Genomic DNA, 57096 nt, shown 5'->3' with positions numbered 1-57096 from the left:
CAGACACCACACGTACGGTGTACGGGAATTTGTCTGCTTCTGGCATCACTGCCAGCACGCCGCGCTTCGCCAGACGACCGTGACCAATTTCACGACGCTTCGGTGAGCCAACCATACCGGTTTCGCCCACAGAGTACGGAGGGAAGTTGTAGTGGAACAGGAAGCTGTCAGTGCGCTCGCCCATCAGTTCGTCGATGATCTGTGCGTCACGTGCAGTACCCAGGGTCGCGGTTACCAGCGCCTGCGTTTCACCACGGGTGAACAGCGCAGAACCGTGAGTACGTGGCAGTACGCCAGTACGCACGTCCAGACCACGGATCATGTCTTTTTCACGGCCATCGATACGCGGCTCGCCTGCCAGTACGCGGCTACGAACAACGTTTTTCTCGATAGCGTGCAGGATTTCGCCAATTTCGTTAGCGTCCAGCGTTTCGTCTTCGGCAACCAGGGTCGCGGTCACTTCAGATTTGATCACATCAACCTGAGCATAGCGCTCCTGTTTGTCGGTGATGCGGTATGCGTCGCTCAGACGAGATTCTGCCAGTGCAGCAACGCGTGCGTTCAGCGCGTCGTTGGCCGCTTCTGGCTGCCAGTCCCAACGTGGTTTACCGGCTTCTTTCACCAGGTCGTTGATGTTCTGGATAACAACCTGCTGCTGGTCGTGGCCGAAGACCACAGCGCCCAGCATCTGGTCTTCGCTCAGCAGTTCAGCTTCGGATTCAACCATCAGCACCGCGGCTTCAGTACCGGCGACAACCAGGTCCAGCTTACTCTCTTTCAGCTCTTCCTGAGTTGGGTTCAGCACGTACTGATCATTGATGTAACCCACGCGCGCAGCACCGATTGGACCATTGAATGGAATACCAGACAGTGACAGGGCAGCAGACGCACCGATCATCGCAACGATGTCCGGGTTAACCTGCGGGTTAACGGAAACAACGGTTGCGATAACCTGCACTTCGTTCACGAAGCCTTCCGGGAACAGCGGACGAACCGGGCGGTCAATCAGACGCGCGATCAGGGTTTCGCCTTCGCTTGGACGGCCTTCACGACGGAAGAAGCCACCTGGGATTTTACCGGCAGCGTAGGTACGCTCCTGGTAGTTAACGGTCAGCGGGAAGAAGTCCTGACCTGGTTTAGCTTTTTTCTGGCCAACTACGGTAACGAATACAGCAGTGTCATCCATGCTTACCATAACGGCAGCAGTAGCCTGACGCGCCATCATGCCGGTTTCCAGCGTGACGGTATGCTGACCATACTGGAATTTACGAACGATCGGATTCAGCAAAGTTCTGTCCTTTCTTAAATGTTTGAAAGCACACCTCAGGTGTGCTGACGATTTAACCCGACCTTCTTCGCATCCTCGCGACTAATGACAACCGACACCCCCATGGGTGAAGCCTCTCATTAGCCGCGCGAACCTCTGCAATGAAGATCATTTATAGCAACAATACAATAGTTTCCATTGAATTGCTGCCGTCTGGTTGAAAAAAGGGGCCATCAGGCCCCCTTTTCTGAAACTCGCAAGAATTAGCGACGCAGACCCAGACGCTCGATCAGCGCGGTGTAGCGTGCAACATCTTTACGCTTCAGGTAGTCGAGCAGTTTACGACGCTGAGAAACCATACGCAGCAGACCACGACGGCTGTGGTGATCTTTTTTGTGCTCTGCAAAGTGACCTTGCAGGTGGTTAATCTGTGCAGTCAGCAGTGCAACCTGAACTTCGGTAGAACCGCTGTCGTTAGTACCACGACCAAACTCAGAAACGATTTTAGCTTTAGCTTCAACGCTTAGAGACATTTTCAAACTCCAAAGTATAAAGAATGTAAGGATGCCGATCTCTAATTCAGCTATCCCATGTACGCCCCGCAGATTGTTAAACAATTTACCAGGCGTTAAGCGGCGATATTCTACTCGTCTCCCCTGCTTATCGCAAGGTAAGGCGTTATCACCGTCACGCTTCGACCGGATATTCGACGACCAGACGACGCGGCGCCACACGCCCTTCGCCGTCCATTTCGCCCATACCGATGAATTTCCCTTCGTCACCTTCCGTCACGCGTACCAGGCCCTCAAGCGGTGCCCCCGTTGTGCGAACCGGGTTTCCGTTCTTAAAGTAAACGGACGATGTTAAAGGAAGATTAACAACCGGGAAGTCCACTGCCGGACTGTCCATTGGCATCAGCAGCGGGTCCAGCAGATCGGCCGGCGCAACGCCCTGCGCTTGCGCCTGCTCAATCAGGGCGTGCAGATGCTCAAGCGTCACCATGCGTTCGACCGGATATTTGCTGACCGCCAGACGACGCAGATAAATCACATGCGCGCCGCAGCCCAGCTTTTCACCGAGGTCATCAATGATGGTGCGGATATAGGTCCCTTTCGAACAGTGTACTTCCAGCTCGAGTTCATCACCTTCGTGACGAATGAACAGCAGCTCATACACGGTAATCGGACGAGCTTCGCGCGGAACCTCAATGCCCTGACGTGCATATTCGTAGAGCTTTTTGCCCTGATATTTCAGCGCCGAATACATCGACGGCACCTGTAGCGTATCACCACGGAAGCTGTCCAGCGCCGCATCAAGTTGCTCTGCGCTGAAGGTCACCGGGCGCTCTTCCACCACCTGGCCATCTGCATCGGAGGTATCCGTACGCTGGCCCAGTTTGGCAATCACGCGGTAGCGCTTATCGGAATCCAGCAGGTACTGGGAAAACTTTGTCGCTTCCCCCAGGCAGATCGGCAGCATGCCGGTTGCCAGCGGATCCAGCGCGCCGGTGTGCCCTGCTCGGTTGGCGTTATAAATACGCTTCACTTTTTGCAGCACGTCGTTGCTGGATGCGCCCTGTGGTTTATCCAGCAAGAGCACGCCATGCACGTCACGACCGCGACGACGAGGACGACTCATCAGTCCTCCTTGCTGTCGTCCGCCGGGTTAACACGACGCTCATCGTCATGTTTCACCACGCTGGTCACCAGGTTGGACATACGCATACCTTCAACCAGCGAGTTGTCGTAGAAGAAGGTCAGCTCTGGCACGATACGCAGGCGCATCGCTTTGCCAAGCAGAGAGCGAATGAAACCAGAGGCTTCCTGCAACGCTTTAATGCCGTTCTTCACAGCGTCTTCATCCTGGTCATTCAGGAAAGTTACAAACACTTTGGCGTACGCCAGGTCGCGGGACATTTCCACGCCAGACACGGTGGTCATCATACCCACGCGTGGATCTTTGATTTCACGTTGCAGAATGAGAGCGATCTCTTTCTGCATCTCCTGCGCGACGCGCTGTGGGCGACCAAATTCTTTCGCCATAATAAATTCTCCAGACAAAAAAGGGGCTTAAGCCCCTTTTTAAAATTACTGCCGGGTGGCGCTTCGCTTACCCGGCCTACGCTCATTAATCTTCTGTTGAAGAAGATTACGCGATGGTACGCTGAATTTCGATGATCTCGAACACTTCGATCATATCGCCAACGCGAACGTCGTTGTAGTTCTTCACGCCGATACCACATTCCATGCCGTTACGGACTTCGTTAACGTCATCTTTAAAGCGGCGCAGGGATTCCAGCTCGCCTTCGTAGATAACCACGTTGTCACGCAGTACGCGGATTGGGTTGTGACGCTTGATGGTCCCTTCGGTAACCATACAGCCCGCGATCGCACCGAATTTCGGTGATTTGAACACGTCACGTACTTCAGCCAGACCGATGATCTGCTGTTTCAGCTCAGGAGACAGCATGCCGCTCATCGCTGCTTTCACTTCGTCAATCAGGTTATAGATGACGGAGTAGTAACGCAGATCCAGGCTTTCAGCATCAATCACTTTACGCGCAGATGCGTCAGCACGAACGTTGAAGCCAACCAGGATCGCGTTGGACGCTGCTGCCAGAGTTGCGTCGGTTTCGGTGATACCACCTACGCCAGAACCGATGATCTTCACTTTCACTTCGTCGGTAGACAGTTTCAGCAAGGAGTCGGAGATCGCTTCCACAGAACCCTGAACGTCCGCTTTCAGAACAACGTTCACTTCGTGAACTTCGCCTTCGGTCATGTTGGCGAACATATTCTCGAGTTTAGATTTCTGCTGACGAGCCAGCTTCACTTCACGGAATTTACCCTGACGATACAGAGCGACTTCACGCGCTTTCTTCTCGTCACGTACGACGGTTACTTCGTCACCGGCAGCCGGAACACCGGACAGCCCCAGGATTTCCACTGGAATGGACGGACCCGCTTCCAGCACTTCCTGACCCAGTTCGTTACGCATCGCGCGAACGCGACCGTATTCGAAACCACACAGAACGATGTCGCCCTTGTGCAGAGTACCTTCGCGAACCAGAACGGTTGCAACCGGACCACGACCTTTATCCAGGAAGGATTCGATTACCGCGCCGCTCGCCATACCTTTACGAACCGCTTTCAGCTCCAGAACTTCAGCCTGAAGCAGGATGGCGTTCAGCAGGTCGTCGATACCGGTACCCGCTTTTGCAGATACAGGGATGAACTGTGCTTCACCGCCCCACTCTTCCGGCATAACGCCGTACTGGGACAGTTCGTTCTTCACGCGATCCATATCGGCTTCTGGCTTATCGATTTTGTTGACTGCAACAACCAGAGGCACCTGCGCCGCTTTCGCGTGCTGGATAGCTTCAATGGTCTGCGGCATCACGCCATCGTCGGCAGCAACAACCAGAACAACGATATCCGTTGCCTGAGCACCACGAGCACGCATTGAGGTAAACGCTGCGTGGCCTGGGGTATCCAGGAAGGTGATCATGCCGTTTTCGGTTTCTACGTGGTAAGCACCGATGTGCTGGGTAATACCACCCGCTTCGCCGGAGGCAACCTTAGTAGAACGAATGTAGTCAAGCAGAGAGGTTTTACCGTGGTCAACGTGACCCATGATGGTCACAACCGGTGCGCGCGGTTCAGCCGCTGCGCCCGTATCACGGTCGCTCATTACTGCTTCTTCCAGCTCGTTTTCACGACGCAGGATAACTTTGTGGCCCATCTCTTCGGCAACCAGCTGTGCGGTTTCCTGGTCGATGACCTGGTTAATGGTGGCCATTGCGCCCAGTTTCATCATCGCTTTGATGACCTGAGAGCCTTTCACCGCCATTTTGTTAGCCAGTTCGCCAACGGTGATAGTTTCGCCGATCACAACGTCACGGTTAACGGCCTGAGCAGGCTTCTGGAAGCCCTGCTGGAGAGCGGAACCTTTACGCTTGCCGCCTTTACCGCCGCGAACCGCTGCACGCGCTTCTTCACGGTCAGCTTTTGATTCAGCGTGTTTGTTACCTTTTTTCGCAGGACGCGCAGCTTTTGCACTGCGAGTACGACCACGACCACCTTCTACTTCGCGGTCGTTGTCGTCTTCTGCCTGACGCGCATGCTGAGACGTGGTGACGTGATAATCGCTGGTATCTTCAGTTGGTTCAGCAGTATTCACACCATTCTTCTCGTTTTCTTCTGCCATGCGACGCGCTTCTTCGGCGACGCGGCGAGCTTCTTCTTCAAGCTTGCGGCGGGCTTCTTCTTCCGCTTTACGCTTCAGCTCGGCAGCTTCATTTTCACGGCGGGCTTTTTCAGCCTGGGCAGTTTTGGTCATTTCGTCGGTCTGTTGATTGCTCACTTTGTCTTTTTCCGCAGCGTCACGCTTCGCTTTTTCACCGGCGTCGCGTTTCGCTTTTTCTGCGGCCTCACGTTCAGCTTTTAATTCTGCTTCACGTTTGGCAGTGGCTTCTGCCTCACGCTGAGCTTGTTCTTCCGCTTCACGCTGTGCCTGCTCTTCCGCGGCAAGGCGTTCTGCCTCTTGCGGATCACGTTTTACAAAGGTGCGCGTCTTGCGGACTTCAATTTGTACCGACTTGCTTTTGCCACCGGTACCAGGGATGTTCAACGTGCTACGCGTTTTACGCTGTAGCGTTAACTTGTCAGGCGTAGAGCCGTGTTCACGGTTCAGGTGCGCTAACAAGGTTTGTTTTTCTTGCGCGGTCACCGAGTCATCAGCGGACTTCGGGATCCCTGCATCAGCAAATTGCTGTACCAGGCGGTCCACGGAGGTCTGAATCTCAGCAGCCAGCGATTTTACAGTTACATCAGTCATGCTGTTCCTTCCTGCTACAGTTTATTACGCTTCGTCGCCGAACCAGCAAATATTACGTGCGGCCATGATGAGTTCGCCGGCTTTCTCGTCGGTTAAACCTTCGATATCGGCCAGGTCATCAACGCCTTGCTCAGCGAGATCTTCCAGCGTACAAACACCACGGGCAGCCAGCTTGAACGCAATCGCACGATCAAGACCTTCCAGATTCAGCAGGTCATCAGCCGGCTTCTTATCGCCAAGGCTTTCTTCCTGAGCCAGCGCCAGGGTGGTCAGTGCGTTTTTAGCGCGTTCACGCAGGGCTTCAACGGTTGGTTCATCCAGACCGTCAATTTCCAGCAGCTCTTTCATTGGCACGTAGGCCAGTTCTTCCAGCGTAGAGAAACCTTCTTCAACCAGCACAGTGGCGAAGTCTTCGTCAATGTCCAGGTATTTGGTGAAGGTATCGATCGCCGCGTGGGCTTCAGCCTGATGCTTGGCCTGAAGGTCATCAACGGTCATCACGTTGAGTTCCCAGCCGCTCAGCTGTGACGCCAGACGTACGTTCTGACCGTTACGGCCAATCGCCTGCGCCAGATTGCCCGCTTCTACAGCGATATCCATGGTGTGTTTGTCTTCGTCAACAACGATAGACGCCACATCAGCCGGTGCCATTGCGTTGATCACGAACTGCGCCGGGTTGTCGTCCCACAGAACGATATCAATGCGCTCGCCGCCCAGTTCGGTAGAAACCGCCTGAACACGTGCGCCACGCATACCGACGCAAGCACCGACCGGGTCGATACGCTTGTCGTTGGTTTTCACCGCAATTTTCGCACGGGAACCCGGATCGCGGGCCGCCGCTTTGATTTCGATAACTTCTTCGCCGATTTCCGGCACTTCGATACGGAACAGTTCAACCAGCATTTCTGGTTTAGAACGCGTCACGAACAGCTGTGCACCACGCGCTTCAGGACGTACGGCATACAGCACACCACGAATACGGTCGCCTGGGCGGAAGTTTTCACGCGGCAGCATGTCTTCGCGCAGGATGACGGCTTCAGCGTTACCCGGCAGTCCTTCGGATTTGATCTCCAGAGAGATGTTGTCGCGGTTCACTTTCTTCACCACGCCAGTGATGATTTCGCCTTCCTGATCGCGGAACTGATCGACAACCAGCGCGCGCTCGGCTTCGCGAACTTTCTGCACGATAACCTGCTTCGCGGTCTGGGTGGTGATACGGTCGAAGGTAACAGATTCAATCTGATCTTCAACGTAGTCACCCACGTTCAGACTTTCGTCTTCAAAACGTGCCGCTTCCAGGGTGATCTCTTTGGTCGGTTGGGTCACTTCTTCAACGATTACCCAACGACGGAATGTATCGAAGTCACCGCTTTTACGATCGATTTCTACGCGAACATCGATCTCTTGTTCGTATTTTTTCTTGGTTGCTGTAGCCAGTGCACTTTCCAGCGCTTCGAAAATCTTCTCACGCGGCAGTGATTTCTCGTTGGAGACGGCTTCAACAACAGCCAAAATTTCTTTGTTCATCGCGGGCTTTTCACCTCAATCCAGACTGTTAAAAGTGGGGAACCAGGTTCGCCTTCTGGATATTACTCAGCGCGAACACTTCATCTTTGCCTTCGACTGTCACCGTGATCATTTCACCATCAACGGCTTTGATAATTCCCTGCCATTTACGGCGGTTCTGTACGGCCATACGCAGAACGAGAGCCACTTCTTCACCGGTAAAGCGCACGTAGTGCTCGGCCGTGAACATCGGACGATCGAGGCCAGGTGAGGAAACTTCCAGGTTGTACGCAACGGTAATCGGATCTTCAACATCAAGAACCGCACTCACCTGGTGGCTGACATCAGCACAATCATCAACATTGATGCCATCTTCACTATCAATATAGATGCGCAGTGTGGATGTACGGCCGCGAACGAATTCGATGCCGACCAGTTCGTAGCCCAGTGCTTCGACCGGCGCAGTAATCATCTCTGTTAATTTTTGCTCTAATGTGGACAAGCCCACCCCCAAGACATAAAAAAAGGGCGTAAAGCCCAGTTATTCTGTAGTCAGATAACAAAAAACCCCGATAAATCGGGGCTTTAGATAACTGAACCCTATAGCCACAACTGTGGCCTGGAGCACTCTCCGAAAGCATTTTTTCAAATCCAGCTACGAAGGCTCTAAGTCTTCACAGTATATTTGAAAAAGAACTTTATGGGAAAGTGGTTGCGGGGGCCGGATTTGAACCGACGACCTTCGGGTTATGAGCCCGACGAGCTACCAGGCTGCTCCACCCCGCGCCTGAAACGTGGCAAATTCTACGCGTTTTGGACAGAATTTGCAAATAATGCTGGGATTTGGTACCGAAGACGGGACGTAAAATCGGCATTCAGTATATTGATAGTTGACCCCACCTGTCAACCCAACTTCGGCCAGGGCAATAAAAGGGAAATTTTTACAAAAAACGCACACGTCTCTTTCGGTCGTCGATAAAAGATGATTAAATGAATACTCACTTATTTTGCATAAACATGCATAGAGAGCGAAAGCGGTCTCTAATCAGTCAATCAAGCAGGGTTTTATTATATGACGACGATTCTCAAGCATCTCCCGGTAGGACAACGTATTGGCATCGCTTTTTCTGGCGGCCTGGATACCAGCGCTGCACTGCTGTGGATGCGCCAGAAGGGAGCGGTTCCTTATGCATATACTGCGAACCTGGGTCAGCCGGACGAGGAAGATTATGACGCGATCCCTCGTCGTGCCATGGAATATGGCGCAGAGAACGCACGTCTGATCGACTGCCGTAAGCAGCTGGTCGCCGAAGGGATTGCCGCGATCCAGTGCGGTGCTTTCCATAACACTACCGGCGGCCTGACCTATTTCAATACCACCCCGCTGGGTCGTGCCGTCACCGGCACTATGCTGGTCGCCGCCATGAAAGAAGATGGCGTGAACATCTGGGGGGACGGTAGCACCTATAAAGGCAACGATATTGAACGTTTCTATCGTTATGGCCTGCTGACCAACGCCGAGTTGCAGATCTACAAACCGTGGCTGGATACCGACTTCATCGACGAGCTGGGTGGCCGTCATGAAATGTCTGAGTTTATGATTGCCTGCGGCTTTGACTACAAGATGTCGGTTGAGAAAGCCTACTCAACCGACTCCAACATGCTGGGTGCGACGCACGAAGCGAAAGACCTGGAATTCCTGAACTCCAGCGTAAAAATTGTTAACCCGATCATGGGCGTGAAGTTCTGGGATGAAAACGTGAAGATCCCGGCGGAAGAAGTGACCGTGCGTTTCGAACGTGGTCATCCGGTTGCCCTGAACGGTAAAACCTTCTCCGACGATGTTGAACTGATGCTGGAAGCAAACCGCATCGGCGGTCGTCACGGTCTGGGTATGAGCGATCAGATCGAAAACCGTATCATCGAAGCAAAAAGCCGCGGCATTTACGAAGCTCCAGGGATGGCGCTGCTGCACATCGCTTATGAGCGTCTGCTGACCGGTATTCACAACGAAGACACCATTGAGCAGTATCACGCTCATGGCCGTCAGCTGGGCAAACTGCTGTATCAGGGTCGCTGGTTTGATCCACAGGCGCTGATGCTGCGTGACGCCCTGCAACGTTGGGTGGCAAGCGCCATCACCGGCGAAGTGACCCTGGAACTGCGTCGCGGTAACGACTACTCCATCCTGAACACCGTGTCTGACAACCTGACCTATAAAGCAGAGCGTCTGACCATGGAGAAAGGTGAGTCAGTGTTCTCTCCGGACGATCGTATTGGCCAGCTGACCATGCGTAACCTGGACATCACCGATACCCGTGAGAAGCTGTTCAACTATGTTGAGAATGGCCTGCTCTCCGCCAGTTCCGGTAATGGCCTCCCACAGGTTGAGAACCTGGAACACAGCGATAAGAAATAATCGATAATGAAACATGCAAAAGGCGCCCATTGGGCGCCTTTTTTGTGGTCTTCGTAGGCCAGGTAAGCGCAGCGCCACCGGGCAAAACGGCGGGTGGCGCTGCGCTTACCCGCCCTACAATAGATCGGAAACACAGAATATAGAGACGAAAAAAAAGACGTCTTGCGACGTCTTTCTTCTGGAATATTGGTACCGAGGATGGGACTCGAACCCACAAGCCCGTTAGGGCACTACCACCTCAAGGTAGCGTGTCTACCAATTCCACCACCTCGGTACGGAATACTTACTGCGGGATATCGCTGGTTGGCTTAGCCGGTGCAGCTGGCTGAGTTTGCTCAGTTTTTGCTGGCGCGCTCAGATTTTCCCACTCGCTTCCTTTACTGGTCTTGTTGCTGTTGATATTGCCCAGCACCAGACTGATAATGAAGAACAGCGTAGCCAGAATCGCCGTCGTGCGGGTCATGAAGTTCGCAGAACCACTTGAACCGAACAGCGTACCAGAAGCGCCTGCTCCGAAGGAGGCTCCCATATCAGCGCCTTTACCTTGCTGTAGCATAATCAGCGCTACGAGAGCGATGGCTACAATAAGGAAAATAACTAAAAGAGCTTCGTACATAATCAACCTGTTCCTTGCGGATTTGCCGCATACCAATGCTTCGACCAATTAGCAGGATTTTGTTTCCCACTGAAGCGGGTGTGAATACTAACCAAAGCGAATCACCTTCGCAAGGGCATTTTCGAGGCATTGTATCAACTGCGGAAAAAAACAGCAAAAAGCCATTAATTGTTTAAAACAAAGGCGGCAAACGCCGCCTTTTTAAACACTTATTCTGAAAGATTATGCAGCTTTGACTGCATCCGCAATGCGGTGCGCAAATTCAGTCACCTGCGCTTCGTCTTCGCCTTCCACCATCACGCGGATCAGCGGCTCGGTACCCGACTTACGCAGCAGGACGCGCCCACGGCTGCCAAGCGTCGCTTCCACCTCTGCCATCACCGCTTTCACGTTATCATTTTCCAGCGGGTCACCTTTACCCGCGGTGAAACGCACGTTGACCAGGATCTGCGGGAACATTTTCATGCCGCTGCACAGATCGTGCAGGCTCATATGGTTACGCGCCATCGCGGCAACAACCTGAAGCGCCGCCACAATGCCGTCACCGGTGGTGGTTTTATCGAGCAGGATCACGTGGCCGGAGTTTTCCGCGCCAATACGCCAGCCTTTCTCCTGGAGTTTTTCCAGCACGTAGCGGTCACCCACTTTCGCACGAACAAACGGGATGCCCAGCTGTTTCAGCGCCAGCTCCAGACCCATATTGCTCATCAAAGTGCCCACCGCGCCACCGCGCAGTTGCCCCTGACGCAGGCCTTCACGCGCAATGATGTAGAGGATCTGATCGCCATCGACCTTGTTACCTTCGTGATCAACCATGATCACACGGTCACCATCGCCATCCAGGGCAATACCCAGATCGGCCTTTTCAGCCAGGACACGCGCTTGCAAGGCACGTACGTCTGTCGCGCCAACTTCTTCGTTGATGTTCAGACCGTCCGGCTCGCAGCCGATAGTGATCACTTTCGCACCCAGCTCGCGGAACACATTCGGCGCAATGTGGTAAGTCGCACCGTTTGCACAGTCCACCACAATTTTGAGGTGTGCCAGGCTCAGTTCATTCGGGAAAGTGCCTTTGCAGAATTCAATGTAGCGGCCTGCGGCATCGACAATACGGTTTGCTTTACCCAGCTCAGCGGAGTCTACACAGGTGATCTCTTTTTCCATTTCCGCTTCAATCGCCTCTTCCACGTCATCCGGCAGTTTGGTGCCGTCGATGGAGAAGAATTTGATACCGTTGTCATAGAACGGGTTATGGGAAGCGGAAATGACGATGCCCGCTTCCGCACGGAAGGTGCGGGTCAGATAGGCAACAGCAGGAGTTGGCATTGGCCCCGTAAAGGAAGCTGAAAGCCCCGCCGCCGCCAGCCCGGCTTCCAGCGCGGATTCCAGCATATAACCCGAAATACGGGTATCTTTACCAATAATGATCTTACGGGAGCCATGACGCGCCAGCACTTTCCCCGCTGCCCAGCCCAGCTTCAGGACAAAGTCAGGGGTAATTGGCGCATCGCCTACGCGCCCACGGATGCCATCGGTACCAAAATATTTACGATTACTCATAGCGTTTGTTTTCCTTCGCTGCCAGTGTGGCTTCCACCACACGCATTGCTTCTACTGTTTCTTTTACGTCATGGACGCGAATGATGTGTGCACCTTGCATCGCGGCAATCACCGCGCAGGCCAGACTGCCGCTCAGACGTTCGCTCGGCCCGACATTCAACAACTGACCAATCATCGATTTTCTCGACATTCCCACCAGCAGTGGCAGGCCGAACTGATGAAACTCTGATAAGCGCGCAAGCAACGCGTAATTGTGTGAGAGATTTTTACCGAAACCGAAGCCCGGGTCGAGCAGCAATTTCTCTTTTGCGATACCCGCACGTTCACAGCGTTCGATATGCTCAATAAAGAAGCGGGTGACGTCGGCAAACACGTCTTCATATTTTGGCGCCTCCTGCATTGTCTTAGGCTGGCCCTGCATATGCATCAGACACACCGGTAGCCCGGTTTCTGCGGCGGCTTCAATCGCGCCCGGCTCGGTCAGCGAGCGGATATCATTGATAATGTGAGCGCCCACTCTCGCCACTTCACGGATCACTTCGGGTTTGGAGGTATCAACAGAGATCCACACTTCAAAGCGCCGGGCGATAGCCTCCACCACCGGCACCACGCGCGCCAGCTCTTCTTCCACCGAAACCTCCGCCGCGCCAGGCCGCGTTGACTCCCCTCCAACGTCAATGATGGTGGCACCCGCGTTAATCATTAAATTCGCGTGTTTAACCGCGTCGATAAGCGAATTATGCGTGCCGCCGTCAGAGAAGGAATCAGGCGTGACATTCAGGATCCCCATCACATGGGGATGTGAAAGGTCGAGATGCGAGTCCTGGGCGAATAGTTTCATGGTGAAGTCCCTGGGATTAATGTGGTTAAACAGATAAGAAAAACCCCGGAGCAAGCTCCAGGGTTTGAGATACAGACAAACGCTTCAACAGCAGTGACTTACTTGTCGCCTAACTGCTCTGACATGGTGTTGCCCGGGTTTGGCGTACGCGGTTCATCGACCGGACGCGGCGCACGCGGGGTGCCATTGTTGTCAGAATTGTTAGACGCGCCTGGGTCTTCCCAGCCTGCCGGCGGACGCACTTCGCGGCGCGCCATCAGGTCGTCAATCTGTGGTGCATCGATGGTCTCATATTTCATGAGCGCATCTTTCATCGAATGCAGGATGTCCATATTGTCGTTCAGGATCTGACGGGCGCGAGCGTAGTTACGTTCAATCAGCGCTTTCACTTCCTGGTCGATGATACGTGCCGTTTCATCGGACATATGTTTCGCTTTTGCCACGGAGCGGCCCAGGAACACCTCGCCCTCTTCCTCTGCATACAGCAGCGGACCGAGTTTGTCGGAGAAGCCCCACTGAGTCACCATGTTACGCGCCAGGTTTGTCGCCACTTTAATATCGTTCGACGCACCGGTGGAAACATGTTCCGCACCGTAGATAATCTCTTCAGCCAGACGACCGCCGTACAGGGTTGAAATCTGGCTTTCCAGCTTCTGACGGCTGGCGCTGATCGCGTCGCCTTCAGGCAGGAAGAAGGTCACACCCAGCGCACGACCGCGTGGAATGATCGTCACCTTGTGTACCGGATCGTGTTCCGGCACCAGACGACCGATAATCGCGTGGCCCGCTTCGTGATATGCCGTGGACTCTTTCTGCGCTTCCGTCATCACCATGGAGCGACGTTCCGCACCCATCATGATTTTGTCTTTCGCTTTCTCAAATTCCACCATGGACACCACGCGCTTGTTACCGCGAGCGGCAAACAGGGCTGCTTCGTTGACCAGGTTAGCCAGATCCGCACCGGAGAAGCCTGGAGTACCACGCGCGATGATTGCCGCGTCGATATCTGGCGCCAGCGGTACGCGACGCATATGCACTTTCAGAATCTGTTCACGACCGCGAACATCCGGCAGACCGACCACAACCTGGCGGTCGAAACGGCCTGGACGCAGCAGCGCAGGGTCAAGTACGTCCGGACGGTTAGTTGCCGCGATAACGATGATACCTTCGTTACCTTCGAAGCCGTCCATCTCAACCAGCATCTGGTTCAGCGTCTGCTCACGTTCATCGTGACCACCACCCAGGCCTGCGCCACGCTGGCGGCCTACGGCATCGATTTCATCGATGAAGATGATGCACGGTGCTGCCTTCTTAGCCTGCTCGAACATGTCACGCACACGAGATGCACCGACACCCACGAACATTTCAACGAAGTCAGAACCTGAAATAGTAAAGAACGGCACCTTCGCTTCACCCGCGATGGCTTTTGCCAGCAGGGTTTTACCCGTACCCGGAGGGCCGACCATCAGGACGCCTTTCGGGATCTTACCGCCCAGTTTCTGGAAACGGCTCGGCTCGCGTAGGTATTCAACCAGTTCACCCACCTCTTCTTTTGCTTCGTCACAACCTGCTACGTCAGCAAACGTGGTCTTGATCTGGTCTTCCGTCAGCATACGCGCCTTGCTCTTACCGAACGACATGGCACCTTTGCCACCACCGCCCTGCATCTGGCGCATAAAGAAGATCCAGACGCCGATAAGAAGCAGCATCGGGAACCAGGAAATGAAGATAGAAGCCAGCAGGCTTGGTTCTTCCGGCGGCTCGCCTACCACTTTGACGTTTTTGGTCAGAAGGTTATCAAGCAGCTTAGGATCGTTCACCGGGATGTAAGTCGTGTAACGGTTACTATCTTTCTTGGTAACGTTGATCTCACGTCCGTTGATACGCGCTTCGCGAACCTGGTCCTGATTGACCTCTTGCAGGAAGGTAGAATAATCCACCTTGCGGCCATTCGACTCGCTGGGCCCAAAGCTCTGGAATACTGACATCAGCACAACGGCAATGACCAGCCAGAGTATTAGGTTTTTCGCCATGTCACTCAAGGGATTAACCTCATATTACAACTGTGTTAAAAACAGCGTCAGGATACTCTATATCCAGTTTCATTCAAACTTTCGCCTGAAATCTACCGGTTATCATTTTCGCCCGGTCGCTACAATATACACTTCACGGGAACGGGCCCGGGAAGAGTCCGGCTTACGAACTTTGACCTTCGCAAACAGGGAGCGAATTTCCTTAAGATACTCCTCGAAACCTTCGCCCTGAAACACCTTCACAACAAAACTACCACCAGGCGCTAGTACATCACGACACATTTCTAACGCTAGTTCCACCAGATACATGGCGCGGGGGATATCCACCGCCGGTGTTCCACACATATTTGGCGCCATATCCGACATGACAACCTGGACCTTACTGTCACCTACACGATCAAGTAATGCTTTCAGCACTAATTCATCACGAAAGTCGCCCTGAAGGAAGTCGACACCGACGATGGGATCCATTGGTAAAAGATCGCATGCGATGATTCGGCCCGTTCCGCCGATCTGCGTAACCGCATACTGGGACCATCCGCCAGGTGCCGCACCGAGGTCGACCACCGTCATTCCCGGTTTAAAAAGTTTGTCACTTTGCTGTATTTCATCAAGTTTAAACCAGGCGCGGGAACGCAACCCCTTTTTCTGCGCCTGTTGAACATATTTATCGCTAAAGTGTTCCTGAAGCCAGCGGCTGGAGCTGGCAGAACGCTTTTTACCTGTCATTTAACATTTCCGTCCTGGTTCATCGTTGCTTGCCTGTGACGTAAATTTCTACGCAGCTATTTGGCGATATTAGGGAGATGGCGGTAGAATGAACCGTTTTCAATCCCAACGTAAGCAAAAATATACGATGAATCTGAGTACTAAACAAAAACAGCACCTTAAAGGTCTGGCACATCCGCTCAAGCCTGTAGTGATGCTTGGCAACAATGGTTTGACCGAAGGGGTGCTTGCCGAGATTGAACAAGCGCTGGAACACCACGAGCTGATCAAGGTGAAAATCGCCTCTGAAGACAGAGACACAAAAAACCTGATCGTGGAAGCCATCGTGCGCGAAACCGGCGCCTGTAATGTACAGGTCATCGGTAAAACGCTGGTGCTCTATCGCCCATCTAAAGAGCGCAAAATCTCGCTGCCACGTTAAGGATATCCTGAATCGAACACATTTTCTGTGTGAAACGAGGGATTTCTTTCAGCAGGCGAGCAAAATGCCATGCTCCGTGAGTTGATAAAAGGCCGCTATGCGGCCTTTTTCTTTTCTTTACAATGTATCAACATCTTAGTAGAGAAGCGAATTACAGATATTCAACCTTAATAATTTCGTATTCCACTTCACCACCAGGGGTGCGGATGGTGACCACATCGTCCTGCTCTTTGCCAATCAGGCCACGAGCAATTGGCGAGTTCACCGAAATCAGGTTCTGTTTGAAGTCAGCTTCATCATCACCCACGATGCGATAGGTCTGCTCTTCGTCGTTGTCCAGGTTCAGCACGGTAACGGTTGAACCAAAAATCACACGGCCATTATTCGGCATTTTGGTGATATCGATAACCTGTGCATTGGACAATTTTGCTTCGATATCTTTAATACGCCCTTCACAGAAACCCTGCTGCTCACGCGCCGCGTGGTATTCAGCATTCTCTTTCAGGTCGCCATGCTCACGCGCTTCCGCGATAGCGGCGATGATTTCAGGGCGACGCACGGATTTCAGAAAATCCAGCTCTTCGCGCAGTTTTTCGGCACCACGTAAGGTCATCGGAATAGCTTGCATTTGTTATACCTCTTAAACATTCCTGTTGGGAGCAGTGTTCCCTGCTCCAGCCCACCTGAACAGGCCAGAAGCAAAAAGAAAACCGACCCGGGAGCAACGCCCCAGGTCAGCAGCAATTTTTCAATTTGATACGCATTTTACCGCGAAGTTCACTATGGGTCATCGTTTACTTTACAGTGCCATGCACCGTAGTATGACGGTTTGTTTTCGGGTTGTTAGCGCGAGATTATGCGATTTTCCAGTTTTATCATCGGATTGACTACCAGTATAACGTTCACCGTTCAGGCCGCGAATGTTGATGAGTACATTAATCAACTGCCCGCCGGCGCGAACCTTGCCCTGATGGTGCAGAAGGTTGGCGCGCAGGCTCCCGAGATTGACTATCACAGTCAACAGATGGCGCTGCCTGCCAGTACCCAGAAGGTGATCACCGCCCTCGCCGCTCTGCTCCAGCTCGGGCCTGACTTCCGTTTTACTACCACCCTTGAAACCAGAGGTAACGTTGAGGGTGGCGAACTGAAAGGCGATCTTATCGCCCGTTTTGGTGGCGATCCCACCTTTAAGCGCCAGGATGTCCGCAACATGGTGGCGGTACTGAAAAAATCCGGCGTAACAAAAATTGATGGCAACGTGCTGATCGACACCTCCATTTTCGCCAGCCACGATAAAGCGCCTGGCTGGCCATGGAACGACATGACGCAGTGTTTTAGCGCCCCGCCAGCCGCCGCCATCGTTGACCGTAACTGCTTCTCCGTATCGCTTTACAGCGCGCCAAAACCAAATGACTTAGCGTTTATCCGCGTGGCGTCTTACTACCCGGTCACGATGTTCAGCCAGGTGCGGACGCTGGCGAAAGGCTCCCCGGAGGCACAGTATTGCGAGCTGGACGTGGTACCGGGCGATCTCAACCGCTATACGCTCACCGGCTGCCTGACCCAGCGGGCCGATCCACTCCCGCTGGCCTTTGCCATTCAGGATGGCGCAGGTTATGCCGGTGCCATTTTTAAAGATGAACTGAAGCAGGCGGGCATAACCTACACCGGAACGCTGCTGCGCCAGACGCAGGTGAATGAGCCAGGCACGGTGATTGCCAGCAAACAGTCCGCGCCACTGCATGATTTGCTTAAGATTATGCTGAAAAAGTCGGATAACATGATTGCCGACACGGTATTCCGCATGATCGGGCACGCGCGCTTTGGTGTGCCGGGCACCTGGCGGGCCGGTTCTGATGCCGTACGTCAGATCCTGCGCCAGCAGGCGGGTATCGATCTGGGCAATACGATCGCCGTTGATGGTTCCGGTTTATCGCGTCATAACCTGATCTCGCCGGCCACCATGATGCAGGTGTTGCAGTACATTGCTCAGCATGACGCTGAGCTAAACTTTATTACGATGCTGCCGCTTGCCGGACACGACGGTTCTCTTCAGTACCGCGCGGGCCTTCACGCTGCGGGCGTGGATGGCAAAGTTTCAGCCAAAACGGGTTCCCTGCAAGGCGTTTACAACCTTGCCGGTTTCATCACGACCGCCAGCGGACAACGCATGGCATTTGTGCAGTATCTTTCCGGCTATGCCGTCGAACCGGCTGACCAGCGCAATCGCCGTATTCCACTGGTACGTTTCGAAAGCAGGCTCTATAAGGACATCTACCAGAATAACTAGCGATGAAACTACTGATAGTTGAAGACGATCTGTTATTGCAGGAAGGGTTAGCGCTGGCGCTGGGCAATGAGGGCTACGCCCTGGATTGTGCCGCCACGGCCGCTGAAGCAGATGCCCTGATCCAGAGCGGTGAATACAGCCTGGTGATCCTGGATTTGGGACTGCCGGATAAAGACGGCGCGACGCTGCTCTGCCAGTGGCGTCGTCGCGGAGTGGAGAATCCCGTATTGATTCTCACCGCCCGCGATGCCATTGAAGACAGAATTAACGGGCTTGATTCTGGCGCTGACGATTATCTGGTAAAACCCTTCGCCCTTGCCGAGCTACAGGCTCGCGTACGGGCGTTGATCCGCCGCTATCAGGGCCACAGCGACAACCTACTGACGGACGGGGATATTACCCTCAATCTGCAAACTCAGCAGGTGCTGCGCCAGTCTCAGCCTGTGGAAGTGACCCCAAAAGAGTTCGCTCTGCTGACGCGCCTGATCATGCGCAGCGGGCAGACCGTGCACCGTGAAACGCTGCAACAGGACATCTACTCCTGGCAGGACGATCCAGGATCAAACACGCTTGAAGTTCATATTCATAATCTGCGCCGCAAGCTCGGTAAAGATCGCATCAAAACCGTACGCGGCGTGGGTTACCGTCTGGAGAGCCAGAAATGAACAGTATGCGCCGGCGATTAATGGTGTTGCTGGCGGTTATTCTGCTATTTTTTCAACTCATTAGCGTAGTCTGGCTGTGGCATGAGAGCCGCGAGCAGATCGGTTTTCTGGTGAACGAAACGTTGTCCGCTAAAGCACGCAACAACCATGTCGAAAAAGAGATCCGCGAAGCCATTGCCTCCCTGCTGGTCCCTTCACTGGTGATGGTCGGTTTTACCCTGCTCTTCTCATTCTGGGCAGTCACATGGATCACCCGACCACTCAACAAACTTCGCGCCAGCCTTGCGAACCGTTCGGCGGATAATCTGACTCCCCTGCCGATGTATTCTGATATGGAAGAGATAGGCGCAGTAACCACGTCCCTCAACCAACTCCTCGCCCGGCTGGACCACACTATTCAACAGGAACGCCTGTTTACCGCCGATGCGGCACACGAGTTACGTACGCCGCTGGCGGGGATTAGGCTCCATCTGGAACTGATGGCTCAGTCCGGTTCCCCGCAGGCCACGCCACTGATAAACCGGATCGATCAGCTGATGCACACGGTGGAACAGCTGCTGATGCTGGCGCGTGCCGGACAGGCGATGGCCAGCGGCCATTACGATACCGTGAACTGGACTGAGTCGATCATTGCTCCGCTTAGCCTGGAGCATGAAGCCAAAGAGCATACGGTATTATGGCCGGCCCACAGCACGCTGACGGTACAGGGGGACGCCGTCCTGTTACGTCTGATGCTAAGGAACCTTCTGGAGAATGCCGCCCGTTACAGCCCGGCAGGCACAACCATTGAAGTGGCATTAACAGCGACGGAGGGGGGTACCCGGGTGAGCGTTACCGATCAGGGGCCGGGTATTGATGAGGCGCACCGCCAGTCGATCACCGAACCTTTCCGACGTCTCGACCAGCGCTACGGCGGCAGCGGCCTTGGGCTGAGCATCGTACAGCGTATCGTACAGCTCCATCATGGTCATTTAACGCTGGAGAACGGCGCTGAGGGCGGCCTCATCGCCAGCTGTTGGTTACCGACGAAAATAGGATAAAAAAAGCCCCGTTAAGGGGCTTTATACAGGGGTTAGTGCTTGTAGATGAACTCGACGCCTTCTTCGTCGTCTTCATCCCAGTCATCGTCCCAGTCTTCATCATCTTCTTCCGCTTCCAGCTCTTCGAGCTGCTGGCGGTGGTAGTCATCCCACATGAATTCGACTTTTTCAGGCTGTTTCGCCTCTTCTGCCTGAACAACCGGATTCTCGATGATAAAGGTCATCACATCCCAGCAGAGATCTTTCACGCCAACCTGGCTGGCGGCAGAGATCAGATAGTACTTATCTTCCCAACCCATCGCTTCGGCAATCGCTTTAGCTTTCGCTTCAGCTTCCGCTTTGTCCATCAGGTCGATCTTGTTGAATACCAGCCAGCGCGGTTTTTGCGCCAGTTTTTCACTGTATTTCTCCAGCTCGCCGATAATGATACGAGCGTTTTCAACCGGATCGGAACCATCGATTGGATCGATGTCGATGAGGTGCAACAGTACGCGGCAACGCTCAAGGTGCTTCAGGAAGCGAATACCCAGACCGGCGCCTTCTGCAGCCCCTTCAATCAGACCCGGGATGTCAGCGACCACGAAGCTCTTCTCGTTATCCATACGGACAACGCCCAGGCTCGGTACCAGCGTCGTAAACGGATAATCTGCCACTTTTGGTTTCGCCGCAGAGACCGCACGGATAAACGTCGATTTACCGGCGTTTGGCATGCCCAGCATCCCCACATCCGCCAGCAGCATCAGTTCCAGTTGCAGGTCGCGCTTATCACCCGGGGTACCCATGGTTTTCTGACGCGGGGTACGGTTAACGGAAGATTTGAAACGGCTGTTACCCAGACCGTGCCAGCCGCCTTTCGCCACCATCAGGCGCTGACCGTGTTTGGTCATATCACCCATGGTTTCGCCCGTACCCTGATCGATGACACGCGTACCCACCGGCACTTTGATCGTCACGTCTTTACCGCGTTTACCGGTACAGTCGCGGCTCTGGCCGTTCTGGCCACGCTCGGCGCGGAAAGATTTTTCGAAACGGTAGTCGATCAGCGTGTTGAGGTTTTCATCCGCCTCCAGCCACACGTCGCCACCGTCCCCACCGTCACCGCCGTCAGGACCGCCACGAGGAATATATTTTTCACGGCGGAAGCTTACACAACCGTTACCGCCATCACCTGCCACGACCAGGATCGTCGCTTCATCAACAAACTTCATTTTACTCTCCGTAACTCATTCGCCTGAGCGGGGGACTATTACAACCGCTTCATTTTTGCGCCAACGCCCCCAGAGACGATGACCAATGGCGGAATACATCGCGCCCGCAACCACGACAAACGCACCGAGATAACCCAACAGGTTGAGCATCGGCTTGACGAAGACATCGGGCCAGGCCATTGATAACAAATCTGAAAATAACAGCGTAAACAGCGGGGTAAGCGTGATTAAGGCGCTCACCTGTGCTGCCTGCCAGCGCGCCATGGCTTCAGCCAGCGCGCCATAACCGACCAGCGTATTCAGCCCACAAAAAATGAGGCACGCCAGTTGCCAGTCGCTGAGCTGGGTAATTACACCCGGCTTCGCTAAAGGCAATAATGCCAGTGTACACAAAGTGTACAGCAAAAAGAGGATCTGCTGTGAGGCAAGACGGCGCAATAACACCTTTTGCGCGACGCCATAACTCACCCAGACCGTTGCTGCGCCCACCCCAAAAATGACACCCCAGGTGTAATCCGTCAGGCGGGTAAAAATCTCAATCAGGCTGGTGTTAAAGAACATCACCAGCCCGCAAAGCAGCATACTTGCCCCGATGATCTGCGTGCCGCGCATCTTCTCCTTGAGGATGAATACGCTGGCGACCATCATGCCGACCGGTGAAAGCTGACCAATCACCTGCGACGCTGTAGGGCTAAGATATTGCAGGGAAGAGCTGAACAGAATGAAGTTACCGAACAGACCGCCCGTCGCGATAGCCAGTAACACCAGCCAACGCGGTTTTCGAAAGATGCGCAGCGGTGGCAGCTTACCTTTGACGGCCAGAATGGCGCCCAGGCCTATGCTTGCCATCAGGAAGCGATAAAACACCACCGTCGGTGGCTCCATGACTTCCAGTACCTGCTTCATTGCAATTGGCAGCGCACCCCAGCACATTGCGGTAGTGAGCGCCAAAAGAATACCAATGCCGGCCTGCTGCTTCATGCCCGTTTTCCCTACAGAAAATTTTCCGGGTTTCCAATGTAAAAAGCCCCGCAACACGTTGCGGGGCTTTAATCCGTTACCGGACCGAGAAAACCTTACTCAGCAACGATGCTGATGTATTTACGGTTGTTCGGGCCTTTAACTTCAAATTTCACTTTACCGTCTGCTTTAGCAAACAGAGTGTGGTCACGACCGCAACCTACGTTGGTACCCGCGTGGAACTTGGTGCCACGCTGACGAACGATGATGCTACCCGCCAGAACGGATTCGCCACCGAAACGCTTAACGCCCAGGCGTTTAGCTTCTGAATCGCGACCGTTACGTGTGGAGCCGCCAGCCTTTTTATGTGCCATTTAAATCTCTCCTCAGGTCTTAGGCGCTGATGCCAGTAATTTTCACATCAGTGAACCACTGACGGTGGCCCTGCTGCTTACGATAGTGTTTACGACGACGAAACTTAACGATTTTAACTTTCTCGCCACGACCGTGAGCAACAACTTCAGCTTTGATAACGCCGCCATCAACGAAAGGAACGCCGATTTTGACTTCTTCACCGTTTGCGATCATCAGAACTTCAGCGAACTCAACAGATTCGCCAGTTGCGATGTCCAGCTTTTCCAGGCGAACGGTCTGACCTTCGCTTACTCGGTGTTGTTTACCACCACTTTGGAAAACCGCGTACATATAAACTCCGCTTCCGCGCACATCCTCGTATGATTCAGAGTGCGCTATAAATATTCACAATAGGGCGCGAATATTACGCAAAACGCGAGCCTTTGACAAGTGCTACCATCAATACATGAAGAAAAAAAACACAACACGTACGGTAACGTTTATCTGAGCCGTTTTTTCAGTACAATCAGCAATACTATTTATAAACCGAAACCCTTTGTGTACCCATCTCGTGTGGGATAAACAGGATAAAAAGCCCGGCTTTTGCGATGAATTTAGAAAAAATCAATGAGTTAACCGCGCAAGATATGGCGGGTGTGAATGCAGCAATCCTGGAGCAACTCAACTCTGACGTTCAGCTGATCAATCAGTTGGGCTATTACATCGTCAGCGGCGGCGGTAAACGTATTCGTCCGATGATTGCCATTCTGGCCGCACGCGCGGTTGGCTATCAGGGAAATGCCCATGTCACGATCGCGGCGCTGATCGAATTTATCCACACCGCCACCCTTCTTCACGACGATGTTGTGGATGAATCAGACATGCGTCGTGGCAAAGCCACCGCCAACGCCGCGTTTGGTAATGCGGCAAGCGTTCTGGTAGGCGATTTTATCTATACCCGAGCCTTCCAGATGATGACAAGCCTTGGCTCGCTGAAGGTGCTGGAAGTGATGTCAGAAGCCGTGAACGTTATCGCTGAAGGTGAAGTCCTACAGCTGATGAACGTCAACGACCCGGACATCACCGAAGAAAACTATATGCGGGTGATTTACAGCAAGACCGCACGTCTGTTCGAAGCCGCCGCGCAGTGCTCTGGCATTCTGGCTGGCTGTAGCGAAGCGGAGGAAAAAGGCCTTCAGGACTATGGCCGTTACCTCGGCACCGCGTTCCAGTTGATTGATGATTTGCTGGACTACAGCGCGGATGGCGAAACGCTCGGTAAAAACGTCGGCGATGACCTGAACGAAGGCAAGCCAACGCTGCCGCTGCTCCACGCGATGCGCAATGGTACACCAGAGCAGGCGAAAATGATCCGGGAGGCTATCGAGCAGGGAAATGGACGCCATCTTCTGGAACCGGTACTGGAAACAATGGCAATCTGCGGCTCCCTGGAATGGACGCGTCAGCGCGCTGAAGAAGAAGCGGACAAAGCCATCGCCGCTATTCAGGTCATTCCCGACAGCCCATGGCGTGATGCGCTAATCGGCCTCGCGCACATCGCCGTCCAGCGCGACCGTTAATCCCTCATCATCTCCCTGCCCCTACGCAGGGAGACTCCAGTACGCTCCAGTAAATTACATTTACGCGTAAGCCCATCGGGTTACAGGCCGTATGTATAAAGCCGTGCCTTATTCTGAATATTGCTTCTCGTAACATGAACTTTTTAGAACAGATGTTCGAAGTGAGTATAGTAATGCTGTCTTTTCACACGAAACGACGTGGACGATAACGAACACAAGGACAGCATTATGGATACAAAATTCATCGACTGGCATTCTGCTGACATTATTGCGGCACTGCGTAAAAAAGGAACTTCGCTGGCTGCCGAATCACGTCGTCATGGGCTGAGCTCGTCGACGCTGGCAAACGCCCTGACCCGCCCATGGCCGAAGGGGGAACTGATTATCGCGACGGCGCTGGATACGCATCCGTGGGTGATATGGCCGTCACGCTACCACGATCCCATCACCCATGAATTTATCGACAGAACGCGCATGATGCGCCAGAGCAAAACGAAGAAAGCGCATCAGGACTGATGCACCAGAATTGACAAGAACAGCAATCCCCCGGCCTGTTCTGGCAGGGGGGTGCCGGAATGATTACTCGCCCTTCACACGCTCGATATTTGCACCCAGCGCGCGCAGTTTATCCTCAATACGCTCGTAACCACGATCGATGTGGTAGATACGATCGACAACGGTAGTCCCTTCCGCAATACAACCTGCCAGTACGAGGCTCGCAGATGCGCGCAGATCGGTCGCCATCACCTGCGCACCGGACAGTTTTTCAACGCCGTGGCAAATTACCGTGTTGCTTTCAATCTCAGCATGCGCACCCATACGGATCAGTTCCGGTACGTGCATGAAACGGTTTTCGAAGATGGTTTCCGTGATGAAGCCCGTGCCTTCGGCCACCAGGTTCAACAGCGTGAACTGTGCCTGCATATCCGTCGGGAATGCCGGATGTGGCGCAGTACGCACGTTAACGGCTTTAGGACGCTGCCCGTGCATATCCAGGCTGATCCAGTCTTCACCGATTTCAATGTCCGCACCCGCATCGCGCAGCTTCGCCAGCACCGCATCCAGGGTATCCGGCTGGGCGTTACGGCAGACAATCTTACCGCCAGAAATGGCCGCGGCCACCAGGAAAGTGCCGGTTTCGATACGGTCTGGCAGTACGCGATACACACCGCCACCCAGACGTTCAACGCCTTCGATGGTGATACGGTCTGTGCCCTGCCCGCTGATCTTCGCTCCCAGCGCGACCAGGAAGTTTGCAGTATCCACAATCTCCGGTTCACGCGCGGCGTTTTCGATGATCGTGGTCCCTTCTGCCAGCGTAGCAGCCGACATGATGGTGACCGTTGCGCCCACGCTCACTTTGTCCATGACAATGTGCGCGCCTTTCAGACGACCATTGACGGATGCTTTAACGTAACCCTCTTCCAGCTTGATCTCCGCGCCGAGTTTTTCCAGGCCGAAGATATGCAGGTCAACGGGACGCGCGCCGATAGCGCATCCGCCCGGCAGTGAAACCTGTCCCTGACCGAAACGCGCAACCAGCGGGCCAAGCGCCCAGATGGACGCACGCATGGTTTTCACCAGCTCATACGGCGCTGAGAAGTTGTTCACGTTGCTGGCATCGATCCAGACGGAACCGTTACGCTCCACTTTGGTGCCCAACTGGCCGAGCAACTTCATGGTCGTGTCGATATCTTTCAGCTTCGGTACGTTCTGGATCTCTACCGGCTCTTCTGCGAGCAGCGCAGCGAAAAGAATGGGCAGCGCGGCGTTTTTAGCGCCAGAAATTGTGACTTCGCCCTGGAGACGCGTGGGTCCCTGTACACGAAATTTATCCATCGTTTGCTCTCTTATAAATTCAACCGTGCTGCGGGCGTTTCGCCCTCAGCTCAAAAACCGTTTAGTTTGCGATCGCGTGCCCACTCCTGTGGGGTGAACGCTTTAATCGACAGGGCGTGGATGCGGTTATCCGCAATGTATTCCATCAGCGGCGCGTACACAGCCTGCTGTTTCTTCACGCGACTCATTCCGTCGAACATCTCACCCACAGCAATAACCTGGAAGTGACTGCCATCGCCAGAGACGTGGGCTTCCTGAAGGGAGAGTGCATTCATCAGCACAGTCTGGATTTCATTATTTTCCATGGGGTCTACATCATCTGATAGTGAAAACAAGCTCAACATCTTAGAGCAAAGTGGCGCGGTCTTAAACAAGCAAAAAGCCCCGACGCGTAAACTGTCGGGGCTTTCAGAAGTAACGTACTGAAAAAATTAGCGAGGTAATACGTCTTCGGGCAAATTGTAAAGCTGTGCAAGGGTAATCACGTTATCGCTTACCCCCGTCAGGGTGACGCTACTCCCCTGCTTTTTGCCCGTGGCCACCAGGTGCGCCAGCAGGGCGATACCGGCGGTATCTACCCGCGTGACGCCATGGAGATCAATCAGCGTCACGCCCTGCATCGCGTTATGGCGAGCGTCCCACAGCGGGTTAAGCAGATCCTGATCCAGCTCTCCCGTCAGCGTCAACGTCTCGCCGTCACGCGCCCAGCTAAGCTGCTGTGACATTACTTCTTCTCGTCCAGGGTAATTTTCTGACGAGAGATGGACTGAAGCTGAGCCGTCAGGCCATCAATGCCTTTAGTGCGCAGCAGATCGCTCCACTCGTTCTGTTTAGTGGTGATCATGCTGACGCCTTCAGCGATCATGTCGTACGCCTGCCAGTTTCCGGTCTGACTGTTTTTACGCCACTGGAAGTCCAGACGAACCGGTGGACGACCGTTTGGATCGATAATCGTCACGCGAATAGGAATGATAGTGGCATCGCCCAGCGGTTGTTCAGGGGCAATCTGATAGGTCTGCCCGTGATACATCGCCAGCGCCTGGCCGTAAGCCTGTTTCAGGTATTCACGGAACGCCGCAAAGTAAGCCTCGCGCTGCGCCGGGGTCGCGTCTTTGTAGTAACGGCCCAGCACCAGTGCGCCCGCGTACTTGATCTGCACATACGGCAGCAGCTCCTGATCCACCACATCACGCAGATAATCAGGGTTAGAACGGATTTTTGGCTGTTCGTTTTTAAGACGGTCGAAGGTTTTCTTCGCGGCCTCATTCATCAGTTTGTACGGGTTACTCTGATCCGCAGCGTGCGCCGCGGTAAGAGGGGCAATGACCAGCATGGCAACCATTAACAGTCGTTTAAACATGAATAACTTCTCCTGAAATTAATTCGTCGCGCCTGGCGTCGGTTCGACGTTGGTGTGGTCTTCACTCTGCGCAGGGGCATCGTCAGACTTTTTATCATCCCCTTTACTGTTGTAAAGGAACTGACCAATCATATCTTCCAGCACCATCGCTGACTTGGTATCCTGGATTACGCTACCGTCTTTAAGGATAGTCGTTCCCAGCTCAGGATCTTCAAAACCAACGTTAAGGGCCAGATATTGCTCCCCCAGCAGGCCAGAGGTGCGGATAGAAAGCGAGCTGGTGTCCGGAATGTGGTTATAGCGCTCTTCGATATCCATCGCGACGCGCGGCAGATAGGTTTTCTCATCAAGCGTAATGTCGGCGACACGTCCGATAACGACGCCACCAATACGCACCGGTGAGCGCGCTTTCAGGCCGCCGATGTTATCGAAAGTCGCGTAGATACGGTACGTCGGCTCGGCGCGAACAGAGGTGATGTCCGCCGCTCGCAGGCAGATGAACAGCGCGGCCAGCAGCGCCAGAAGCAGAAACACGCCAACCCAAATTTCATTTTTTCTCGTTTGCATGAACTCAATTCCCAAACATCAGTGCGGTGAGCACAAAATCCAGACCTAAAACGGCCAGCGACGAATGTACGACAGTACGCGTCGTTGCACGGCTAATGCCCGCCGACGTCGGAATGGCATCGTAACCATTAAACAACGCAATCCAGGTAACCGTCACAGCGAAAACCACGCTCTTGATCAGACAGTTCACCAGATCCATCCGCAGATCGATGGCGTCCTGCATGGCAGACCAGAAGAATCCGGCATCAATGCCTTTCCAGTTAACGCCAACCAGCGCGCCTCCCCAGATACCTACCGCCACAAAGAGGATAGTCAGTAACGGCAAGGAGATAACCCCGGCCCAGAAGCGCGGCGAGATCACCCGGCGCAGCGGATCGACTGCCATCATCTCCATACTGGAGAGCTGCTCGGTGGCGCGCATCAGGCCAATTTCCGCCGTCAACGCTGACCCGGCACGCCCGGCGAACAGCAGCGCGGCAACCACCGGCCCGAGTTCACGCAGCAGCGAGAGCGCCACCAGCATGCCAAGGCTGGTTTCCGCGCTGTAGGTTGTCAGTACCAGATACCCCTGCAACCCCAGCACCATGCCAATAAACAGACCCGACACGATGATGATAAGCATCGACAGCACGCCGACGTTATAGAGCTGCCGCACCAGTAACGGCGCATGCTTGCGGAACTCCGGTTTGCCGACCAGCGCGTTGAACAACATTAATCCGGCACGCCCGAACGTACTGATGGTTTTTAGGCCACGGTGTCCAAGACCCGCCAACGCATTTAACAGCATGAGTGGCTTAACTCCCTATTCCCAGTAAATCGTCATGATAGTCGCCCGCCGGATAGCGGAAAGGCACCGGCCCATCTGCGATACCGTCCAGGAACTGCCGCACGCGCGGATCGCCATTCTCCTGCAACGCCTGCGCGCTGCCGTGGGCGACGATCTTTTTGTCAGCCACAATATAGGCGTAATCAGCGATACTCAGCACTTCCGGCACGTCGTGGGAAACCACCACGCAGGTGACGCCAAGGGCGCTGTTCAGCTCCGAAATTAACTTCACCAGCACGCCCATGGTGATGGGGTCCTGCCCGACGAACGGTTCATCGAACATGATTAAATCGGGTTCCAGGGCAATAGCACGCGCCAGCGCGGCGCGGCGCGCCATCCCACCCGAGAGTTCGGACGGCATGAGTTTCGCAGCCCCCCGCAGCCCCACGGCTTCAAGCTTCATCATCACCGTGCTGTGCAACAGCGCAGGAGGAAGATGGGTGTGCTCACGCAGCGGATAGGCCACGTTGTCAAAAACGTTCATATCGGTGAATAGCGCCCCCGACTGAAAGAGCATGCTCATCCGTTTGCGAACCGTGTAGAGGCGCGAGCGAGACATCGCCGGGACGTTTTCGCCGTCGAAGAGAATTTCGCCGCTGTCAGGGGGGATTTGCCCGCCGATAAGACGCAGCAACGTGGTTTTACCGATCCCTGACGGCCCCATGATGGCGGTGATTTTACCGCGCGGCACGGTCAGCGAAATATCATCAAATATTAACCGGTTGCCGCGAGAAAAACTGACGCCCCGGACATCGACTATATTCGCCATCGTTTGGCTCATTTATGGTTCCTTACTTACCTTGCTTCACGGCTGGCATGAAGCGTAAATCAGCCCTAAACCCCGCATTTTTACAGAATATTCACTATTGGGGTTAGCGAAAGCTGGCATTTGTTTTACTTTTCCGGCGCATAAAGTCAAAATTAGGAATTCGTCACGTCTCAGACTTCATCTGGCGCTAAAATTCGTGCGCAGTGGACCAGCGAGTATACCTGAAGAAAGGACTTTTGATGCTTTTAGCAACAGCACTGTTAATAATTGGTTTACTGTTGGTGGTCTACAGTGCTGACCGTTTGGTCTTTGCCGCATCCATTCTCTGTCGACTCATTGGCATGCCGCCCATCATTATCGGCATGACGGTGGTCAGTGTAGGCACATCGCTTCCTGAAATCATCGTTTCTGTTTCAGCCTCGTTGCATGGCCAGGTTGACCTCGCTATCGGCACCGCGATTGGCTCTAACATCGTCAATATCTTGCTGATTTTAGGCTTAGCCGCATTACTGCATCCATTTCGCGTGCATTCTGATGTTTTGCGCCGGGAATTGCCGTTAATGTTAGTCGTCAGTCTGCTGGCGGGCTATGTGCTTTATGACGGGGTGCTGAGCGTCGGTGACGGTATATTCCTGCTCGCCCTGGCCGTGATCTGGTTGCTTTACAGCGTGAAGATCGCACGTCTGGCGGAAAAACAGGGTAACGATAGCCTCACGCGTGAGCACCTCGCCGAGCTGCCCCGGGAAGGGACCTTACCCGTCGCCCTGCTGTGGCTGGGCGTCGCGCTGATTATCATGCCAATGGCCACGCGGATGGTGGTCGATAACGCGACGGTGCTGGCGAACGCGTTTGCGATGAGCGAACTGACAATCGGTCTGACGGTCATCGCTATCGGCACCAGCCTGCCAGAGCTGGCTACCGCCATCGCCGGGGCGCGTAAAGGGGAAGATGATATCGCCATCGGCAATATCATTGGCTCGAATATTTTCAATATCGCGATCGTGACGGGGCTGCCGGCATTAATCTCACCGGGGCCGTTTAACCCTATGGTCTTCACGCGCGATTACGGTGTAATGCTGCTGGTCAGCGTAATTTTCGCCCTGCTCTGCTGGCGGCGAAAAGAGCAGATCGGCAAAGGCGCAGGCGCGCTGCTGACGGGTGGATTTATCGTATGGCTGGCGATGCTGTACTGGCTTTCGCCACTTCTCTCTGGGTAAACGGAAACGCATTATGTCGCAAATAGAATTGCAGCCGGGTTTTGACTTTCAGAAAGCAGGCAAAGACGTTCTGGAGATTGAACGTGAAGGTCTGGCGCAGTTAGATCAGTACATTAATCAGGATTTTAGTCTGGCCTGTGAGAAGATGTTCTACTGCGCCGGTAAAGTCGTGGTGATGGGGATGGGCAAATCCGGCCATATCGGGCGCAAAATGGCGGCGACCTTTGCCAGTACCGGCACGTCGTCATTCTTCGTTCATCCCGGTGAAGCCGCGCACGGTGACCTCGGCATGGTTACGCCGCAGGACGTGGTTATTGCGCTGTCCAACTCCGGGGAATCGAATGAAATCCTGGCGTTGATCCCGGTGCTGAAGCGTCTGCACGTACCGCTGATTTGCATGACCAGCCGCCCGGAAAGCAGCATGGCGCGCGCGGCGGATATTCACCTGTGCGTGAAGGTGCCTAAAGAAGCCTGCCCGCTGGGGCTGGCGCCGACCTCCAGCACAACCGCCGCGCTGGTGATGGGCGATGCCCTTGCCGTTGCGCTGCTGGAAGCCCGCGGTTTTACGCCAGAAGATTTCGCCCTGTCTCACCCCGGCGGCGCGCTCGGGCGCAAACTGCTGCTGCGGGTTAACGATATTATGCACACCGGGGATGAGATCCCGCACGTCAGCAAAGAGGCCTCTTTGCGCGACGCGTTACTGGAGATCACCCGTAAAAACCTGGGCATGACGGTTATCTGCGACGATCTGATGAAGATTCAGGGCATTTTCACCGACGGCGACCTGCGCCGGGTATTCGATATGGGTGTGGATGTCCGAACGCTGGGCATCGCTGATGTAATGACACCAGGAGGGATCCGCGTCCGTCCCGGCACGCTGGCGGTAGATGTGCTGAACCTGATGCAGTCCCGTCATATTACCTCAGTGATGGTTGCCGATGGCGACCAACTGCTGGGTGTGGTACATATGCATGATCTGCTGCGCGCTGGCGTAGTGTAATGAAGGATAAGACAATGAGTAATGCGGGTGCATCCCTTGCAACCTGTTATGGCCCGGTGAGCGCCCACATGATGTCAAAGGCGGAAAATATCCGCCTGCTGATCCTCGATGTGGATGGTGTGCTCTCCGACGGTCTGATTTATATGGGCAATAACGGCGAAGAGCTGAAAGCCTTTAACGTTCGCGACGGTTACGGTATCCGCTGTGCGCTCACGTCCGGTATTGAAGTTGCAATCATCACCGGGCGGAAAGCTAAACTGGTAGAAGATCGGTGTGAAACGCTGGGCATTACGCATCTCTATCAGGGACAGTCTGATAAGATGGTAGCCTTCCGGGATTTGCTGGGAAAACTGGCCATTGCGCCAGAGAATGTGGCATACGTCGGGGATGATTTGATCGACTGGCCAGTCATGGCGGAGGTGGGTCTGAGCATCGCCGTGGCTGACGCGCACCCGCTGCTGATCCCGCGTGCTGATTACGTTACCCATATTCACGGTGGCCGTGGCGCCGTCCGTGAAGTCTGCGATCTGCTTCTGCTGGCGCAGGGCAAGCTTGATGAGGCGAAAGGGCAATCGATATGAGTAAAACCAGACGTTGGGTTATCATTCTGCTTGCGCTTGTCGCCCTGATACTGATTGGCGTAAATCTCGCTGACCGCGATGATACGCAAGCGGAAGTGGTTAACACGAGCGACCCGACCTATAAAAGCGATCACAGCGACACCGTGGTCTATAGCCCGGAAGGTGCGCTGAACTATCGCCTCGTTGCTCAGCATGTAGAATATTTTTCAGATGACGGCACCTCGTGGTTTACCCAGCCGGTCCTGACCACCTTTGATACGGACAAAGTGCCGACGTGGTCAATCAAGTCTGACCGGGCAAAACTGACAAATGACCGTATGCTTTACCTGTATGGTCACGTTGAAGTCAACGCCCTGACCGCTGACGCGCAACTGCGAAAAATTACGACGGATAACGCCCAGATCAACCTGGTCACCCAGGATGTCACGTCGCAGGATTTAGTCACCCTGTATGGCACAACATTTAATTCCAGCGGTTTAAGAATGCGCGGGAACTTACGCAGCAAAAACGCCGAGCTGATTGAAAAGGTTAGAACCTCCTATGAAATTCAAAACAAACAAACTCAGCCTTAAAGTTGTTATCGCCAGCGCGCTGCTGGCGGCCAGTCTTCCCGCGCTTGCTGTGACTGGCGACACCGAACAGCCGATTCATATTGAATCCGATACCCAGTCTCTGGATATGCAGGGTAACGTCGTCACCTTTACCGGCAACGTCGTTGTGACCCAGGGCACCATCAAAATCAACGCCGACAAAGTGGTCGTTACCCGTCCGGGCGGCGAGCAGGGGAAAGAGATTATCGATGGTTATGGCAACCCGGCCACCTTCTACCAGATGCAGGACAACGGCAAGCCGGTGAAAGGCCATGCCTCGCATATGCACTATGAACTGGCGAAGGATCTGGTCATCCTGACCGGTAATGCTTACCTGGAACAGCTGGACAGCAATATCAAAGGCGACAAGATCACTTATCTGGTGAAAGAGCAGAAAATGCAGGCCTCCAGCGAAAAAGGCAAACGCGTCACGACCGTGCTTGTGCCTTCGCAGTTGCAGGACAAGAACAACGGTCAGGCTCCGGCAAAGAAAAAGAGTAACTAATTCGTTATGGCAACTTTAACTGCAAAAAACCTCGCGAAAGCGTATAAGGGCCGCCGCGTCGTCGAAGATGTCAGTCTGACCGTCAACTCCGGCGAAATCGTGGGTTTGCTTGGCCCTAACGGCGCGGGTAAAACTACGACCTTCTACATGGTAGTGGGCATCGTCCCGCGTGACGCCGGCAACATCATTATCGATGATGAAGATATCAGCCTGCTGCCGCTGCATGCCCGCGCGCGTCGTGGCATCGGCTATCTGCCGCAGGAAGCGTCTATCTTCCGCCGCTTAAGCGTGTTCGACAACCTGATGGCCGTGCTCCAGATCCGTGACGATCTGACCAGCGAGCAGCGCACTGACCGTGCGAACGAGCTGATGGAAGAGTTTCATATTGAACACCTTCGCGACAGCCTCGGTCAGGCGCTGTCCGGTGGTGAACGCCGCCGCGTTGAGATTGCGCGCGCGCTGGCAGCAAACCCGAAATTTATCCTGCTGGATGAACCGTTTGCGGGCGTTGACCCCATCTCCGTTATCGATATCAAACGTATCATTGAACACCTGCGCGACAGCGGGCTTGGCGTACTGATCACGGACCACAACGTTCGTGAAACGCTGGCGGTGTGTGAGCGCGCCTACATAGTGAGCCAGGGCCATCTGATTGCCCACGGTACGCCGCAGCAAATCCTCGAAGATGAGCATGTTAAGCGCGTGTACCTTGGGGAAGACTTCAGACTCTGATAGGGTAGAGGTTAAGTCACGCCGAACCGGAGAAAAACGCTCTGAACATGAAGCAAGGTTTGCAATTACGGCTCAGCCAGCAACTGGCCATGACGCCGCAGCTCCAGCAGGCAATCCGTCTGTTGCAGCTGTCCACGTTAGAACTCCAGCAGGAGCTCCAGCAGGCGCTGGACAGCAATCCGCTGCTGGAGCAGACCGATCTTCATGACGAGGTAGACGCCCAGCAGACGCAGGACACAGAAACGCTCGACTCCGTAGATGCACTCGAACAGAAAGAGATGCCGGACGAACTGCCGCTGGATGCCAGCTGGGATGAAATCTACACCGCGGGTACCCCTTCCGGGACGCGTGCAGACTACCAGGACGATGAACTCCCGGTCTACCAGGGCGAAACTACCCAATCGCTTCAGGACTACCTGATGTGGCAGGTGGAGCTGACGCCTTTCTCCGATACCGATCGCGCCATTGCCACCTCGATTGTCGATGCCGTTGACGACACGGGCTATTTGACCGTGACGCTGGACGAGATTCTTGAAAGCATCGGCGATGACGAGATTGAACTGGAAGAGATCGAAGCCGTCCTGAAACGCGTTCAGCGTTTCGACCCGATTGGCGTCGCCGCGAAAGATCTGCGTGACTGCCTTCTGATCCAACTTTCGCAGTTTGCTAAAGAGACACCGTGGATTGACGAAGCCCGGCTCATCATCAGCGATCATCTGGATCTGCTGGCGAACCACGACTTCCGCACCCTGATGCGCGTCACGCGCCTGAAAGAAGAGGTGCTGAAGGAAGCGGTGAATCTGATCCAGTCGCTCGATCCGCGTCCGGGGCAGTCGATTCAGACCAGCGAACCGGAATATGTCATTCCCGATGTGCTGGTGAGAAAACACAATGGCCGCTGGGTCGTTGAACTGAACGCCGACAGCATTCCTCGCCTGCAAATCAACCAGCAATACGCCTCCATGTGCACCAGCGCCCGTAACGACGCTGATAATCAATACATTCGCAGCAACCTTCAGGAAGCACGCTGGTTGATTAAGAGTCTGGAGAGCCGTAATGACACGCTGCTGCGCGTCAGCCGCTGTATTGTCGAACAGCAGCAGGCATTCTTTGAGCAGGGCGAAGAGTTTATGAAACCGATGGTGCTGGCGGACATAGCCCAGGCCGTCGAGATGCATGAATCAACCATTTCCCGCGTGACCACGCAGAAGTATCTGCACAGCCCACGCGGTATTTTTGAGCTTAAGTATTTCTTCTCCAGCCACGTGAACACCGAAGGCGGCGGCGAAGCCTCGTCGACGGCCATTCGCGCACTGGTGAAGAAGTTGATCGCCGCGGAGAACCCCGCGAAGCCACTCAGTGACAGTAAGTTAACCACCATGCTGTCCGATCAGGGTATTATGGTGGCACGTCGTACTGTCGCGAAGTATCGAGAGTCTTTATCCATTCCGCCGTCTAACCAGCGTAAACAACTGGTTTGACACAACCGATAAGGAAGACACTATGCAGCTCAATATCACCGGACATAACGTCGAGATTACTGAGGCTTTACGCGATTTTGTAAACACTAAGTTTGCGAAACTCGAGCAGTATTTCGAGAGGATCAACCAGGTCTATGTTGTGTTGAAAGTGGAGAAAGTGACGCATATCTCGGATGCGACCCTGCACGTCAACGGAGGGGAACTCCATGCCAGTGCGGAAGGGCAAGACATGTACGCGGCTATCGACGGCTTGATTGATAAGCTTGCGAGACAGCTCAATAAACATAAAGATAAACTGAAACAACACTAATTGTCCGGGCAGTTAACGGGTGCAGGACGGCCTGTTGTGAAACACAACAGGCCATTTGTACAGTTAGCGCTTAGGTGAAATTATGATAAACAACGATTCCGCTCTTCAACTGAGCAATGTCCTTAACCAGGATTGTACCCGCAGTGGCGTTCACTGCCAGAGCAAAAAACGTGCGCTGGAAATCATCAGTGAGCTGGCCGCAAAACAGCTGGGTCTGCCGCCGCAGATCGTGTTTGAAGCCATTCTGACTCGTGAAAAAATGGGCAGTACCGGCATCGGCAATGGCATTGCGATCCCGCATGGCAAGCTGGAAGAAGATACGCTGCGTGCCGTGGGGGTGTTTGTGCAACTGGAAACGCCTATCGCTTTTGACGCCATTGATAACCAGCCTGTGGATCTGCTCTTCGCACTGCTGGTTCCTGCCGATCAGACCAAGACCCACCTGCACACGCTGTCGCTGGTTGCCAAACGTCTGGCGGATAAAACCATTTGTCGTCGACTGCGCTCAGCCCAAAGTGATGAAGAGCTTTATCAAATTATCACTGAAGCAGAAGGCAATCAGGATGAGGCATAATCGGGAAAGGGCCTTCAGAACGGCTGCCCTGAGGAGAAACGGAACATGGTGCTGATGATCGTCAGCGGTCGTTCGGGGTCCGGGAAGTCCGTGGCCCTGCGCGCGCTGGAAGACATGGGATTTTACTGTGTAGATAACCTGCCGGTAGTGTTGTTACCCGATCTGGCGCGGACGCTGGCGGACAGGCAAATCTCTGCCGCCGTCAGTATTGACGTGCGTAACATGCCGGAATCGCCGGAAATCTTCGAGCAGGCAATGAACAGCCTGCCGGAATGCTTCTCGCCTCAGCTCTTGTTCCTGGACGCTGACCGCAACACGCTGATCCGCCGTTACAGCGATACACGTCGTTTGCATCCGCTCTCCAGTAAAAATCTTTCGCTGGAAAGCGCCATCGATAAAGAGAGCGATCTGCTTGAGCCGCTGCGTTCGCGGGCCGACCTGATTGTCGACACCTCTGAAATGTCCGTCCACGAGCTGGCGGAAATGCTGCGTACGCGCTTACTCGGCAAGCGCGAGCGTGAACTGACGATGGTGTTTGAATCCTTCGGCTTTAAGCATGGCATACCTATCGATGCGGATTACGTTTTTGATGTGCGTTTCCTGCCGAACCCGCACTGGGATCCGAAACTGCGTCCGATGACCGGTCTGGATAAGCCGGTGGCGGCGTTCCTCGACCGACACACAGAAGTGCACAATTTTATCTACCAGACGCGAAGCTACCTTGAGCTATGGTTACCTATGCTGGAAACAAACAATCGTAGCTACCTGACGGTGGCGATTGGCTGTACCGGCGGTAAACATCGTTCGGTCTACATTGCCGAACAGCTGGCCGATTACTTCCGCTCACGCGGAAAGAACGTTCAGTCCCGTCATCGCACGCTGGAAAAACGCAAAACATGACCGTAAAACAGACCGTCGAAATCACCAATAAGCTGGGCATGCATGCGCGCCCGGCGATGAAGCTGTTTGAGCTGATGCAGGGTTTTGATGCTGAGGTGCTGCTGCGCAACGACGAGGGAACCGAGGCAGAAGCCAATAGCGTGATCGCCCTGCTGATGCTGGATTCTGCCAAAGGCCGCCAGATTGAAGTTGAAGCCACCGGCCCGCAGGAAGAAGAAGCGCTGGCGGCAGTGATTGCCCTGTTTAACGCCGGGTTTGACGAAGACTAACGTTCGCCATGTCGGCGGGTAGCGCTGCGCTTACCCGCCCTACATAAGATTATTTCGCTCCATAAACCCTTCCCCACCCAACTGACGCATCTGGCGCATAATCCACGCCTGGCGGCTTCGCACGTAGCCTGACGGGGTGCTGGCCTTAAAACGCAGCGGGTTCGGCAGCACGGCGGCAAGGAGTGCCGCTTCGGACATAGTCAACCTGCTGGCGGGCTTGCCAAAATAGCGCTGCGATGCCGCTTCGACGCCAAACACGCCGTCACCAAACTCCGCGATATTCAGGTAGACGGTCAAAATGCGTTTTTTGCTCCACACCGTCTCGACGCCCAGCGTCAGCCCGGCCTCCAGCCCTTTTCTCACCCAGCTGCGACCGTCCCATAAGAACAGGTTTTTTACCGTCTGCTGAGAAAGCGTTGACGCGCCGCGGACGCGGTTTTCATGACGTTCATTATGATCCAGCGCCTTCTCGATAGCCGCCACGTCAAAACCCCAGTGCTCCGGGAATTTCTGATCTTCTGCCGCAATGACCGCCAGCCCCATCCACGGGGAGATTTCATCCATGCCGACCCAGTCTGAGTGGGCAACATAGCCAAAATCACCCGAGAGCCAGGCGCTAATCTGCCGCTCTGCCATCACGGCGGAGAACGGGACGGGCAGGATGCTGAACAGCGCAATGCCTCCGCCCCAAAAAACGGTCAGGACCAGCACAATACGCAGCAGGATCCGTTTTAACCACCCGCCAGGGGATAATTTACGACTCATTCGGTAAGAACCAGCACTCTGTCCACCAGCTTTTCAATGCCTGCGGCAGCCTCAGCGATATTCTGCGCCAGCATATACGCCGGCGTGGTGATGATTTTGTTGTCCTCATCCACCACAATGTCGTCGACCGGGCATGGCACGTGCTCGCCGCCCATATCCTCGATAATTTCAGCGGTATCAATGTCGGTTCCGATCGTGAGCCGCAGCGGGAAATCAAAAATTTTCGGCAGCATGGCTGGCGCAATGCAGATAAAGCCCTGCGGCTTACCTGCTGCATGCATCGCCAGCGATAGCGCTTTCAAATCGGGATCGACATGGCACGCCGCGCCTTCTGTTGCAAACGTGCTCAGGTTTTTTGCCGCGCCAAAGCCGCCCGGCACGATGAGCGCATCAAGTTCAGCGGCATCGGCCTGTGCCAGCGGATGAATATCTCCACGCACAATACGTGCTGCTTCAATCATCACGTTACGGCTTTCCGCCATTGGCTCGCCGGTAAGATGATTCATTACGTCTGCTTGAGTTTTATCCGGCGCGAAGCAGAGAACGTCTGCCCCCTGCCGCGATAATGCCAGCAGCGTTAATACGGTTTCATGTATCTCTGAACCATCGTAAACGCCACATCCGCTCAGCACGACACCCACTTTCTTCATTCTGACGATCCTTCTAAGCAACTCGCTGAAGCACATTAAAAATTCTGATTAAAACGCTATGCTTCACACATTTCACTGATTCATGTAACAAACTGTTTAAGATTTGCTATCTTATCTGCGTGCGGCCTCAATTTTCAGGCGGCGTCCATGCGAAAACAACCCACAAAAATCAGGCGCAGCCACGATTTCCCTGGTGTTGGCGCAGTATTCGCGCACCCCGGTATAGCCGGGGTCATTTTTTTCTGGCATCTACCCAGGCTTTCAGCACTGCCACATCGTTTTGCCACTCCTGTTTCATCTCTTCGACCCAATCACCTACATTATCTTCCCAGGCAGGTAAATCAGGCGACTGAATCTGTTGGCCCAGTTGCTGGAGATGACGTAACCCGACCGATCCTGCCGCGCCTTTGATTTTATGTCCCTCTTCGACGATGCCCTTCTGGTCACGCGCCGTCAGGTTGGATTCGAGCACGTTCAGATAGCCCGGCATCATTTTTTCGAACACGGCCAGGCCATCGGTGATCAGTTTTGGTCCTACCAGATCGATATACTGCTCCAGCATGGCGGTATCCAGTATCGTTTGGGCTTTGGCGCTATCAACAGACGTCATGGTGATCTCCTCTTCATCACAGGTATCCCAGAACTTCTTGATCATCGCCGTCAGGGCAGGTACCGCCAGCGGCTTGCTGAGCACATCGTCCATTCCGGCCTCGAGGTACTCTTTTTTATCTTTCAGCACGTTTGCGGTCAACGCCACCAGCGGCGGCAGCTCGTCAGGAGCATATTTGCGCGTCAGCTCGCGGGAGATATCCAGTCCGGTCATGTCCGGTAGCTGAATATCGAGCAGCACCAGGTCGTACTCGCCCGGCGTGAACATCTCCAGCGCGGCTTTGCCGGTCATCGCCACATCCACGCTGTTACCGAGTTTTTCCAGTACCGACCGGGCGACAATGACGTTCAGCTCAATATCTTCCACCAGCAGGACGTGCAGGGCTGGCAGCGGCATATCGTCGTTCTCAAACGTATCTTCCACCTCTTCCGCTACGGCAGGCGCATGGACGGTAAGCGTAAAGGTGGAGCCTTTACCCGGCTGGCTGGCAACGGTGATATCCCCGCCCATACTTTTCGCCAGACGTTTCGACACCGCCAGGCCAATGCCCGTACCGGTCGCCGGTTTACCGCCGTGGCTGTCTTTAACCTGATAATACATGGCGAAGATCTTATCCTGCTCTTCCTGAGGAATGCCGATACCCGAGTCCTCAACTTCAAAGTGCAGCATGTCGCCTTCGTCATAGCGAATGCGCACCGCAACCTGCCCCTTCTGGGTAAACTTCACGGCATTGCTGATGAGGTTCCACAGGATCTGACGCAGCCGCGTGCCGTCCGTCACCACTTTATGCGGCAGCGGCAGCGTCGGCTCCATCACAAAGCTCAACCCTTTTTGCTGGGCCTGCAAACCTGACAGGTTCTCCAGGTCCGCAAGGAAGCCTGTAAAATCAACCGGCTGGTTGTCGAGCTGAACTTTACGGCGCTCCATCTTATCCATGTCGATAATATCATTGAAGATATTGCCAAGCGTGACCGCCGAGACGTGGATCGTTTTGAGGTATTTTTCCTGCTCGCTGGTCAGCTCGGTATCCAGCAGAATGCGGCTCAGCCCCACAATGCCATTCAGCGGGGTGCGCAGTTCATGGCTGATGGTGGAGATGAAGGTGGTCTTGTCACGGCTGGCGCGCTCCAGCGCATCCTGATAGCGCTTACGCTCGGTGATATCACGGCCAAAGCCCATCAGACCATGACGTTTACCCACCCGGTCGTAATAAGGTACTTTGCGGATCTCAAAGCAGGCTTTGCGCCCGTCGGGGTAGTCCAGCCACTGCTCATAGGTCAGCGAAACGTTATGGCGGAAGACCTTTTCATCCGTCTCCATCACTTTTGCTGCCGCCTCTTCGGAATAGACATCCTGAGGTTTCAGGTGGATCAGCTGTTTTTCGCTTTTCCCGGTCAACAGTTCCATGGCCCGGTTACAGCCGGAGAACTCTTTATCTTCATTACGGTAGAACACCAGATCCGGCGACGCATCGAGGAACGAGCGCAGGAAAGAGGATTGCTGTTCAAGCTGGATCTGCGTGACTTCACGCTCTTTCATCTCAATTTTCAGCTGCTCAAGCGTGGTCTGACGCTCGGCTTCCGCCTTCTCACGGTCTGAAATTTCCTGATTCAGCTGGGCAATGTTGTCCTTGAGCTGAACGTTGAGTTTAAGATCGCGCTCGCGCATCTCTTCCAGCTTATCCACCAGTTTCGATAAACGCTGTCGGGACTCTTCCAGCTGCTCAACCACCACGGAGAGGAAATAGACCGCCCATGGGGTGATCAGCAGGCCAAAGAAAATAGAGCGGATCACGTCGATGCTCTCGACCTGACCATGCAGAACCATGGTCACGGCCATTTGCACGACAATGGCCAGAACGACCAGCGCCAGCGCCAGCAGCATGGAAAAACGCACCAGCCCGAGCTTCATCATCAGGTCGACGTAGTACTGGGCCAGCATTCGAATTTGCTTCATAGAGGATCCCTTCACGACTTTATCGCTCAATAATACTCAAATTCACGGCGAGGCGTTGAAGGTTGTGAGAAAAAGTGCGGGGTGAAACAGGAGATTAGCCTCGCCCCCGGGCTAGCGGGAGCGAGGAAGACGTTTTATCAGGAGCGTTTTAGCAGCATCCAGAGGCTGATCAGGAAGAAACTGGCGCTCGGCAACAGCGCGCCGATAATTGGCGGAATGCCATACACCAGTGTCAGTGGACCGAAAATCTGATCGAGGACGTAGAACACGAAACCAAAGCTGATACCAGTTACCACGCGAACCCCCATCGGCACGCTACGCAGCGGTCCAAAGATGAACGACAGCGCCATTAGCATCATCACCGCCACGGACAGTGGCTGGAAGATTTTGCTCCACATGTTGAGCTGGTAACGCCCCGCATCCTGTCCGCTCGATTTCAGATACTTCACGTAGTTATGCAGACCGCTGATGGAGAGCGCATCGGGATCGAGCGCTACCACGCCAAGCTTGTCCGGCGTCAGGTTGGTTTTCCAGGTACCGCTTACGGTCTGCGAACCGGTGATCTGTTTCGGGTTCGTCAGGTCAGATTCATCAACCTGGGATAACCGCCACAGCTTGTTGTTCGCATCAAATTTAGCGGAGGCGGCATAACGCACCGACTGCAAACGACGATCGTTGTTGAAGGCGTAGATGCTCACGCCGCCCAGTTCATCGTCCCCTTTCACGCGTTCGATATAGACGAAGTTCTGACCATCTTTCGCCCATAACCCCTGCTGCGTGGAGAGCAGCGAACCACCGTACATAGCCTGAGCACGGTAGTTACGCGCCATCTGTTCGCCCTGCGGCGCGACCCATTCGCCAATCGCCATGGTCAACAGCACCAGCGGGATCGCGGTTTTCATTACCGACAGCGCAACCTGCATACGGGTAAAGCCAGATGCCTGCATCACCACCAGCTCGCTACGCTGAGCCAGCATCCCCAGGCCCAGCAACGCCCCCAGCAGGGCCGCCATCGGGAAGAAGATCTGCACATCTTTTGGTACGCTGAGCAGGGTGTACATCCCGGCACCCAACGCGTCGTAACTCCCCTGCCCGGCTTTTTTCAGCTGGTCGACAAATTTGATAATGCCCGAGAGCGACACCAGCATGAACAGGGTCATCATGATGGTGGTGAAAATCGTTTTACCGATATAGCGGTCAAGTACGCCAAACGCCTGCATTAGATGGCTCCTTTACGCGTAAACCGGGCACGAAGACGACGCACAGGCACCGTGTCCCACAAGTTGAGTCCGACTGCCAGCAGCAGATACAAACCATTCACGACCCAGGTCCAGATCATCGGGTCAATTTTTCCTTTCCCGCCGTTAGACTTGATTGAGGTTTGCAGCAGGAAGAACACCAGATACAGCAGCATCGCTGGCAGCATCGACAGCACGCGGCCCTGGCGCGGGTTCACCACACTCAGCGGAACCACCATCAGCGCCATCATAAATACGGTGAATACCAGCGTGATACGCCAGTGCAGTTCAGCACGCGCACGATCGGTATCGGTATTCATTAAGGTGCGCATATCCATCTGCTCAGTATCCGTTGGATCGAGCGCGACGGCCTGATGACCAATGATGGCCTGGTAGTTCTGGAAATCGGTAATACGGAAGTCGCGCAGCATAGCCGTGCCTTCGAAACGCGTTCCTTTGTTCAGCGTGACAACCTGAGAGCCGTCTTTACGCTGAGACAGCTGACCGGAGTCCGCCACCACCACAGAAGGCCGAGCGTTACCTTTCGGGCGCAGTTGAGCAAGAAACACGTCATTGAAGCGGTTGCCATCGACGCTTTCGATAAACAGCACGGAGTTACCGTCGGTCGCCTGCTGGAACTGCCCCTGCGCCAGCGCCGCCAGCCCCGGGTTAGCTTTTGCTTCCGCCAGCACCTCATCCTGATGACGAGAGGAGGTCGGCCCCGCCCACATGACGTTAACCGCGGCAACAATGCCCGTAAACAGTGCCAGCACCATGGCTGCTTTTACCAGTACGGCTTTACTGAGGCCGCAGGCATGCATCACGGTGATTTCACTTTCGGTATAGAGCTTACCCAGGGTCATCAGCAGACCAAGGAACAGGCTTAACGGCAGGATAAGCTGCGCCATTTCCGGCACGCCAAGCCCGAGCAGGGAAAGCACCAGATTCGTTGGGATTTCGCCATCAACCGCCGCGCCGAGGATCCTGACCAGCTTCTGACAGAAAAAGATCAGAAGGAGGATAAAGAGGATCGCCAGTTGGCTCTTCAGCGTCTCCCGAACCAGATATCTTATGATTATCACTTTAAATACGCCCGTTAAAACTCGTCTTATGCAGGAATTTAGCTTGTTTCATGGCTTAAACGTCATTTATTCTCTTGAGTCGTCGAAATCATCGCTAAGATTAAAAAACCCGGCGGATTCGCGCTTCATGACATTTATTGACGTGTCGAAACCGTAGTAACGTAAGATTAACACGAAGTCACCACAACGGCGGACATGAGTTACGAAAGGTTTCAATTCTATCCGTAGCCGCCGCCGTTGTCTTTAAGATTCAGGAGCGTAGTGCATGGAGTTCAGTGTAAAAAGCGGTAGCCCGGAGAAACAGCGGAGTGCCTGCATCGTTGTGGGCGTCTTTGAACCACGCCGACTCTCCCCGATCGCCGAGCAACTCGATAAAATCAGCGACGGCTATATCAGCGCCCTGCTGCGCCGTGGCGAACTGGAAGGCAAACCAGGGCAGACCTTGTTGCTGCACCATGTTCCGAACGTCCTGTCCGAGCGTATTCTGCTGATTGGCTGTGGTAAAGAACGTGAGCTTGATGAGCGCCAGTACAAGCAGGTTATTCAGAAAACCATTAATACACTGAATGATACTGGTTCGATGGAAGCCGTCTGCTTCCTGACGGAGCTGCACGTTAAGGGCCGCAACACGTACTGGAAGGTGCGCCAGGCCGTCGAAACCGCAAAAGAGAGCCTCTACAGCTTTGATCAGCTGAAGACCACCAAAAGCGAGCCGCGTCGCCCGCTGCGTAAAATGGTCTTTAACGTGCCAACCCGTCGCGAGCTGACCAGCGGCGAGCGCGCCATTCAGCACGGTCTGGCCATTGCCGCCGGTATCAAAGCGGCAAAAGATCTTGGCAATATGCCGCCAAACATCTGTAACGCCGCATACCTGGCGTCACAGGCGCGCCAGCTGGCTGACGCCTACAGCAAGAACGTTATCACCCGCGTTATCGGCGAACAGCAGATGAAAGAGCTGGGGATGCACTCTTATCTGGCGGTCGGTAACGGCTCCCAGAACGAATCCCTGATGTCAGTCATTGAGTACAAGGGCAATCCGTCTGAAGATGCGCGTCCGATCGTGCTTGTCGGTAAAGGGCTAACCTTCGACTCCGGCGGTATCTCCATCAAGCCTTCAGAAGGCATGGATGAGATGAAGTACGACATGTGCGGCGCGGCGGCGGTTTACGGCGTCATGCGCATGGTCGCGGAACTTCAGTTGCCTATCAACGTGATCGGCGTGCTGGCGGGCTGCGAAAACATGCCTGGCGGCCGCGCTTATCGTCCTGGTGATGTGCTGACCACCATGTCCGGCCAGACCGTTGAGGTGCTGAACACCGACGCCGAAGGCCGTCTGGTACTGTGCGACGTGCTGACCTACGTTGAGCGTTTCGAACCTGAAGCGGTGATTGACGTGGCTACACTGACCGGCGCCTGCGTGATTGCGCTGGGGCATCACATCACCGGCCTGATGTCGAACCACAACCCGCTGGCGCATGAACTGATCGGCGCGTCCGAACAGGCCGGCGACCGCGCGTGGCGTCTGCCGCTGGGGGACGAGTTCCAGGAACAACTGGAGTCTAACTTCGCAGACATGGCAAACATCGGCGGTCGTCCTGGCGGGGCGATTACCGCGGGCTGCTTCCTGGCGCGCTTTACCCGCAAGTACAACTGGGCGCACCTGGACATCGCGGGGACCGCATGGCGCTCCGGAAAAGCCAAAGGCGCGACCGGACGTCCGGTGGCGCTGCTGTCGCAGTTCCTGCTCAATCGTGCGGGTTTTAACGGCGACGAGTAATGATAAACGCCGGGTGGCGCTACGCTTACCCGGCTTTGCATTTAAATCCACGACAAGAAACCCCATATATGAAGAATGCAACGTTCTACCTTCTGGACAATGACACCCATCAGGATGGCCTCAGCGCCGTTGAACAGCTGGTGTGTGAAATTGCCGCAGAACGTTGGCGCGCAGGTAAACGCGTCCTGATTGCCTGTGAAGATGAGCAGCAAGCAATTCGCCTGGATGAAGCGCTATGGGCGCGCCCGCCGGAGAGTTTTGTTCCGCATAACCTGTCGGGCGAAGGTCCACGCGGCGGGGCACCGGTGGAGATTGCCTGGCCGCAAAAACGCAACAGTAGCGCGCGCGATATTCTCATTAGCCTGCGGACAGACTTTGCAGATTTTGCCACCGCTTTCACAGAAGTGGTAGACTTTGTCCCTTACGAAGAATCTTTGAAACAACTGGCGCGCGAACGCTACAAAGCGTACCGCCTGGCCGGTTTTAACCTGAATACGGCAACCTGGAAATAATGGAAAAGACATATAACCCACGCGATATCGAACAGCCGCTTTACGAGCACTGGGAACAGCAGGGCTATTTCAAGCCTAACGGCGACGAAAGCAAAGAGTCCTTCTGTATCATGATCCCGCCGCCGAACGTCACCGGCAGTTTGCATATGGGGCATGCTTTCCAGCAGACCATCATGGACACCATGATCCGCTACCAGCGCATGCAGGGTAAAAACACCCTGTGGCAGGCGGGGACTGACCACGCGGGTATCGCGACCCAGATGGTGGTTGAGCGTAAAATTGCCGCTGAAGAGGGTAAAACCCGCCACGACTACGGTCGCGACGCGTTCATCGACAAAATCTGGCAGTGGAAGGCAGAATCCGGCGGCACCATTACCCGTCAGATGCGCCGCCTCGGCAACTCCGTGGACTGGGAGCGCGAGCGCTTCACCATGGACGAAGGCCTGTCCAACGCCGTGAAAGAAGTTTTCGTCCGTCTGTACAAAGAAGACCTGATTTACCGCGGCAAACGCCTGGTCAACTGGGACCCGAAACTGCGTACCGCCATCTCTGACCTGGAAGTGGAAAACCGCGAGTCTAAAGGCTCCATGTGGCACATCCGCTATCCGCTGGCAGACGGTGCGAAAACCGCCGACGGTAAAGATTACCTGGTGGTGGCGACCACCCGTCCGGAAACCCTGCTGGGCGATACCGGCGTGGCCGTTAACCCGGAAGATCCGCGTTATAAAGATTTGATCGGCAAATTCGTGGTGCTGCCGCTGGTGAACCGCCGTATTCCGATTGTGGGCGACGAACACGCCGACATGGAAAAAGGCACCGGCTGCGTGAAAATCACCCCGGCGCATGACTTCAACGACTATGAAGTCGGTCGTCGTCATCAACTTCCGATGATCAACATTCTGACCTTCGACGGCGATATCCGCGAAAGCGCAGAAGTGTATGACACCAAAGGCAACGAGTCCGACGTTTATTCCAGCGACATCCCGGCTGAGTTCCAGAAGCTGGAGCGCTTTGCCGCGCGTAAAGCCATCGTAGCCGCCGTTGACGCGCTCGGCCTGCTGGAAGAGATTAAGCCTCACGATCTGACCGTGCCGTACGGCGACCGTGGCGGCGTAGTTATCGAACCAATGCTGACCGACCAGTGGTACGTGCGTGCCGACGTGCTGGCGAAACCGGCTGTGGAAGCGGTTGAGAACGGCAGCATTCAGTTCGTGCCGAAGCAGTACGAAAACATGTACTTCTCCTGGATGCGCGATATTCAGGACTGGTGTATTTCCCGTCAGCTGTGGTGGGGTCACCGTATCCCGGCGTGGTACGACAACGAAGGCAATGTCTACGTTGGCCGCACCGAAGAGGAAGTGCGTCAGGAAAACAACCTGGGCGCTGACGTTGCCCTGCGCCAGGACGAAGACGTGCTGGATACCTGGTTCTCCTCCGCGCTGTGGACCTTCTCTACCCTCGGCTGGCCGGAAAACACCGACGCGCTGCGTCAGTTCCACCCAACCAGCGTGATGGTCTCCGGCTTCGACATCATCTTCTTCTGGATCGCCCGCATGATCATGATGACCATGCATTTCATCAAAGACGAAGACGGCAAGCCGCAGGTTCCGTTCCATACCGTTTACATGACCGGCCTGATCCGCGACGACGAAGGCCAGAAGATGTCTAAATCCAAGGGTAACGTTATCGACCCGCTGGATATGGTGGACGGTATCTCTCTGGAAGAGCTGCTGGAAAAACGTACCGGCAATATGATGCAGCCGCAGCTGGCGGAGAAAATCCGCAAGCGTACCGAGAAGCAGTTCCCGAACGGGATCGAATCTCACGGTACCGACGCCCTGCGCTTCACCCTGGCGGCGCTGGCCTCCACCGGCCGTGACATCAACTGGGATATGAAGCGTCTGGAAGGTTACCGTAACTTCTGTAACAAGCTGTGGAACGCCAGCCGCTTCGTGCTGATGAACACCGAAGATCAGGATTGCGGCTTCAATGGCGGCGAGATGACCCTCTCCCTGGCAGACCGCTGGATCCTGGCGGAATTTAACCAGACGGTGAAAGCGTTCCGCGACGCGCTGGACAGCTACCGCTTCGACATCGCGGCAGGCATCCTGTACGAATTCACCTGGAACCAGTTCTGCGACTGGTACCTGGAGCTGGCGAAGCCGGTCATGAACGGTGGTTCTGAAGCGGAACTGCGCGGCACGCGTAATACGTTGATTACCGTTCTGGAAGGTCTGCTGCGCCTTGCGCACCCGATCATTCCATTCATCACCGAAACCATCTGGCAGCGCGTGAAGGTGATTGCCGGTATTAATGCCGATACCATCATGCTCCAGCCGTTCCCGGCATTCGACGCCGCGAAAGTGGATGAAGCCGCGTCTGCGGATACCGAGTGGCTGAAACAGGCGATCGTTGCGGTACGTAACATCCGCGCGGAAATGAATATCGCTCCGGGTAAACCACTGGAACTGCTGCTGCGCGGTTGCAGCGAAGCTGCCGTTCGTCGCGTCACCGAGAACAACACATTCCTGAAAACCATGGCGCGTCTGGAAAGCATCACCGTGCTGCCTGCCGATGACAAAGGTCCGGTTTCCGTGACCAAAATCATCGACGGCGCGGAGCTGCTGATCCCGATGGCGGGCCTGATCGACAAAGACGCGGAGCTGGCGCGTCTGGCGAAAGAAGTGGCGAAAGTCGACGTGGAAATTGGCAAAATCGAAAGCAAACTGGCGAACGAGGGCTTTGTGGCCCGCGCGCCGGAAGCGGTCATCGCCAAAGAGCGTGAGCGTCTGGTTGCCTTCGCCGATGCGAAGACCAAACTGATCGAGCAGCAGGCGGTTATCGCAGCCCTGTAATGCTTTTACCCCTTACGCTTCAGGGCGTAAGGGGTATCCTTCCTGAAAACTCCTCGCTTGCACTCCCCTTTCTGCGGTGCTATTAACAGCAGTTGTGTGTCAATTTTTGTCATGAGTAAAGCTATGAGCGTGATTACCCCCGTCGCGACGACAATGCGTCGGATCACTGAGCAGGACAACCCGGCTATCGCCGCCGTTATCCGCACGGTTTCTGCCGAATATGGCCTGACCGCCGACAAAGGCTACACCGTGGCCGACCCCAATCTGGACGAACTTTTTCAGCTGTACAGCCAGCCGGGTCATGCCTACTGGGTCATTGAACAGGACGGCCAGGTCGTGGGCGGCGGCGGCATTGCCCCACTGCTTTGCAGCGAGCCGGATATCTGTGAACTTCAGAAAATGTATTTCCTGCCAACGATACGCGGACAAGGCCTGGCGAAAAAGCTGGCGCTGGTCGCCCTGGAACATGCACGCTCACAGGGCTTTAAACGTTGCTACCTCGAAACCACCGCTTTCCTTAAAGAGGCCATTGGCCTGTATGAGCATCTGGGCTTTGAGCATATCGATGCGCCACTGGGCTGCACGGGCCACGTGGACTGCGAAGTCAGGATGCTGAAAAGTCTGTAAGTTTCGTTCCTGCCGTCTTCTGTTAAGCGTCTGTAAACTGAATGCTCTACACTCACAGTTCACACCAAAACAGGGGAAACGCGATGTCGAAGATAAAAAGCTACGCCGCACCGCAGGCGGGTGCAGAACTTGAGCTGTACGAGTACGATGCGGGCGAACTAAAAGCGGAAGACGTCGAAGTACAGGTTGATTACTGCGGGATCTGCCACTCGGATCTCTCGATGATCGACAATGAATGGGGCTTTTCCAGCTATCCGCTGGTTGCCGGGCACGAAGTCATTGGCCGCGTCGTGGCGCTCGGCAGCGCCGCGCAGGACAAAGGGCTGAAAGTGGGCCAGCGCGTGGGTATCGGCTGGACGGCACGCAGCTGCGGTCACTGCGATGCCTGTATCAGCGGCAACCAGATCAACTGCCTTGAGGGCGCAACGCCGACCATCCTTAACAAGGGCGGTTTCGCCGATAAGCTGCGCGCCGACTGGCAATGGGTTATCCCGCTGCCGGACAGCATTGATATCGAATCCGCCGGTCCGCTGCTGTGTGGCGGCATCACCGTCTTTAAACCGCTGCTGATGCATCACATCACTGCCACCAGCCGCGTGGGCGTGATCGGTATTGGCGGTCTGGGGCATATTGCCATCAAACTGCTGCATGCGATGGGCTGTGAAGTGACGGCGTTCAGCTCTAACCCGGCGAAAGAGCAGGAAGTGCTGGCGATGGGTGCGGATAAAGTGGTGAACAGCCGCGATCCTCAGGCACTCACCGCCCTGGCAGGCCAGTTTGACCTGATCATCAACACGGTAAACGTCGATCTCGACTGGCAGCCGTACTTTGAAGCGCTGGCCTACGGCGGTAACTTCCACACCGTGGGTGCGGTGATGAAGCCGCTGCCGGTTCCGGCGTTTACCCTGATCGGCGGGGATCGCAGCGTGTCAGGCTCCGCGACCGGTACACCGTACGAGCTGCGCAAGCTGATGAAGTTTGCCGGACGCACAAAAGTGGCACCCACCACCGAGCTGTACCCGATGTCAAAAATCAACGAAGCGATCCAGCACGTGCGCGACGGCAAAGCCCGCTACCGCGTGGTGTTGAAAGCGGATTTTTGATGTGACATTGCCGGGGAATGTGCGGCCTTATGCCCTCACCCCAACCCTCTCCTACAGGGGAGAGGGTTCCCCAGTAATTTCCAAGCAGAAGCAATAACGTTGCCTCAGAATAACTGAGGGCTTTCAGCGATGCCTCGGTCCGGCTGTAAATCGCTGAGGCGTTTCCTGTAGGCCGGGGCGAGGCGCAGGGATGCGCCGAGAGGGCGGGCTTTACAGGGATGTTACCTCCGCCCGTCCCCGATAAGCCGGAAGGAATAAGCCGAAGGCACCGCGAAGCGGCGATTTTCCGCCGGAAGCCCGGGTTGCCAGGGTGGTGGCGACTGAGCCACCCTGGCACGTTCACCGGTCATGTCGTGACAGAGTAGCAGGGAACATAAAGTGAACGGAATGACCACCAGAGCCGTATGTTCCCCCTCACCCCAACCCTCTCCCTCAAGGGAGAGGGGGCCGTCTGTGCAGGCATTATTTTGTGGGGATCCCTCAGCTCACAGGGAGAGGGCGCAAACACTAAAAACGGTAACGGTTGTTACCGTTTTGCATCTACCATGGTCTTAAACACTTCCGCCACCGCGACTGCCCCCGGATCCATCACCCCGTCCAGATTCTCTTTATTCACATACGACGAGCGTCCCGCGCCGGCTTTCGCCATTTTTGCCGTTGCTTCGGCGCCCTGCTGCGCGGCCTGCGCTGCCGCCTGAATATTGCCTTTCTGTAACGCCTCCAGCGCCGGTTGCAGCGCATCGATCAGCGTACGATCGCCGAGATCCGCGCCGCCATACTGCTTCATCTGCGCAAGTCCGCTCAGCAAGGCTTCAGGTAGCGGCTGTCCATCGTGAAGCTTTTGTCCTGCCGCCGTGAAGAAGATCGACATCAACACCCCACTCGATCCGCCCATCACCGTTGCCAGCCGCTCGCCTACCAGCAGGAGTAATGTCGGCACGTCGTTAAGGGGCAGGTTGTTCTCCTCAAGTCGCTGCGCAATATCCCGCGCCCCTTGCGCAAAAGTGGAGCCCGTGTCGCCATCGCCTACTTTGGCATCCAGCGCGTTAAGGCGGTTTTCCAGCTGAATCAATGTTTTCGTTACCGAGGCGACGGCCTCGCTCACCTCCGTATTGTCCGACGGGGCATATTCCACGCGATCATGAAGGGCGCTATGTGGGACGGTACGCAGGGGCGCGAACGCCACGGGCTTCTGCCAGCCCAGCGTCTCGACCTCGGCGTGAATCGCCTTCTCGAAGAAATCGTTGAGCTTTAGCAGCGTTAACGAAAAGCCTTTCATATCCAGCGCACTCACCAGCGGCGCCGGGCCAATCAGATACGCAATGTTCTCTTTCAGCGCCGAGTGCGCCAGCTCTTTGGTCAGCAGCGCCATCTCCAACGCCGATACGCCACCAAGATTGTTAATCAGCACCGCAAAACGCCCTTCCCCCGCCTGCGCGCGTAACGGCGTCACCAGCGTGTCGATAATGGCTTTGCTGTTTTGCGTATCCACGACGGAAGCTCCCGGCTCGCCGTGAATGCCCAAACCCAGCTCGACATGGCCTTGTTTAATGCGCCCCCCTTCATCATCGCTGCCCGGCAGGTTGCACGTTTGCATCGCCACGCCCAGGCTCCAGAGGTTATCGCAGGCCTGTTGCGCAATATCCCGCACGTCGTTTAGCGATTTCCCCTGCTCTGCCGCATATCCCGCAATTTTATGCACCAGCGCCGTTCCCGCGATACCACGCGGCTGCTTGTTATCCGGCAGGGCGATATCATCCGCCACGATAACCATCTCGACCTTCAGGCCGTAGCGTTTGGCTTTTTCCGCCGCCAGGCCAAAGTTAAGCCGGTCGCCGGTGTAGTTTTTCACAATCAGCAGGCAGCCACGGTCGCCCGTCACCGCCACAATGGCATTGAGGACCGCATCCACGCTTGGGGAGGCGAACAGATCGCCACACACCGCTGCGGTAAGCATGCCTTTGCCGACGAACCCGGCATGTGCCGGTTCATGGCCGGAGCCGCCACCGGAGATCACCGCCACGCGGCTTTTATCCCAGTCGCCGCGAGCCACCACGCGGATGGCCGGATCGATATCCAGTTTGACGAGATTACCGTGCGGCGCGGAGAGAAGTATGCCTTCAATGGCATCGTTGACAAGCTGTTTGCGGTCGTTAAAAAAGAATCTGGACATAGTTTCCCAAAATTTTGTTTACCGTATGCAAAAGCATAGTCCGCACTGGATAATGCGCCGCAAAGTGAGGAATTTACGCAGACATTTTGCCGTCAGGTTGCCTATACTCCACCCAGGACTACGAGAGGACGTGCATCATGAGTACACCATTGTTAATCGCCAGGACGCTGGAAAAAGAGCTGTTTTTACTGCCCGCGATGGCGAACCGTCATGGCCTGATCACCGGCGCGACCGGGACGGGAAAAACCGTTACCCTGCAAAAGCTGGCTGAGTCGTTGTCAGAGACTGGCGTGCCGGTTTTTATGGCTGACGTGAAGGGCGATTTAACTGGGGTGGCTCAGGAAGGTGCAGCGTCAGAAAAACTGCTTGAGCGCCTGAAAAATATCGGTATCACGGACTGGACGCCGCACGGTAATCCGGTGGTGGTCTGGGATATCTTCGGCGAAAAAGGGCATCCGGTGCGTGCCACCGTCTCCGACCTCGGCCCGCTGCTGCTGGCTCGTCTGCTTAACCTCAACGACGTGCAGTCCGGGGTACTGAACATTATCTTCCGTATCGCCGACGATCAGGGGCTACTGCTGCTCGACTTCAAAGATCTGCGCGCCATCACCCAGTACATTGGCGATAACGCCAAATCCTTCCAGAACCAGTACGGCAATATTAGCAGCGCCTCAGTGGGCGCCATTCAGCGCGGGCTCCTGACGCTGGAGCAACAGGGCGCCGAACACTTCTTCGGCGAGCCAATGCTGGATATCAAAGACTGGATGCGTACCGACAGCAGCGGCAAAGGCATCATCAACATTCTGAGCGCAGAGAAGCTCTACCAGATGCCGAAGCTTTACGCCGCCAGCCTGCTGTGGATGCTCTCTGAACTGTACGAACAACTGCCGGAAGCAGGCGATCTGGAAAAACCCAAACTGGTGTTCTTCTTTGACGAAGCGCACCTGTTGTTTAACGACGCGCCGCAGGTGCTGCTGGATAAAATTGAACAGGTTATCCGCCTGATCCGCTCCAAAGGCGTCGGGGTCTGGTTTGTGTCGCAAAACCCGTCGGATATTCCGGACAACGTACTGGGGCAGTTGGGTAACCGCGTGCAGCACGCCCTGCGCGCCTTTACGCCGAAAGATCAGAAAGCGGTGAAAGCCGCGGCGCAAACCATGCGTGTCAATCCGGCCTTTGATACCGAAACCGCCATTCAGGCGCTGGGCACCGGTGAAGCGCTGATTTCGTTCCTCGATGCAAAAGGCAGCCCGACAGTTGTCGAGCGCGCGATGGTGATTGCGCCCTGCTCGCGCATGGGTCCGGTAACGGACGATGAACGCAACGGCCTGATTAACCACTCCCCGGTGTACGGAAAGTATGAAGACGAGGTGGATCGCGAATCGGCGTTCGAGATGCTGCAAAAAGGGGTGCAGGCGACTGCCGAATCGCAGGATGCGCCTGCCGCAAAAGGGCAATCTGTTGCCGTGGACGACGGCATTCTCGGCGGGCTGAAAGATATTCTGTTCGGCAGCACCGGGCCACGCGGTGGCAAACGCGATGGCGTGGTTCAGACCATGGCAAAAAGCGCGACGCGTCAGATTACCAACCAGATAGTACGCGGCATGCTGGGAAGTCTGCTAGGCGGCCGTCGCCGGTAGCGGGGGAACCCACGGGCGGCCAAGCGCCGACCCCTGTACGCCGTTCTCCTGTAGATAGCGGTTGATTTCCAGCATCCCCGTCCAGCGGTTCTCACACCATAGCGGTGCCAGAAGCGTTGGACGGCGGGCGCTTGCCGAGATGCGGTGGTAAACAATCTCCGGCGGCGTATGGCGAATCATTTCCCCCGCAGTCACCGTATACTCGTCGAGTTCGATACCACATAACCGCCCCGCTTCCCAGGCTTTCGCCATTATGCTGCCCTTCACGATATGCAGCGGATGCAGCTTAATGCCATCCACGCCGGTCTCAACGACTTTTTCCAGCGTTTCCAGCCCGTGCTGCTGCCCTTCTCCCGGCAAGCCGACAATCAGATGCGAGCAGACTTTTAATCCACGCTCGCGGGCGAGACGCGTGGTGCGCTGATAGCAGGCGAAATCATGCCCGCGATTGATACGGTGCAGGGTTTTGTCATGCGCGGTCTGCAAGCCCAGCTCTAGCCAGATCTCGTAGCCCTTCTCTTTGTACTCGCTAAGTAAATCCAGCACGGCGTCCGGCACGCAGTCCGGACGCGTCCCCACGCACAGCCCGACAATGTTCGCTTGAGCAACCGCCTGCTGATACATCGAGCGCAGCACCTGCACCTCCGCCCACGTGCTGGTATAGGCCTGGAAATAGGCCAGATACTGCTTCGCGCGGTTCACCAGACTCGCCTGATGGGCGAGCTGTTCAGCGATAGATTTATGCTGCTGGGCCTCGTCAGCAAACGAGGCCACGTTACAGAAGGTGCAGCCACCACGCCCGATGGTGCCATCGCGGTTCGGGCAGCTAAAGCCGCCATGCAGCGTCAGTTTATGAACCTTTTGTCCGTAGCGCTGCAAAAGATCCCCACCAAACATATTGACTAATTTCTGTAACTGCATAATCTGATAGACCGTCCCGAAGAAAGGGGACAAGCCTGCCATTTTTAGCCTCTGTCGGCGATGACCTGGATCAATCGCCCTGGACGGCTTTTATCTATTTGAATAAATAATCACGATTACCGACATTTCATTCACCCTGAACGTAATTACTTTTCCTTATGTTCTGATGGTTTTTTTCATTTATAGCGCCAGGACTGAAAAACAGTGATTTTATGCGGCATTGAATGCAACACCAGATTAATATTCTGCTATAAATCTGCATTTCAGCACGCTGCATCGATAATACCGCTTTCATATAGTGAGTCAGATCACACTCCCCTGCACCTGCCCGGTGCTTTAAGCGGTTGTAAAAATAGTTAAATACGCAATAAAAACAACTAGATAATCACTCTTTAGCACATTTTTGTATAAATAAGATTGCCATTTGACCTGTGTACCAATTCCCGATAAGTTGGAAATCCGCTGGAAGCTTTCTGGATGAGCGGCCTGCTCATCATATTTATGCAGTAATTGAGATTCCCTCTGAAGCAAGTCCTCAAACTTGTTTACCTGCGCAAAAGGATGAAAAAGAGGGCGAATGCGAGGTCCGCGTATGAAACGCTAACCCCGTCGCCATGCTCTTTCTGCGCCTGTGCGCCACGGTAAAGTTCAGTGGGAAGCCCGACGAGCCTGGGGAGGTTCACTGATATGTTGTACGATAAATCCCTTGAGAAGGATAACTGTGGTTTCGGCCTGATCGCCCACATAGAAGGCGAACCTAGCCACAAGGTAGTGCGTACTGCTATTCACGCACTGGCCCGAATGCAGCACCGTGGCGCCATCCTTGCCGATGGTAAAACCGGCGACGGTTGCGGTCTGCTGCTGCAAAAACCGGATCGTTTCTTCCGCATCGTGGCGGAAGAGCGCGGCTGGCGTTTAGCCAAAAACTACGCTGTCGGCATGCTGTTCCTGAATCAGGATCCAGAAAAAGCTGCCGCGTCACGCCGCATCGTTGAAGAAGAACTTCAGCGTGAAACCCTGTCGATTGTCGGCTGGCGCGATGTGCCAACCAACGAAGGGGTGCTCGGTGAAATCGCCCTCTCCTCGCTGCCTCGTATTGAACAGATTTTCGTCAACGCGCCTGCGGGCTGGCGTCCGCGTGATATGGAACGCCGTCTGTTTATCGCACGCCGCCGCATTGAAAAACGTCTCCAGGACGATAAAGAGTTCTACGTCTGTAGCCTCTCTAACCTGGTGAACATCTATAAAGGTCTGTGTATGCCGGCTGACCTGCCGCGCTTCTACCTGGACCTGGCGGACCTGCGTCTGGAATCGGCCATTTGCCTGTTCCACCAGCGCTTCT

At 54.9% G+C, this 57096-nt stretch carries 56 protein-coding genes and 2 tRNA genes (2 of these 58 running past the window's edge); 25 read left to right on the top strand and 33 right to left on the bottom strand.

All coding sequences use genetic code 11. From position 1 onward, the window contains the following. The 8 genes from pnp to ACOTX4_RS00515 form a co-directional block, all read right to left on the bottom strand. Positions 1-1288 carry the 5' portion of a polyribonucleotide nucleotidyltransferase gene (pnp, locus tag ACOTX4_RS00550; RefSeq protein WP_003861786.1) on the bottom strand. 851 nt of this gene lie to the left of the window's left edge, so 1288 of the gene's 2139 nt are visible here — the first part of the coding sequence; the start codon lies at positions 1286-1288; its stop codon lies off the left edge, out of view. 242 nt (positions 1289-1530) lie between these two features. Beyond that, complete coding sequence (rpsO, locus tag ACOTX4_RS00545) at positions 1531-1800, bottom strand: 30S ribosomal protein S15 (protein ID WP_003861789.1); 270 nt, start codon at positions 1798-1800, stop codon at positions 1531-1533. Positions 1801-1954: 154 nt separating this feature from the next. Continuing rightward, on the bottom strand, positions 1955-2905 hold the full coding sequence (gene truB, locus ACOTX4_RS00540; RefSeq protein ID WP_003861791.1) for a tRNA pseudouridine(55) synthase TruB: 951 nt from the start codon (positions 2903-2905) through the stop codon (positions 1955-1957). Beyond that, positions 2905-3309: a 30S ribosome-binding factor RbfA gene (gene rbfA, locus ACOTX4_RS00535; protein ID WP_003861793.1), complete on the bottom strand. Its 405-nt coding sequence runs from the start codon at positions 3307-3309 to the stop codon at positions 2905-2907. Before rbfA ends, truB begins: the two co-directional genes overlap by 1 nt. Positions 3310-3415: 106 nt before the next feature. Continuing rightward, positions 3416-6103: a translation initiation factor IF-2 gene (gene infB, locus ACOTX4_RS00530; protein WP_003861796.1), complete on the bottom strand. Its 2688-nt coding sequence runs from the start codon at positions 6101-6103 to the stop codon at positions 3416-3418. A gap of 24 nt (positions 6104-6127) precedes the next feature. After that, positions 6128-7630 (bottom strand): transcription termination factor NusA, encoded by a 1503-nt coding sequence (gene nusA, locus ACOTX4_RS00525; protein WP_003861798.1) that lies wholly within the window; start codon positions 7628-7630, stop codon positions 6128-6130. A 28-nt stretch (positions 7631-7658) separates the two neighbouring features. Beyond that, positions 7659-8111: a ribosome maturation factor RimP gene (rimP, locus tag ACOTX4_RS00520; RefSeq protein WP_014833432.1), complete on the bottom strand. Its 453-nt coding sequence runs from the start codon at positions 8109-8111 to the stop codon at positions 7659-7661. Between the two features lie 207 nt (positions 8112-8318). After that, positions 8319-8395, bottom strand: a tRNA-Met gene (locus ACOTX4_RS00515). A gap of 286 nt (positions 8396-8681) precedes the next feature. Here ACOTX4_RS00515 and argG point away from each other — a divergent pair. Next, the gene (gene argG, locus ACOTX4_RS00510; RefSeq protein WP_023323785.1) at positions 8682-10028 is read left to right on the top strand and encodes an argininosuccinate synthase; all 1347 of its coding nucleotides are present in this window, start codon (positions 8682-8684) and stop codon (positions 10026-10028) included. Positions 10029-10215: 187 nt separating this feature from the next. On the opposite strand, the gene ACOTX4_RS00505 is transcribed toward argG, so the two are convergent. From ACOTX4_RS00505 to rlmE, 6 genes are all read right to left on the bottom strand, one after another. Continuing rightward, positions 10216-10302: transfer RNA gene (locus ACOTX4_RS00505), tRNA-Leu, on the bottom strand. 9 nt (positions 10303-10311) lie between these two features. Further along, positions 10312-10644, bottom strand: coding sequence for a preprotein translocase subunit SecG (secG, locus tag ACOTX4_RS00500; RefSeq protein WP_003861803.1), 333 nt, complete (start codon positions 10642-10644; stop codon positions 10312-10314). Between the two features lie 222 nt (positions 10645-10866). Then, a complete protein-coding gene (glmM, locus tag ACOTX4_RS00495; RefSeq protein ID WP_003861804.1) occupies positions 10867-12204 on the bottom strand; it encodes a phosphoglucosamine mutase in 1338 nt (445 codons plus the stop codon). Beyond that, positions 12197-13045: a dihydropteroate synthase gene (gene folP / locus ACOTX4_RS00490; protein WP_003861807.1), complete on the bottom strand. Its 849-nt coding sequence runs from the start codon at positions 13043-13045 to the stop codon at positions 12197-12199. The genes glmM and folP overlap by 8 nt, the downstream gene beginning before the upstream one ends. A 98-nt stretch (positions 13046-13143) precedes the next feature. Then, positions 13144-15078 (bottom strand): ATP-dependent zinc metalloprotease FtsH, encoded by a 1935-nt coding sequence (ftsH, locus tag ACOTX4_RS00485; RefSeq protein ID WP_003861810.1) that lies wholly within the window; start codon positions 15076-15078, stop codon positions 13144-13146. A gap of 102 nt (positions 15079-15180) precedes the next feature. Then, positions 15181-15807 (bottom strand): 23S rRNA (uridine(2552)-2'-O)-methyltransferase RlmE, encoded by a 627-nt coding sequence (gene rlmE, locus ACOTX4_RS00480; protein ID WP_003861812.1) that lies wholly within the window; start codon positions 15805-15807, stop codon positions 15181-15183. Between the two features lie 127 nt (positions 15808-15934). Here rlmE and yhbY point away from each other — a divergent pair, with 127 nt between their 5' ends. Beyond that, positions 15935-16228 (top strand): ribosome assembly RNA-binding protein YhbY, encoded by a 294-nt coding sequence (yhbY, locus tag ACOTX4_RS00475; protein WP_003861814.1) that lies wholly within the window; start codon positions 15935-15937, stop codon positions 16226-16228. Between the two features lie 151 nt (positions 16229-16379). Here the strand turns inward: yhbY and greA are convergent, their stop codons facing one another. Further along, a complete protein-coding gene (gene greA, locus ACOTX4_RS00470; protein WP_003861815.1) occupies positions 16380-16856 on the bottom strand; it encodes a transcription elongation factor GreA in 477 nt (158 codons plus the stop codon). A gap of 228 nt (positions 16857-17084) precedes the next feature. Between greA and dacB the strand changes: the two genes are divergently transcribed. From dacB to pmrB, 3 genes are read left to right on the top strand one after another with little or no spacing between them, the layout of a single operon-like run. Further along, entirely contained in the window at positions 17085-18518 is a 1434-nt protein-coding gene (gene dacB, locus ACOTX4_RS00465) for a serine-type D-Ala-D-Ala carboxypeptidase (RefSeq protein ID WP_003861817.1), read from the top strand. Positions 18519-18520: 2 nt separating this feature from the next. Continuing rightward, positions 18521-19183 (top strand): two-component system response regulator PmrA, encoded by a 663-nt coding sequence (pmrA, locus tag ACOTX4_RS00460; RefSeq protein ID WP_003861819.1) that lies wholly within the window; start codon positions 18521-18523, stop codon positions 19181-19183. Further along, the gene (gene pmrB, locus ACOTX4_RS00455; RefSeq protein ID WP_003861821.1) at positions 19180-20223 is read left to right on the top strand and encodes a two-component system sensor histidine kinase PmrB; all 1044 of its coding nucleotides are present in this window, start codon (positions 19180-19182) and stop codon (positions 20221-20223) included. The genes pmrA and pmrB overlap by 4 nt, the downstream gene beginning before the upstream one ends. A gap of 32 nt (positions 20224-20255) precedes the next feature. Here pmrB and cgtA read toward each other — a convergent pair whose 3' ends face one another. The 4 genes from cgtA to rplU all read right to left on the bottom strand — a co-directional run bounded on the left by cgtA (position 20256) and on the right by rplU (position 23096). After that, positions 20256-21431 carry an Obg family GTPase CgtA gene (gene cgtA, locus ACOTX4_RS00450; RefSeq protein ID WP_003861823.1) on the bottom strand — a complete coding sequence of 392 codons (1176 nt, stop codon included), beginning with the start codon at positions 21429-21431 and terminating at the stop codon, positions 20256-20258. Positions 21432-21446: 15 nt separating this feature from the next. After that, positions 21447-22412: a DMT family transporter gene (locus ACOTX4_RS00445; protein ID WP_003861826.1), complete on the bottom strand. Its 966-nt coding sequence runs from the start codon at positions 22410-22412 to the stop codon at positions 21447-21449. Between the two features lie 95 nt (positions 22413-22507). Continuing rightward, complete coding sequence (rpmA, locus tag ACOTX4_RS00440) at positions 22508-22765, bottom strand: 50S ribosomal protein L27 (protein ID WP_003861831.1); 258 nt, start codon at positions 22763-22765, stop codon at positions 22508-22510. Between the two features lie 19 nt (positions 22766-22784). Beyond that, positions 22785-23096 (bottom strand): 50S ribosomal protein L21, encoded by a 312-nt coding sequence (gene rplU, locus ACOTX4_RS00435; protein WP_003025032.1) that lies wholly within the window; start codon positions 23094-23096, stop codon positions 22785-22787. A 257-nt stretch (positions 23097-23353) separates the two neighbouring features. Between rplU and ispB the strand changes: the two genes are divergently transcribed. Both ispB and sfsB read left to right on the top strand, forming a co-directional pair. Then, positions 23354-24325 (top strand): octaprenyl diphosphate synthase, encoded by a 972-nt coding sequence (ispB, locus tag ACOTX4_RS00430; RefSeq protein WP_003861833.1) that lies wholly within the window; start codon positions 23354-23356, stop codon positions 24323-24325. Between the two features lie 228 nt (positions 24326-24553). Beyond that, a complete protein-coding gene (sfsB, locus tag ACOTX4_RS00425) occupies positions 24554-24841 on the top strand; it encodes a DNA-binding transcriptional regulator SfsB (protein WP_017382732.1) in 288 nt (95 codons plus the stop codon). 63 nt (positions 24842-24904) lie between these two features. On the opposite strand, the gene murA is transcribed toward sfsB, so the two are convergent. The 7 genes from murA to mlaF form a co-directional block, all read right to left on the bottom strand. Continuing rightward, positions 24905-26164, bottom strand: coding sequence for a UDP-N-acetylglucosamine 1-carboxyvinyltransferase (gene murA / locus ACOTX4_RS00420; RefSeq protein ID WP_006812128.1), 1260 nt, complete (start codon positions 26162-26164; stop codon positions 24905-24907). A 50-nt stretch (positions 26165-26214) separates the two neighbouring features. Continuing rightward, a complete protein-coding gene (gene ibaG, locus ACOTX4_RS00415) occupies positions 26215-26469 on the bottom strand; it encodes a BolA family iron metabolism protein IbaG (RefSeq protein ID WP_003861840.1) in 255 nt (84 codons plus the stop codon). Between the two features lie 126 nt (positions 26470-26595). Beyond that, the gene (mlaB, locus tag ACOTX4_RS00410; RefSeq protein WP_003861843.1) at positions 26596-26889 is read right to left on the bottom strand and encodes a lipid asymmetry maintenance protein MlaB; all 294 of its coding nucleotides are present in this window, start codon (positions 26887-26889) and stop codon (positions 26596-26598) included. Then, positions 26889-27524, bottom strand: coding sequence for a phospholipid-binding protein MlaC (mlaC, locus tag ACOTX4_RS00405; protein WP_003861845.1), 636 nt, complete (start codon positions 27522-27524; stop codon positions 26889-26891). Before mlaC ends, mlaB begins: the two co-directional genes overlap by 1 nt. A gap of 18 nt (positions 27525-27542) precedes the next feature. Then, positions 27543-28091, bottom strand: coding sequence for an outer membrane lipid asymmetry maintenance protein MlaD (gene mlaD / locus ACOTX4_RS00400; protein ID WP_003861847.1), 549 nt, complete (start codon positions 28089-28091; stop codon positions 27543-27545). A gap of 4 nt (positions 28092-28095) precedes the next feature. Next, positions 28096-28878 carry a lipid asymmetry maintenance ABC transporter permease subunit MlaE gene (gene mlaE, locus ACOTX4_RS00395; protein WP_003861848.1) on the bottom strand — a complete coding sequence of 261 codons (783 nt, stop codon included), beginning with the start codon at positions 28876-28878 and terminating at the stop codon, positions 28096-28098. 7 nt (positions 28879-28885) lie between these two features. Beyond that, positions 28886-29698, bottom strand: a complete 813-nt coding sequence (gene mlaF / locus ACOTX4_RS00390; protein ID WP_003861850.1) for a phospholipid ABC transporter ATP-binding protein MlaF — start codon at positions 29696-29698, stop codon at positions 28886-28888. Positions 29699-29925: 227 nt separating this feature from the next. On the opposite strand from mlaF, the gene ACOTX4_RS00385 reads away from it, so the two are divergent. The 11 genes from ACOTX4_RS00385 (at position 29926) to npr (ending at position 37845) form a co-directional block, all read left to right on the top strand. Next, complete coding sequence (locus ACOTX4_RS00385) at positions 29926-30903, top strand: calcium/sodium antiporter (RefSeq protein ID WP_003861852.1); 978 nt, start codon at positions 29926-29928, stop codon at positions 30901-30903. A gap of 13 nt (positions 30904-30916) precedes the next feature. Beyond that, the gene (gene kdsD, locus ACOTX4_RS00380) at positions 30917-31903 is read left to right on the top strand and encodes an arabinose-5-phosphate isomerase KdsD (RefSeq protein WP_003861853.1); all 987 of its coding nucleotides are present in this window, start codon (positions 30917-30919) and stop codon (positions 31901-31903) included. A gap of 14 nt (positions 31904-31917) precedes the next feature. Beyond that, positions 31918-32484 carry a 3-deoxy-manno-octulosonate-8-phosphatase KdsC gene (gene kdsC, locus ACOTX4_RS00375; protein WP_003861856.1) on the top strand — a complete coding sequence of 189 codons (567 nt, stop codon included), beginning with the start codon at positions 31918-31920 and terminating at the stop codon, positions 32482-32484. Then, positions 32481-33056, top strand: a complete 576-nt coding sequence (lptC, locus tag ACOTX4_RS00370) for an LPS export ABC transporter periplasmic protein LptC (RefSeq protein ID WP_003861858.1) — start codon at positions 32481-32483, stop codon at positions 33054-33056. Before kdsC ends, lptC begins: the two co-directional genes overlap by 4 nt. Beyond that, positions 33025-33579 carry a lipopolysaccharide ABC transporter substrate-binding protein LptA gene (lptA, locus tag ACOTX4_RS00365; protein ID WP_003861860.1) on the top strand — a complete coding sequence of 185 codons (555 nt, stop codon included), beginning with the start codon at positions 33025-33027 and terminating at the stop codon, positions 33577-33579. The genes lptC and lptA overlap by 32 nt, the downstream gene beginning before the upstream one ends. A 6-nt stretch (positions 33580-33585) precedes the next feature. Further along, complete coding sequence (lptB, locus tag ACOTX4_RS00360; protein ID WP_003861862.1) at positions 33586-34311, top strand: LPS export ABC transporter ATP-binding protein; 726 nt, start codon at positions 33586-33588, stop codon at positions 34309-34311. A gap of 47 nt (positions 34312-34358) precedes the next feature. After that, positions 34359-35792: an RNA polymerase factor sigma-54 gene (rpoN, locus tag ACOTX4_RS00355; protein WP_003861864.1), complete on the top strand. Its 1434-nt coding sequence runs from the start codon at positions 34359-34361 to the stop codon at positions 35790-35792. A gap of 22 nt (positions 35793-35814) precedes the next feature. After that, positions 35815-36102, top strand: coding sequence for a ribosome hibernation promoting factor (hpf, locus tag ACOTX4_RS00350; protein WP_003861866.1), 288 nt, complete (start codon positions 35815-35817; stop codon positions 36100-36102). An 82-nt stretch (positions 36103-36184) separates the two neighbouring features. After that, a complete protein-coding gene (gene ptsN, locus ACOTX4_RS00345) occupies positions 36185-36676 on the top strand; it encodes a PTS IIA-like nitrogen regulatory protein PtsN (protein WP_003861869.1) in 492 nt (163 codons plus the stop codon). Positions 36677-36721: 45 nt separating this feature from the next. Next, complete coding sequence (rapZ, locus tag ACOTX4_RS00340; protein ID WP_003861870.1) at positions 36722-37576, top strand: RNase adapter RapZ; 855 nt, start codon at positions 36722-36724, stop codon at positions 37574-37576. Then, positions 37573-37845, top strand: coding sequence for a PTS phosphocarrier protein NPr (npr, locus tag ACOTX4_RS00335; RefSeq protein ID WP_003861872.1), 273 nt, complete (start codon positions 37573-37575; stop codon positions 37843-37845). The genes rapZ and npr overlap by 4 nt, the downstream gene beginning before the upstream one ends. A 39-nt stretch (positions 37846-37884) precedes the next feature. Here npr and mtgA read toward each other — a convergent pair whose 3' ends face one another. The 5 genes from mtgA to lptF all read right to left on the bottom strand — a co-directional run bounded on the left by mtgA (position 37885) and on the right by lptF (position 44146). After that, positions 37885-38610, bottom strand: coding sequence for a monofunctional biosynthetic peptidoglycan transglycosylase (mtgA, locus tag ACOTX4_RS00330; protein ID WP_045331541.1), 726 nt, complete (start codon positions 38608-38610; stop codon positions 37885-37887). Further along, positions 38607-39260, bottom strand: coding sequence for an isoprenoid biosynthesis glyoxalase ElbB (gene elbB, locus ACOTX4_RS00325; protein ID WP_045331540.1), 654 nt, complete (start codon positions 39258-39260; stop codon positions 38607-38609). The genes mtgA and elbB overlap by 4 nt, the downstream gene beginning before the upstream one ends. A 232-nt stretch (positions 39261-39492) precedes the next feature. Next, positions 39493-41826, bottom strand: a complete 2334-nt coding sequence (gene arcB / locus ACOTX4_RS00320) for an aerobic respiration two-component sensor histidine kinase ArcB (protein WP_045331539.1) — start codon at positions 41824-41826, stop codon at positions 39493-39495. 137 nt (positions 41827-41963) lie between these two features. Continuing rightward, positions 41964-43046, bottom strand: a complete 1083-nt coding sequence (gene lptG, locus ACOTX4_RS00315; RefSeq protein WP_001147540.1) for an LPS export ABC transporter permease LptG — start codon at positions 43044-43046, stop codon at positions 41964-41966. Continuing rightward, positions 43046-44146, bottom strand: coding sequence for an LPS export ABC transporter permease LptF (gene lptF, locus ACOTX4_RS00310; protein ID WP_003861881.1), 1101 nt, complete (start codon positions 44144-44146; stop codon positions 43046-43048). The genes lptG and lptF overlap by 1 nt, the downstream gene beginning before the upstream one ends. A 265-nt stretch (positions 44147-44411) precedes the next feature. Between lptF and pepA the strand changes: the two genes are divergently transcribed. From pepA to ahr, 5 genes are all read left to right on the top strand, one after another. Further along, positions 44412-45923 (top strand): leucyl aminopeptidase, encoded by a 1512-nt coding sequence (gene pepA / locus ACOTX4_RS00305; RefSeq protein ID WP_003861882.1) that lies wholly within the window; start codon positions 44412-44414, stop codon positions 45921-45923. A gap of 68 nt (positions 45924-45991) precedes the next feature. Continuing rightward, complete coding sequence (holC, locus tag ACOTX4_RS00300) at positions 45992-46435, top strand: DNA polymerase III subunit chi (protein ID WP_003861884.1); 444 nt, start codon at positions 45992-45994, stop codon at positions 46433-46435. Further along, positions 46435-49290 carry a valine--tRNA ligase gene (locus tag ACOTX4_RS00295; protein ID WP_017382726.1) on the top strand — a complete coding sequence of 952 codons (2856 nt, stop codon included), beginning with the start codon at positions 46435-46437 and terminating at the stop codon, positions 49288-49290. The genes holC and ACOTX4_RS00295 overlap by 1 nt, the downstream gene beginning before the upstream one ends. Before the next feature lie 123 nt (positions 49291-49413). Continuing rightward, positions 49414-49917: a GNAT family N-acetyltransferase gene (locus ACOTX4_RS00290; protein WP_003861887.1), complete on the top strand. Its 504-nt coding sequence runs from the start codon at positions 49414-49416 to the stop codon at positions 49915-49917. 83 nt (positions 49918-50000) lie between these two features. Further along, a complete protein-coding gene (gene ahr / locus ACOTX4_RS00285) occupies positions 50001-51020 on the top strand; it encodes an NADPH-dependent aldehyde reductase Ahr (RefSeq protein WP_003861889.1) in 1020 nt (339 codons plus the stop codon). A gap of 526 nt (positions 51021-51546) precedes the next feature. Here the strand turns inward: ahr and ACOTX4_RS00280 are convergent. Next, complete coding sequence (locus ACOTX4_RS00280) at positions 51547-53193, bottom strand: dihydroxyacetone kinase subunit DhaK (RefSeq protein ID WP_022651917.1); 1647 nt, start codon at positions 53191-53193, stop codon at positions 51547-51549. 137 nt (positions 53194-53330) lie between these two features. On the opposite strand from ACOTX4_RS00280, the gene ACOTX4_RS00275 reads away from it, so the two are divergent. Further along, a complete protein-coding gene (locus ACOTX4_RS00275; protein ID WP_022651918.1) occupies positions 53331-54833 on the top strand; it encodes a helicase HerA-like C-terminal domain-containing protein in 1503 nt (500 codons plus the stop codon). Here ACOTX4_RS00275 and ACOTX4_RS00270 read toward each other — a convergent pair. Further along, positions 54813-55754, bottom strand: coding sequence for a TIGR01212 family radical SAM protein (locus tag ACOTX4_RS00270; RefSeq protein WP_096888951.1), 942 nt, complete (start codon positions 55752-55754; stop codon positions 54813-54815). The two genes, ACOTX4_RS00275 and ACOTX4_RS00270, sit on opposite strands and share 21 nt — an antisense overlap. A 687-nt stretch (positions 55755-56441) precedes the next feature. On the opposite strand from ACOTX4_RS00270, the gene gltB reads away from it, so the two are divergent. Next, on the top strand, positions 56442-57096 hold the 5' portion of the coding sequence (gene gltB / locus ACOTX4_RS00265; RefSeq protein ID WP_003860454.1) for a glutamate synthase large subunit. 3806 nt of this gene lie beyond the right edge of the window; only the first 655 of its 4461 coding nucleotides appear in the window; its start codon is at positions 56442-56444; its stop codon lies beyond the right edge, outside the window.

The sequence above is a fragment of the Enterobacter cloacae complex sp. IR5459 genome, assembly GCF_049238005.1.
Lineage (GTDB): Bacteria > Pseudomonadota > Gammaproteobacteria > Enterobacterales > Enterobacteriaceae > Enterobacter > Enterobacter hormaechei_C.
This window is presented reverse-complemented; position numbering and strand designations above follow the sequence as displayed.

Bases quoted from the DNA above. Each gene is read 5' to 3' on its own strand.
- rpsO (WP_003861789.1), bottom strand. From the start codon at position 1,800: ATGTCTCTAAGCGTTGAAGCTAAAGCTAAAATCGTTTCTGAGTTTGGT.
- truB (WP_003861791.1), bottom strand. From the start codon at position 2,905: ATGAGTCGTCCTCGTCGTCGCGGTCGTGACGTGCATGGCGTGCTCTTG.
- rbfA (WP_003861793.1), bottom strand. From the start codon at position 3,309: ATGGCGAAAGAATTTGGTCGCCCACAGCGCGTCGCGCAGGAGATGCAG.
- infB (WP_003861796.1), bottom strand. From the start codon at position 6,103: ATGACTGATGTAACTGTAAAATCGCTGGCTGCTGAGATTCAGACCTCC.
- nusA (WP_003861798.1), bottom strand. From the start codon at position 7,630: ATGAACAAAGAAATTTTGGCTGTTGTTGAAGCCGTCTCCAACGAGAAA.
- argG (WP_023323785.1), top strand. From the start codon at position 8,682: ATGACGACGATTCTCAAGCATCTCCCGGTAGGACAACGTATTGGCATC.
- secG (WP_003861803.1), bottom strand. From the start codon at position 10,644: ATGTACGAAGCTCTTTTAGTTATTTTCCTTATTGTAGCCATCGCTCTC.
- glmM (WP_003861804.1), bottom strand. From the start codon at position 12,204: ATGAGTAATCGTAAATATTTTGGTACCGATGGCATCCGTGGGCGCGTA.
- folP (WP_003861807.1), bottom strand. From the start codon at position 13,045: ATGAAACTATTCGCCCAGGACTCGCATCTCGACCTTTCACATCCCCAT.
- ftsH (WP_003861810.1), bottom strand. From the start codon at position 15,078: ATGGCGAAAAACCTAATACTCTGGCTGGTCATTGCCGTTGTGCTGATG.
- rlmE (WP_003861812.1), bottom strand. From the start codon at position 15,807: ATGACAGGTAAAAAGCGTTCTGCCAGCTCCAGCCGCTGGCTTCAGGAA.
- yhbY (WP_003861814.1), top strand. From the start codon at position 15,935: ATGAATCTGAGTACTAAACAAAAACAGCACCTTAAAGGTCTGGCACAT.
- greA (WP_003861815.1), bottom strand. From the start codon at position 16,856: ATGCAAGCTATTCCGATGACCTTACGTGGTGCCGAAAAACTGCGCGAA.
- dacB (WP_003861817.1), top strand. From the start codon at position 17,085: ATGCGATTTTCCAGTTTTATCATCGGATTGACTACCAGTATAACGTTC.
- pmrA (WP_003861819.1), top strand. From the start codon at position 18,521: ATGAAACTACTGATAGTTGAAGACGATCTGTTATTGCAGGAAGGGTTA.
- pmrB (WP_003861821.1), top strand. From the start codon at position 19,180: ATGAACAGTATGCGCCGGCGATTAATGGTGTTGCTGGCGGTTATTCTG.
- cgtA (WP_003861823.1), bottom strand. From the start codon at position 21,431: ATGAAGTTTGTTGATGAAGCGACGATCCTGGTCGTGGCAGGTGATGGC.
- ACOTX4_RS00445 (WP_003861826.1), bottom strand. From the start codon at position 22,412: ATGAAGCAGCAGGCCGGCATTGGTATTCTTTTGGCGCTCACTACCGCA.
- rpmA (WP_003861831.1), bottom strand. From the start codon at position 22,765: ATGGCACATAAAAAGGCTGGCGGCTCCACACGTAACGGTCGCGATTCA.
- rplU (WP_003025032.1), bottom strand. From the start codon at position 23,096: ATGTACGCGGTTTTCCAAAGTGGTGGTAAACAACACCGAGTAAGCGAA.
- ispB (WP_003861833.1), top strand. From the start codon at position 23,354: ATGAATTTAGAAAAAATCAATGAGTTAACCGCGCAAGATATGGCGGGT.
- sfsB (WP_017382732.1), top strand. From the start codon at position 24,554: ATGGATACAAAATTCATCGACTGGCATTCTGCTGACATTATTGCGGCA.
- murA (WP_006812128.1), bottom strand. From the start codon at position 26,164: ATGGATAAATTTCGTGTACAGGGACCCACGCGTCTCCAGGGCGAAGTC.
- ibaG (WP_003861840.1), bottom strand. From the start codon at position 26,469: ATGGAAAATAATGAAATCCAGACTGTGCTGATGAATGCACTCTCCCTT.
- mlaB (WP_003861843.1), bottom strand. From the start codon at position 26,889: ATGTCACAGCAGCTTAGCTGGGCGCGTGACGGCGAGACGTTGACGCTG.
- mlaC (WP_003861845.1), bottom strand. From the start codon at position 27,524: ATGTTTAAACGACTGTTAATGGTTGCCATGCTGGTCATTGCCCCTCTT.
- mlaD (WP_003861847.1), bottom strand. From the start codon at position 28,091: ATGCAAACGAGAAAAAATGAAATTTGGGTTGGCGTGTTTCTGCTTCTG.
- mlaE (WP_003861848.1), bottom strand. From the start codon at position 28,878: ATGCTGTTAAATGCGTTGGCGGGTCTTGGACACCGTGGCCTAAAAACC.
- mlaF (WP_003861850.1), bottom strand. From the start codon at position 29,698: ATGAGCCAAACGATGGCGAATATAGTCGATGTCCGGGGCGTCAGTTTT.
- ACOTX4_RS00385 (WP_003861852.1), top strand. From the start codon at position 29,926: ATGCTTTTAGCAACAGCACTGTTAATAATTGGTTTACTGTTGGTGGTC.
- kdsD (WP_003861853.1), top strand. From the start codon at position 30,917: ATGTCGCAAATAGAATTGCAGCCGGGTTTTGACTTTCAGAAAGCAGGC.
- kdsC (WP_003861856.1), top strand. From the start codon at position 31,918: ATGAGTAATGCGGGTGCATCCCTTGCAACCTGTTATGGCCCGGTGAGC.
- lptC (WP_003861858.1), top strand. From the start codon at position 32,481: ATGAGTAAAACCAGACGTTGGGTTATCATTCTGCTTGCGCTTGTCGCC.
- lptA (WP_003861860.1), top strand. From the start codon at position 33,025: ATGAAATTCAAAACAAACAAACTCAGCCTTAAAGTTGTTATCGCCAGC.
- lptB (WP_003861862.1), top strand. From the start codon at position 33,586: ATGGCAACTTTAACTGCAAAAAACCTCGCGAAAGCGTATAAGGGCCGC.
- rpoN (WP_003861864.1), top strand. From the start codon at position 34,359: ATGAAGCAAGGTTTGCAATTACGGCTCAGCCAGCAACTGGCCATGACG.
- hpf (WP_003861866.1), top strand. From the start codon at position 35,815: ATGCAGCTCAATATCACCGGACATAACGTCGAGATTACTGAGGCTTTA.
- ptsN (WP_003861869.1), top strand. From the start codon at position 36,185: ATGATAAACAACGATTCCGCTCTTCAACTGAGCAATGTCCTTAACCAG.
- rapZ (WP_003861870.1), top strand. From the start codon at position 36,722: ATGGTGCTGATGATCGTCAGCGGTCGTTCGGGGTCCGGGAAGTCCGTG.
- npr (WP_003861872.1), top strand. From the start codon at position 37,573: ATGACCGTAAAACAGACCGTCGAAATCACCAATAAGCTGGGCATGCAT.
- mtgA (WP_045331541.1), bottom strand. From the start codon at position 38,610: ATGAGTCGTAAATTATCCCCTGGCGGGTGGTTAAAACGGATCCTGCTG.
- elbB (WP_045331540.1), bottom strand. From the start codon at position 39,260: ATGAAGAAAGTGGGTGTCGTGCTGAGCGGATGTGGCGTTTACGATGGT.
- arcB (WP_045331539.1), bottom strand. From the start codon at position 41,826: ATGAAGCAAATTCGAATGCTGGCCCAGTACTACGTCGACCTGATGATG.
- lptG (WP_001147540.1), bottom strand. From the start codon at position 43,046: ATGCAGGCGTTTGGCGTACTTGACCGCTATATCGGTAAAACGATTTTC.
- pepA (WP_003861882.1), top strand. From the start codon at position 44,412: ATGGAGTTCAGTGTAAAAAGCGGTAGCCCGGAGAAACAGCGGAGTGCC.
- holC (WP_003861884.1), top strand. From the start codon at position 45,992: ATGAAGAATGCAACGTTCTACCTTCTGGACAATGACACCCATCAGGAT.
- ACOTX4_RS00295 (WP_017382726.1), top strand. From the start codon at position 46,435: ATGGAAAAGACATATAACCCACGCGATATCGAACAGCCGCTTTACGAG.
- ACOTX4_RS00290 (WP_003861887.1), top strand. From the start codon at position 49,414: ATGAGCGTGATTACCCCCGTCGCGACGACAATGCGTCGGATCACTGAG.
- ahr (WP_003861889.1), top strand. From the start codon at position 50,001: ATGTCGAAGATAAAAAGCTACGCCGCACCGCAGGCGGGTGCAGAACTT.
- ACOTX4_RS00280 (WP_022651917.1), bottom strand. From the start codon at position 53,193: ATGTCCAGATTCTTTTTTAACGACCGCAAACAGCTTGTCAACGATGCC.
- ACOTX4_RS00275 (WP_022651918.1), top strand. From the start codon at position 53,331: ATGAGTACACCATTGTTAATCGCCAGGACGCTGGAAAAAGAGCTGTTT.
- ACOTX4_RS00270 (WP_096888951.1), bottom strand. From the start codon at position 55,754: ATGCAGTTACAGAAATTAGTCAATATGTTTGGTGGGGATCTTTTGCAG.